This window comes from Chryseobacterium sp. MHB01 (genome assembly GCF_034651565.1).
GTDB lineage: Bacteria > Bacteroidota > Bacteroidia > Flavobacteriales > Weeksellaceae > Chryseobacterium > Chryseobacterium nepalense.
Genome location: NZ_JAYEDA010000005.1, coordinates 226,095 through 283,765, shown reverse-complemented (window position 1 = coordinate 283,765; position 57,671 = coordinate 226,095). Strand labels below are relative to the sequence as shown.

General features: G+C 36.0%; 50 protein-coding genes, 1 other RNA gene and 2 pseudogenes (2 of these 53 cut by a window edge). 40 read left to right on the top strand and 13 right to left on the bottom strand.

All coding sequences use genetic code 11. The annotated features are described in order from the left end of the window. The 5 genes from U9K52_RS10945 to U9K52_RS10925 all read left to right on the top strand — a co-directional run. On the top strand, positions 1–45 hold the 3' portion of the coding sequence (locus U9K52_RS10945) for an MFS transporter (protein WP_263602991.1). 1,491 nt of this gene lie to the left of the window's left edge; 45 of the gene's 1,536 nt are visible here — the last part of the coding sequence; the start codon falls outside the window, past its left edge; it ends in the stop codon at positions 43–45. Positions 46–201: 156 nt separating this feature from the next. Next, on the top strand, positions 202–2,373 hold the full coding sequence (locus U9K52_RS10940; protein ID WP_322926488.1) for a T9SS type A sorting domain-containing protein: 2,172 nt from the start codon (positions 202–204) through the stop codon (positions 2,371–2,373). Between the two features lie 189 nt (positions 2,374–2,562). Then, positions 2,563–3,489, top strand: coding sequence for a hypothetical protein (locus tag U9K52_RS10935; protein WP_322926486.1), 927 nt, complete (start codon positions 2,563–2,565; stop codon positions 3,487–3,489). Positions 3,490–3,499: 10 nt separating this feature from the next. Then, positions 3,500–4,429: a UbiA family prenyltransferase gene (locus tag U9K52_RS10930; protein WP_248393612.1), complete on the top strand. Its 930-nt coding sequence runs from the start codon at positions 3,500–3,502 to the stop codon at positions 4,427–4,429. A gap of 64 nt (positions 4,430–4,493) precedes the next feature. Beyond that, complete coding sequence (locus tag U9K52_RS10925; RefSeq protein WP_322926484.1) at positions 4,494–5,666, top strand: proline dehydrogenase family protein; 1,173 nt, start codon at positions 4,494–4,496, stop codon at positions 5,664–5,666. Between the two features lie 66 nt (positions 5,667–5,732). On the opposite strand, the gene U9K52_RS10920 is transcribed toward U9K52_RS10925, so the two are convergent. Continuing rightward, a complete protein-coding gene (locus tag U9K52_RS10920) occupies positions 5,733–6,281 on the bottom strand; it encodes a helix-turn-helix transcriptional regulator (RefSeq protein ID WP_322926483.1) in 549 nt (182 codons plus the stop codon). An 840-nt stretch (positions 6,282–7,121) separates the two neighbouring features. Between U9K52_RS10920 and U9K52_RS10915 the strand changes: the two genes are divergently transcribed. Further along, on the top strand, positions 7,122–8,231 hold the full coding sequence (locus tag U9K52_RS10915; protein ID WP_322926481.1) for a M14 family zinc carboxypeptidase: 1,110 nt from the start codon (positions 7,122–7,124) through the stop codon (positions 8,229–8,231). Between the two features lie 79 nt (positions 8,232–8,310). On the opposite strand, the gene U9K52_RS10910 is transcribed toward U9K52_RS10915, so the two are convergent. Then, positions 8,311–8,820 (bottom strand): DUF4920 domain-containing protein, encoded by a 510-nt coding sequence (locus U9K52_RS10910; protein WP_322926479.1) that lies wholly within the window; start codon positions 8,818–8,820, stop codon positions 8,311–8,313. A 653-nt stretch (positions 8,821–9,473) separates the two neighbouring features. On the opposite strand from U9K52_RS10910, the gene U9K52_RS10905 reads away from it, so the two are divergent. From U9K52_RS10905 to purF, 5 genes are all read left to right on the top strand, one after another. Next, on the top strand, positions 9,474–10,886 hold the full coding sequence (locus U9K52_RS10905) for an APC family permease (RefSeq protein ID WP_248393607.1): 1,413 nt from the start codon (positions 9,474–9,476) through the stop codon (positions 10,884–10,886). 518 nt (positions 10,887–11,404) lie between these two features. Further along, entirely contained in the window at positions 11,405–12,010 is a 606-nt protein-coding gene (locus tag U9K52_RS10900; protein WP_248393606.1) for a SatD family protein, read from the top strand. A 2-nt stretch (positions 12,011–12,012) separates the two neighbouring features. Then, positions 12,013–12,708: a DUF3307 domain-containing protein gene (locus U9K52_RS10895; protein ID WP_248393605.1), complete on the top strand. Its 696-nt coding sequence runs from the start codon at positions 12,013–12,015 to the stop codon at positions 12,706–12,708. A 36-nt stretch (positions 12,709–12,744) separates the two neighbouring features. Further along, entirely contained in the window at positions 12,745–13,464 is a 720-nt protein-coding gene (purC, locus tag U9K52_RS10890) for a phosphoribosylaminoimidazolesuccinocarboxamide synthase (RefSeq protein WP_248393604.1), read from the top strand. 103 nt (positions 13,465–13,567) lie between these two features. Then, positions 13,568–15,067, top strand: coding sequence for an amidophosphoribosyltransferase (gene purF, locus U9K52_RS10885; protein WP_248393603.1), 1,500 nt, complete (start codon positions 13,568–13,570; stop codon positions 15,065–15,067). Positions 15,068–15,151: 84 nt separating this feature from the next. Here the strand turns inward: purF and U9K52_RS10880 are convergent, their stop codons facing one another. After that, positions 15,152–15,796, bottom strand: coding sequence for a porin family protein (locus U9K52_RS10880; RefSeq protein WP_248393602.1), 645 nt, complete (start codon positions 15,794–15,796; stop codon positions 15,152–15,154). A gap of 254 nt (positions 15,797–16,050) precedes the next feature. Beyond that, complete coding sequence (gene aroB, locus U9K52_RS10875; protein WP_322926474.1) at positions 16,051–17,103, bottom strand: 3-dehydroquinate synthase; 1,053 nt, start codon at positions 17,101–17,103, stop codon at positions 16,051–16,053. Positions 17,104–17,204: 101 nt separating this feature from the next. Here aroB and U9K52_RS10870 point away from each other — a divergent pair, with 101 nt between their 5' ends. The 4 genes from U9K52_RS10870 (at position 17,205) to U9K52_RS10855 (ending at position 21,130) form a co-directional block, all read left to right on the top strand. After that, positions 17,205–18,353 (top strand): pseudouridine synthase, encoded by a 1,149-nt coding sequence (locus U9K52_RS10870; RefSeq protein ID WP_322926473.1) that lies wholly within the window; start codon positions 17,205–17,207, stop codon positions 18,351–18,353. 167 nt (positions 18,354–18,520) lie between these two features. Continuing rightward, positions 18,521–19,357, top strand: a complete 837-nt coding sequence (locus U9K52_RS10865; protein WP_322926471.1) for a 1,4-dihydroxy-2-naphthoyl-CoA synthase — start codon at positions 18,521–18,523, stop codon at positions 19,355–19,357. 73 nt (positions 19,358–19,430) lie between these two features. Then, positions 19,431–20,360: a 1,4-dihydroxy-2-naphthoate octaprenyltransferase gene (gene menA / locus U9K52_RS10860; RefSeq protein ID WP_322926469.1), complete on the top strand. Its 930-nt coding sequence runs from the start codon at positions 19,431–19,433 to the stop codon at positions 20,358–20,360. Positions 20,361–20,443: 83 nt separating this feature from the next. Further along, positions 20,444–21,130 (top strand): metal-dependent hydrolase, encoded by a 687-nt coding sequence (locus tag U9K52_RS10855; RefSeq protein WP_322926467.1) that lies wholly within the window; start codon positions 20,444–20,446, stop codon positions 21,128–21,130. Between the two features lie 92 nt (positions 21,131–21,222). Here U9K52_RS10855 and ffs read toward each other — a convergent pair. Beyond that, an RNA gene (gene ffs, locus U9K52_RS10850) (signal recognition particle sRNA small type) lies at positions 21,223–21,320 on the bottom strand. 131 nt (positions 21,321–21,451) lie between these two features. On the opposite strand from ffs, the gene U9K52_RS10845 reads away from it, so the two are divergent. The 12 genes and pseudogenes from U9K52_RS10845 to U9K52_RS10795 all read left to right on the top strand — a co-directional run bounded on the left by U9K52_RS10845 (position 21,452) and on the right by U9K52_RS10795 (position 31,743). Beyond that, complete coding sequence (locus U9K52_RS10845) at positions 21,452–22,051, top strand: DUF4199 domain-containing protein (protein ID WP_322926465.1); 600 nt, start codon at positions 21,452–21,454, stop codon at positions 22,049–22,051. A 17-nt stretch (positions 22,052–22,068) separates the two neighbouring features. Then, positions 22,069–23,019: a glycosyltransferase family 2 protein gene (locus U9K52_RS10840; RefSeq protein ID WP_248393596.1), complete on the top strand. Its 951-nt coding sequence runs from the start codon at positions 22,069–22,071 to the stop codon at positions 23,017–23,019. A 1-nt stretch (position 23,020) separates the two neighbouring features. Next, positions 23,021–23,749 carry a DUF3667 domain-containing protein gene (locus U9K52_RS10835; RefSeq protein ID WP_322926463.1) on the top strand — a complete coding sequence of 243 codons (729 nt, stop codon included), beginning with the start codon at positions 23,021–23,023 and terminating at the stop codon, positions 23,747–23,749. 6 nt (positions 23,750–23,755) lie between these two features. Beyond that, positions 23,756–24,457 carry a GIN domain-containing protein gene (locus tag U9K52_RS10830; protein ID WP_322926462.1) on the top strand — a complete coding sequence of 234 codons (702 nt, stop codon included), beginning with the start codon at positions 23,756–23,758 and terminating at the stop codon, positions 24,455–24,457. Positions 24,458–24,539: 82 nt separating this feature from the next. Beyond that, a pseudogene (locus U9K52_RS21305) lies at positions 24,540–24,886 on the top strand (four helix bundle protein). Positions 24,887–24,967: 81 nt separating this feature from the next. Then, positions 24,968–26,683, top strand: coding sequence for a phospho-sugar mutase (locus tag U9K52_RS10825; protein ID WP_322926461.1), 1,716 nt, complete (start codon positions 24,968–24,970; stop codon positions 26,681–26,683). 105 nt (positions 26,684–26,788) lie between these two features. Next, positions 26,789–28,042 (top strand): pyridoxal phosphate-dependent aminotransferase, encoded by a 1,254-nt coding sequence (locus U9K52_RS10820; protein WP_322926459.1) that lies wholly within the window; start codon positions 26,789–26,791, stop codon positions 28,040–28,042. A 136-nt stretch (positions 28,043–28,178) separates the two neighbouring features. Then, on the top strand, positions 28,179–28,769 hold the full coding sequence (locus U9K52_RS10815) for a hypothetical protein (protein ID WP_322926458.1): 591 nt from the start codon (positions 28,179–28,181) through the stop codon (positions 28,767–28,769). A gap of 21 nt (positions 28,770–28,790) precedes the next feature. Continuing rightward, a complete protein-coding gene (kdsB, locus tag U9K52_RS10810; RefSeq protein WP_248393589.1) occupies positions 28,791–29,513 on the top strand; it encodes a 3-deoxy-manno-octulosonate cytidylyltransferase in 723 nt (240 codons plus the stop codon). Positions 29,514–29,630: 117 nt separating this feature from the next. After that, entirely contained in the window at positions 29,631–30,293 is a 663-nt protein-coding gene (locus U9K52_RS10805) for an outer membrane lipoprotein-sorting protein (RefSeq protein WP_248393588.1), read from the top strand. A gap of 20 nt (positions 30,294–30,313) precedes the next feature. Continuing rightward, positions 30,314–30,892: a glutathione peroxidase gene (locus U9K52_RS10800; RefSeq protein WP_248393587.1), complete on the top strand. Its 579-nt coding sequence runs from the start codon at positions 30,314–30,316 to the stop codon at positions 30,890–30,892. A gap of 56 nt (positions 30,893–30,948) precedes the next feature. Continuing rightward, positions 30,949–31,743: a tetratricopeptide repeat protein gene (locus tag U9K52_RS10795; RefSeq protein ID WP_322926457.1), complete on the top strand. Its 795-nt coding sequence runs from the start codon at positions 30,949–30,951 to the stop codon at positions 31,741–31,743. Positions 31,744–31,833: 90 nt separating this feature from the next. Here U9K52_RS10795 and U9K52_RS10790 read toward each other — a convergent pair whose 3' ends face one another. Further along, positions 31,834–32,481, bottom strand: coding sequence for an NAD(P)H-binding protein (locus U9K52_RS10790; RefSeq protein ID WP_322926456.1), 648 nt, complete (start codon positions 32,479–32,481; stop codon positions 31,834–31,836). Between the two features lie 157 nt (positions 32,482–32,638). On the opposite strand from U9K52_RS10790, the gene U9K52_RS10785 reads away from it, so the two are divergent. After that, positions 32,639–32,992, top strand: a complete 354-nt coding sequence (locus U9K52_RS10785) for an MmcQ/YjbR family DNA-binding protein (RefSeq protein WP_248393583.1) — start codon at positions 32,639–32,641, stop codon at positions 32,990–32,992. A gap of 17 nt (positions 32,993–33,009) precedes the next feature. After that, positions 33,010–36,762 carry a DUF3857 domain-containing protein gene (locus U9K52_RS10780; RefSeq protein WP_322926454.1) on the top strand — a complete coding sequence of 1,251 codons (3,753 nt, stop codon included), beginning with the start codon at positions 33,010–33,012 and terminating at the stop codon, positions 36,760–36,762. A 37-nt stretch (positions 36,763–36,799) separates the two neighbouring features. On the opposite strand, the gene U9K52_RS10775 is transcribed toward U9K52_RS10780, so the two are convergent. Beyond that, positions 36,800–37,720 carry a bifunctional riboflavin kinase/FAD synthetase gene (locus tag U9K52_RS10775; RefSeq protein ID WP_322926453.1) on the bottom strand — a complete coding sequence of 307 codons (921 nt, stop codon included), beginning with the start codon at positions 37,718–37,720 and terminating at the stop codon, positions 36,800–36,802. 216 nt (positions 37,721–37,936) lie between these two features. Here U9K52_RS10775 and atpD point away from each other — a divergent pair, with 216 nt between their 5' ends. The 3 genes from atpD to U9K52_RS10760 all read left to right on the top strand — a co-directional run bounded on the left by atpD (position 37,937) and on the right by U9K52_RS10760 (position 40,684). Next, positions 37,937–39,445, top strand: coding sequence for a F0F1 ATP synthase subunit beta (gene atpD / locus U9K52_RS10770; RefSeq protein ID WP_169230663.1), 1,509 nt, complete (start codon positions 37,937–37,939; stop codon positions 39,443–39,445). Between the two features lie 55 nt (positions 39,446–39,500). Then, positions 39,501–39,782 (top strand): F0F1 ATP synthase subunit epsilon, encoded by a 282-nt coding sequence (locus tag U9K52_RS10765; protein WP_322926450.1) that lies wholly within the window; start codon positions 39,501–39,503, stop codon positions 39,780–39,782. An 80-nt stretch (positions 39,783–39,862) separates the two neighbouring features. After that, positions 39,863–40,684 carry a hypothetical protein gene (locus U9K52_RS10760; protein WP_263603011.1) on the top strand — a complete coding sequence of 274 codons (822 nt, stop codon included), beginning with the start codon at positions 39,863–39,865 and terminating at the stop codon, positions 40,682–40,684. 102 nt (positions 40,685–40,786) lie between these two features. Here the strand turns inward: U9K52_RS10760 and U9K52_RS21300 are convergent. The 3 genes and pseudogenes from U9K52_RS21300 to U9K52_RS10740 form a co-directional block, all read right to left on the bottom strand. Further along, positions 40,787–42,982, bottom strand: a pseudogene (locus tag U9K52_RS21300) (B12-binding domain-containing radical SAM protein). Between the two features lie 88 nt (positions 42,983–43,070). Further along, entirely contained in the window at positions 43,071–44,345 is a 1,275-nt protein-coding gene (locus U9K52_RS10745; protein WP_263603013.1) for an aminotransferase class I/II-fold pyridoxal phosphate-dependent enzyme, read from the bottom strand. 72 nt (positions 44,346–44,417) lie between these two features. Continuing rightward, a complete protein-coding gene (locus U9K52_RS10740; RefSeq protein WP_263603014.1) occupies positions 44,418–45,455 on the bottom strand; it encodes a PLP-dependent cysteine synthase family protein in 1,038 nt (345 codons plus the stop codon). A 222-nt stretch (positions 45,456–45,677) separates the two neighbouring features. Between U9K52_RS10740 and U9K52_RS10735 the strand changes: the two genes are divergently transcribed. From U9K52_RS10735 to U9K52_RS10720, 4 genes are all read left to right on the top strand, one after another. Next, the gene (locus U9K52_RS10735; protein WP_322926442.1) at positions 45,678–49,163 is read left to right on the top strand and encodes a DUF2723 domain-containing protein; all 3,486 of its coding nucleotides are present in this window, start codon (positions 45,678–45,680) and stop codon (positions 49,161–49,163) included. A gap of 88 nt (positions 49,164–49,251) precedes the next feature. Further along, positions 49,252–50,739 carry a hypothetical protein gene (locus tag U9K52_RS10730; RefSeq protein ID WP_322926440.1) on the top strand — a complete coding sequence of 496 codons (1,488 nt, stop codon included), beginning with the start codon at positions 49,252–49,254 and terminating at the stop codon, positions 50,737–50,739. Between the two features lie 38 nt (positions 50,740–50,777). After that, positions 50,778–51,311, top strand: coding sequence for a DUF1697 domain-containing protein (locus U9K52_RS10725; protein ID WP_263603017.1), 534 nt, complete (start codon positions 50,778–50,780; stop codon positions 51,309–51,311). 756 nt (positions 51,312–52,067) lie between these two features. After that, positions 52,068–52,409 carry a helix-turn-helix transcriptional regulator gene (locus U9K52_RS10720; RefSeq protein ID WP_072882520.1) on the top strand — a complete coding sequence of 114 codons (342 nt, stop codon included), beginning with the start codon at positions 52,068–52,070 and terminating at the stop codon, positions 52,407–52,409. 8 nt (positions 52,410–52,417) lie between these two features. Here the strand turns inward: U9K52_RS10720 and U9K52_RS10715 are convergent, their stop codons facing one another. Then, positions 52,418–53,155: an MBL fold metallo-hydrolase gene (locus tag U9K52_RS10715; protein ID WP_322926438.1), complete on the bottom strand. Its 738-nt coding sequence runs from the start codon at positions 53,153–53,155 to the stop codon at positions 52,418–52,420. A 144-nt stretch (positions 53,156–53,299) separates the two neighbouring features. Between U9K52_RS10715 and U9K52_RS10710 the strand changes: the two genes are divergently transcribed. The 4 genes from U9K52_RS10710 to U9K52_RS10695 are packed head-to-tail and all read left to right on the top strand — an operon-like array spanning position 53,300 to position 56,338. Then, positions 53,300–54,484, top strand: a complete 1,185-nt coding sequence (locus U9K52_RS10710) for an MFS transporter (protein WP_322926436.1) — start codon at positions 53,300–53,302, stop codon at positions 54,482–54,484. A 22-nt stretch (positions 54,485–54,506) separates the two neighbouring features. Then, positions 54,507–55,205 carry a DsbA family oxidoreductase gene (locus U9K52_RS10705; protein WP_322926434.1) on the top strand — a complete coding sequence of 233 codons (699 nt, stop codon included), beginning with the start codon at positions 54,507–54,509 and terminating at the stop codon, positions 55,203–55,205. A 25-nt stretch (positions 55,206–55,230) separates the two neighbouring features. Beyond that, on the top strand, positions 55,231–55,815 hold the full coding sequence (locus U9K52_RS10700) for a hypothetical protein (protein ID WP_322926432.1): 585 nt from the start codon (positions 55,231–55,233) through the stop codon (positions 55,813–55,815). 1 nt (position 55,816) lies between these two features. After that, positions 55,817–56,338, top strand: coding sequence for a GNAT family N-acetyltransferase (locus tag U9K52_RS10695; protein ID WP_322926430.1), 522 nt, complete (start codon positions 55,817–55,819; stop codon positions 56,336–56,338). 2 nt (positions 56,339–56,340) lie between these two features. Here the strand turns inward: U9K52_RS10695 and pdeM are convergent, their stop codons facing one another. Together pdeM and U9K52_RS10685 are read right to left on the bottom strand one after the other, a co-directional pair. Continuing rightward, a complete protein-coding gene (gene pdeM, locus U9K52_RS10690) occupies positions 56,341–56,985 on the bottom strand; it encodes a ligase-associated DNA damage response endonuclease PdeM (RefSeq protein WP_248393567.1) in 645 nt (214 codons plus the stop codon). A 21-nt stretch (positions 56,986–57,006) separates the two neighbouring features. Next, positions 57,007–57,671, bottom strand: the 3' end of a protein-coding gene (locus U9K52_RS10685) for an MATE family efflux transporter (RefSeq protein WP_322926428.1). The gene runs 718 nt beyond the window's last position; 665 of the gene's 1,383 nt are visible here — the last part of the coding sequence; its start codon lies beyond the right edge, outside the window; it ends in the stop codon at positions 57,007–57,009.

Genomic DNA, 57,671 nt, shown 5'->3' with positions numbered 1-57,671 from the left:
ATTCTTATAAGGTTTTTGAAACTCACTACTCCTAAAAACGATTAAAAACAAATAAAATAAAAAAGACGCTGTTGTAAGCGTCTTTTTTTTATGCATGGAAATTTGTGTTAATTAAGGGATTATTATATAATACATATCATATTAACATTAATTTTATGTTTTTTTTCGTTTATTTGCAAATTGTTAAATCTATTAAAAATAATGATAAAAAAGCTACTCACGATCTGCATTTTACAATGTGCGGTATTGGGTTTTTCTCAGAGTCTTCGCCCTGTTGCAGCGAAAATTTCAGAATACCGGTTTCAAAAGAAAACTTTTGAAAAATATGATCTTTTTACCTTAAATAACAGTTCGGAAAAACTTACTGAATATAAAAGGGCAGCTACAGATATTTCTGTTCTGAATGTAGATAGCAGACAACTTAAAAAGCTTGTTCACGACAAACCGGAATTCCTTGAAGTATCTTTTCCCTTCGATGGAAAACAAATCACCATGGAACTTTACAAAAATGAAATTTTCACTAAAGACTTCAAGGTTACTACCAGCAAAGGGGAAATAGTAGATTATACTCCCGGAGTTTATTATCAGGGAATTGTAAAGGGAGATAACCAGTCTGTGGTTGCATTCAGCTTTTTTGATGCCGATATTGTGGGGGTTGCCTCTACTCCTGAATTGGGAAATATTGTTGTGGGAAAAGCAAAAAATTCTTCAGACTTTGTAAGTTATTCAGATTCAAAGCTTACAGGAATCAATCCGTTCGTATGCGGCGTGGATGAATTGGCGGAAAATCAAAATCAGAAAATATCCTTTGATCCGAATGCACAAAAAAATGCAGGAAAGGTTATGACGCAAAACTGCGTAAGGATATATTATGAGATATGTTATATCCCTTATGTAAACAATGGTTCTAATGTTACCACTACAACAAACTGGCTTACTGCCATTCATAACAATATTGCCACACTTTACAACAACGACGATATAAAAATTGCACTGAATGAAGTTTTTGTCTGGACTACAGCAGACCCTTATACAGGTAATCCGAACGCTAATCTCGCAAGTTTCAGGGCAAACAGACAATCTTTCAACGGTGATCTTGCGCATTTGGTAAATCAGCCTTCTACAACAAGTGTGGCATATGTAAATTCACTTTGTACAACAAGCAGACACGCATATTCAGGAGCCGCTCAAACGTATAGCAACGTTCCTGTTTATTCATGGACAATCGAAGCAATGACTCATGAAATGGGCCATAGTTTAGGTTCTCCTCATACCCATGCCTGTGCATGGAACGGAAATTCCACGGCAATTGACGGATGCGGAACAGTAGCCGGATATCCTGAAGGAACATGCCCTACAGGCCCGATTCCTGCGCCAAGTGTTAAGGGTACCATTATGAGTTACTGTCATTTGGTTTCGGGAGTGGGAATTAATTTTGCCAACGGCTTCGGTCCTCAGCCTGGTGCACTGATCAGGAGTACCGTAGACTCGAAATCATGTTTGGGAATGGATTGTACAACGGCCTGCAGCACTACAATCTCAGGATTGTCCGTTTCAAATATTACACAGACTTCAGCAAGTGCAACTTTTAATGATGCTACATCGGCTTCATGGAAATACAGACTTACAAAATTTGACGGAACTGCTGTTGCCAGCGGAAATAGTACAACCCAGTCCTTAAGTTTTTCAAATCTTCAGCCTGCAACCTATTATTTGTTATCCGTAGGAACAGACTGTTCCGCTGCATACCAGAGAACGCAATTATTTATGACCGATGGCAACTGGTGTAATGGAGCGATTTTCACAGATACGGGCGGAACGACCGCAAATTATGGTGACAACCAAACTGTTGTAAAGACATTTTATCCGTCTTCCGGAGCACTTTCTATGACTTTTACAGAATTCGCACTGGAACAGGATTATGATTTTATGTATATCTACAACGGGCCTTCTACAAGTTCACCATTGTTTGCCAATGGAAATGCCTTAACGGGAACAACTTTACCGGGAACATTTACTTCTACACATCCTTCCGGAGCTATTACGGTAAGATTTGTTTCTGATGTTGAAGTGAATGATATCGGCTGGAAAGCAAATTTCTCATGTTCCGTGCTGGCTGTTGAAGATGTCAATACCAAAGACAACAGCGTAAGTATTTACCCTAATCCTGCAAGAAATATTATAACCATTTCTTCTAAAGAAGCTTTAAAATCATTTAAAATTTTCGACGAAGCCGGACGACTGGTAAAATCAGAATCTTCATTAAAAGGAAGCAGGATGGATGTCAATATTTCCTCAATGCAGACCGGAAATTATGTGGTAACCGTTGAAACGGAAAAACAAAAAGTCACTAAAAAATTAATAAAACAATAATTTAAATATTTTACAATATAAGCCTGATTATTCAGGCTTTTTTTATTAACTTTAATAAAAAACTAAGATGATTTTTGATATTTTAAAATTAATTGTAATAATGAATGTTAAAAACTATCAATATTCGGCTTAAGTTTTGCTTGTATTCAGGAGAATAATTTTACATTTGCAAAAAATTTATTAAATTAAATGACAAACCCATTATTTTACGCAAAAATTCTTTTGTTCGGAGAATATGGAATCATAGAAGATTCCCAAGGTTTGACATTACCTTATAGCTTCTATAAAGGTACCCTCAAGTTCTCATCATTAGATTCCGAATTCGAAAAAAAGTCTAATGAACATTTAAAAAAATATGCCCAATATCTTGAAGATCTGAACCTTCCCGAAACTTTTGAGCTTAATGTTTTAAGATTTAAAGAAGAAATTTCTTCAGGATTATTTTTTGACAGTAATATTCCTCAGGGATATGGTGTAGGAAGTTCCGGTGCATTGGTAGCCGCTATTTTTGAACGCTATTCCATATCAAAGCACGAACCTGAAAATATTTCCAAAGATGAATTAAAAAGTCTTCGCCATGTTTTTGGATTAATGGAAAGCTATTTTCACGGCAAAAGTTCCGGAATTGATCCTTTGATTTGTTATATGAACCTTCCGATCCTGATCGAAAGCAAAGAAAGTGTTGACAAAGTGGCAATTCCTGCAAGTGAAGCCGGAAAAGGCGCTATTTTTCTGATCGACTCCGGTATGACCGGCGAGACAGGACCAATGGTTCAGATTTTCTTTGAAAAAATGAAAACAGAAGGTTTCAGGAAAACACTTAAAGAAGAATTTATACGTTATAACAACGCCTGTATTGATGCTTTTCTGAAAAAAGACATGAATCCTTTTTTCAGAAATCTGAAAAAACTTTCTCATTGGGCATATGAACATTTCAGACCAATGATTCCTGAAAGTTTATTTAATGTGTGGAAAAAAGGCCTTGATTCTAATGCCTATTATTTAAAGCTCTGCGGAAGCGGTGGTGGTGGTTATATTTTAGGTTTTACCAAAGATTACGAAAAAGCGGAAAAAATGCTTGACGGTTTTAATAAAGAAGTGATTTATAGATTCTAAACAGTTGGAAATGAATTCTGAAAAAGAAAATTTCCAGGAAAAAAAATACGTCAAAAAATCTATTATTTACAGATTTTCACAATTTGTGGGCTTTCTTTTGGGAGCTCGCTTTTTTGTTGCAGCACTCCTTACTTTAGCTCTTTATGTTTCTACTTTTTTTCTCTTTAACCAGGATGAAAGTTTCAGAAAATTCGTCTTTGATTTTAAAGTTCACGGTATTATTTTCTGTACCGTACTTACAATTCTGGCAGGAGGCATTATCAACCAGTTTTATGATTTTGAAAAGGATCATCTTGTAAAGCCTTTCAGAACAAGAATTCAGAGTTTTATAAAGCAGAAATATTTTTTGTATGCATATCTTATTTTAAGTTTGATTTCTCTTGGGGTTGCATGGATGATCTCCCACAATGTATTTATTTTTTTTATTGTTTATCAGTTTTTTATGTGGTTTTACAGCCATAAACTGAGCCGGATTTTAATTCTCAATAACCTTACTTTTGTAAGTCTTACGCTGTATCCTTTTTTCGGCATGATGGTTTATTATCAGACTTTTTCAAAGAAAGTTCTTTTAATGGCTGTGTTTCTTTTCCTGATTTTATTATGTATTGACATTGTGAAAGATACATTGACAAAAAGAGTAGATGAAACATTCGGGTACACCACGATCCCTACTTATTTTGATATTAAAACTGTAAATGGAATTATCGTCTCTTTGCTTATCGTAACAATAGCAGTTTCTATGAAGCTGATTCTGAAAACGGGAATTGCCGGATTTATGGCTTATTATTTCGCAGTGGGATTATTTGTTTTTATTCTATGTATTTATCTTATTATCAATAGTTCAAGACAGAATAAATTTTTCACCATTAATATTTTAAGATTCTGGGTTTTTGCCGGAATTATAGCAATGCTGCTTAGCGGACTGGAAGGTAAATTGTAGAAAAATTTCTTTAAAAAACCTTTCCTTATCCTTACCTTTGTGGAACTATAAATCTATATAAGTAATGCCCATTTTCAACGATACTAAAATCGCATTTGCGGATAAATCTGATGCACAGTTAAGAAAAGCGTATTGGATGTTCAAGATGATTGAGCAGCCTTCACTCACAAAAGTAGGAACTTCTTTGCTTAATTTTACCGTACATAATAATTTCCCTTTCGTTACCAGAATTGTCAAAAATACTTTATTTGAACAGTTTTGCGGTGGTGAAACCCGTGAAGAGAGTATGAAAGTGGTAAAACAGCTTTTCAAAAGAGGAGTAGGCAGTATTTTCGATTATTCTATTGAGGGTAAAGAAGATGAAGAAACTTTTGATGCCGTTTGCAAAGAGATTAAAGACATCGTAAGATTTTCTGTGGGAAACCCGGCAATTCCTTTTATTGTCTTTAAGCCTACCGCTTTTGGAAGAATTGATTTATATGAATCGGTTGGAAAAAATAATGAACTTACTTCAAGCCAGAAAGAAGAATGGGAAAGAGTGGTGAAAAGATTTGATGAAGTGTGTAACCTGTGTCACGAAAATGATAAGAAAGTAATGGTAGATGCAGAAGAAACATGGATGCAGGATGCTGCCGACAAGCTTTGTGAAGACATGATGGAAAAATATAACCAGGAAAAACCTATTGTATGGAATACCATTCAGATGTACCGTACCGGAAGGCTTGAATATATGGAGGAGCATGTAGAGAGAGCAAGGGAGAAAGGCTATTTTATCGGTTATAAGATTGTTCGTGGTGCCTATATGGAAAAGGAAAGGGCAAGAGCTGCAGAAAAAGGATATCCGGATCCGATCCAGCCAACAAAAGAGTCATCAGATAAAAATTATAATGCCGGAATTGATTTTGTAATGAACCACCTTGATAAAGTTTCAGCTTTCTTTGGAACCCATAATGAAATCTCTTCAGAGCTGGTAATGGATAAAATGAAAGCAAAAAACCTTGAAAACGGGAATAACCATGTCCATTTCGGACAGCTTTACGGAATGAGTGATAACATTACTTTCTATCTTTCAGATAAAGGCTATAATGTTGCGAAATATCTTCCATATGGACCGGTGAAAGATGTTGTACCATATCTTACGAGAAGAGCACAGGAGAATACTTCTGTTGCCGGACAAACCGGAAGGGAACTCGGTCTTATCAAAAAAGAACTGGAAAGAAGAAAGAACAGCAGATAATTATTCAGATAAAATATAGAAGCCTTACAATTTGTAAGGCTTTTTTTATGATCAGTATTTTCATTCTTAAGGCTCAAAACTTTCAAATTTTCCATTTTCATAAAAGATAACAATACGCTTTATCGCAACACCTTTATTGTCAGCTGATTGAATGGTATTTATTGGAATGTAATTTTCTAATCGCTGAGAATCGGTTATTTTTTCTCTCGCTTGACTTTGGCTCGGTATAAAGGATTCTGCAGGCGTTTGTTTCGGAGCCTCCATTTCATTTTCTTCAGCACCAAAATCTTCATCGTCATTCATCATCGTAAAAAGATCCGGGAGAGAAGTCGGCTTAGATTTTTCTTCTTCACTATTATCTGAACTTTCAACTTCAGTTTTGGTAATTTCCGGTAATTCAGATTTCAGCATTTGCCCTTCACCCGTTACGAGCCAGTCCCAGAGGATTTCAGGAAAGCGGGATTTTATTTTGATGATAAATTCTAAAGAAGGTTTATTCCGGCCTGAAGTAACATGCGAAATAGAAGAACGTTGTACATCGATTTCATCTGCGAACTCAGAGGGAGTTAACCCGGAATATTCAATAACCTTAGAAATTCTTTCATTTAAGCTCATAAAATTGGTTTATCAATCTTTTTACAAATGTAAAAATAAAATTTACAATTGACAAATACAAAAGTAAATTAGTAACGTGATTTTTAATATACAGATGTAAATAATTAATATACTGATTAATAGAATCTTATATTTATATTTATTAAATGCAAGCATTTTTATTTAACATATTTTCCACAAGTGATCAAATAAATTTCTTTACTTAAAGTAATACATGAAGTAAATGCAATAATGTTAATTTTTATATTAGATATGACTAATTATCTTAGTATTCATGCGTTGTAGGAAGCTTTTCGCGGATTAAAATACCTGAAAATAGAGTAGGGCTTTACATGTATCTGATTAAATGGCAAAAAGGTTTATTATAGCTCAAATTTCAGTAACCATGTTTCTATTACATACTATTATCAGGGAAATCATCAGCTGTATCTGAAATAGCATATTTAATAGGATTTTAATATTAGGTTTATTATGTTACATTATTAAATTCAATCATAAATCTTGCTTTTCAAACAAATTAAAGATCTAAATTATCAACAATTTACATTTGTATATCAAGTTAATTTAATCTTTTCCACATCAAAACTTGTTTAAGGGAATTACAAGCAAATGTAGATAAGGATACCATTTTCCACTTCAAGTAATATTCAATTTTAAATTTAATTAAAATTCATAAAATACTGAATATTAAAATTTTAAATATCGATAATTGAATTATTGTTAATCCACAATTTTATCCACAGACAAAATGGCAATTTTTACTGTTTGACGATATTACAAATGTTAATTTTATTTATCAACGAAATTTTGTTAATTTTGACTCTTGTAAATTATTACACAATGAATTTTGAAAAGCTGTATCAACAAAATCCCAATTTCCCCAATCGCTATATTTTCCCTGAAAAATTATTTTTTTTCCTACAGACCAATCTTGGCGATTATATTAATGAGATAGGAAGATCTTATCTGGGTAAACCGGTTTATCAGCTGACAATCGGAAACGGTGATATCAATATTATTGCATGGTCCCAGATGCACGGAAATGAATCGAATGCCACTCATGCTATGCTTGATCTGTTTGCAACCTTAGATAATGCTCTCGATTTGAAAGCTGAGTTGTTCAGCAAAATAAAACTGGATTTTATATTTATGCTTAATCCTGACGGATCCGAAAGATGGACCAGGCTTAATGCTTCAGATATTGACCTGAACAGGGATTTTCATAATGAAGCCAGCAAGGAAATCAAATTATTGAAAGAGGCTGTTGCAAAGAAGAAATATGATTATGCACTAAACCTTCATGAGCAGAGAACGATTTTTACTACAGACGGAATTCATCCTGCTACTCTTTCATTTCTGGCCCCGTCGGAAAATGTTGAACGAACTATAACGGAAAACAGAAAAAAATGTATGGCTGTTATAGCATCGGTTTATGGAAAGCTGAAAGAACTGATCCCAAACCAGATCGGAAGATATTCTGATGAGTTTTATCCTGCATCTACGGGAGATAATTTCATCAAAGCCGGAATGCCAACCATTCTTTTTGAAGGCGGACATTTTATAGACGATTATACAAGAGCAGAAACCCGGAAATATTATACCATTGCACTTTATTATGCATTAAGTGCAATGACCGAACTGAATTCCGGGACGGAAGGATGGGAAGCTTATCTGGAAATTCCTGAAAATAAAGAAACGCATTATGATATTATTTACCGTAATGTAAAGCTGAACACGGATCATGAATGTGTTTTGGATATTGCTGTTCAGTATCGGGAACTGAAAGAAGAAGGCAGGGATGAAATTTCTTTCATACCATTTGTTATGGAAGTAGGTGATGTTAAAAAACGGAAAGGATGGAAAGAAATAGACTGTACAAACAAAAAGTTTATTTGTCCGACCAAATATCCAAAACTTGATGCGGAAGTAAATTTTTTCATTGAAGATTAAAAATAATCAGCGGAACCTTTGGTTCCGCTGATTATTTTATGTTGTTATTGGAGAATAAACTAATTGATAGATATCGTGATTAATTAACCACCTTAATTCCGTTCGCTACAAATCTGATTTCTTCCTTCGGTGTTTTGATGGCGTCTATTTCAGCTTGTGGTTTTTTAGCATCTTCTGCATAATGTTTTTGCTCGTCTACAGAAGTTACTTTTCTTTCGGCAGAACCTTCAAGCACTACATTTTTCCCTTTTAATGCAGTAGGTACAAAGAATCCGTAATCCTTCATTTTTACAAAAAACTGGGAGTTGTCTTCCGTCTGAATCGTCAGCCAGCAACCTTTTTTATCGCAAACATCTGTTACTTTACCTTTTACAACAACATTTTCCACTTTTTTATTATCCTTTTTCAGCTTTTTGCTAAGTTTATCTACGGAAATTGCTTTAGACTCTGCATTAGAAGCAACACCTCCTCCGTAGACATCACCTACAACAGCATTTCCAGCCGGCGGACCGGATTTTTTTGATTCCTGTGCAAAAGCTAAAGTTGAAACACTTACTGCTGCTGCAAATAATAATGATTTGAATTTCATATTGATTTTTTTTCAAAAATAGTAATAAAATCTGAATGACAAAACGACGGTAAACTTGATAAAAAGCAGGTTTGCTTTTCGGTAATTAATTCGCTATGCTTAATTCTTTTTAACGCAACGCTATTAATCAATTATGGTCCGTTCGCAAAGGCGTCTCACCAGTAAAGGAACTTTGCTATTATTTGCTGAATGAAATGTGTTTGTGCTTAAAAAATAACCACCTGGTTACTCACAACCCTCGCGTCTCTTGGGTTAAAAGCCGACGAGTACCAATTTTTAGCACAACGTCCACAAAGAAAATTAATCAATCCTCCTGCATAATCCGTTCGCAAGGGCGTTTCACTCAGCAAAATGATAGCAGATTATTATACGTAAAGCCTTTGCTGAATGGAATGCCTTCGCACCGAAAAATATGCTCCCTGTTATTCAATGAACCTTAGTGCTCCCTTCGTATTAAAACAATAAATGCCTCTTGATCATTCAATAAACTGTTCTTTCATTAGCTAAGCAAAACGCATTAGCGACCGGAAAATATGCTCCGTTATTCAATAAAATCCTTGCGACCGTTGCGTTAAAAACGAATAAGATACCTCAGTTATAATTTAAAACAAACTAATCCTATATTTATTTATATTTGGAGCCTATACTTCACTATGCAGAAAAAACTAAAACTTTGGGACGCCATCATGTTGGTAATGGGGTCGATGATCGGAAGCGGAATTTTCATTGTAACCGCAGATATGATGCGTAATCTTGGTTCAGGCTTCTGGCTGATTATCGTTTGGGTCATCACAGGAATCATGACAGTAGCTGCAGCGATAAGCTACGGCGAACTTTCGGCTTTATTTCCAAAAGCAGGCGGACAATACACTTACCTGAAAGAAATCTTCGGTAAAAGAATGGGTTTCCTTTACGGATGGGGCCTTTTTACGGTGATCCAAACAGGAACGATTGCTGCTGTAGCGATGGCATTCGGAAAATTTACGGCTTACCTGATTCCTTCTCTTAATGATGCAGCACCTATTTTCCAGAGTGGTGAATTTAAAATTACGTGGATTCAGATGCTTGCCATCGCCATTATCCTTTTGCTTACTTACATCAATACAAGAGGCATGGAAAGTGGAAAGCTATTGCAGAATATTTTTACAGGATCAAAAATCATTGCCTTGTTGGGATTAATTGCGGCAGGATTTATTCTGGTTGACGTATCCCATCTTGCCGAAAATTTCAGCTTCGGATATGATGCTTTTAACAATCTTACCAAAGACCGGTTCGGAAATTTCTTAAAAGAAGGCTGGGAACCCATTGGCGGGATGACCCTCCTTGGAGGAATTGCCGCAGCGATGGTAGGTTCTGTATTCAGTTCCGTAGCCTGGGAAAGTGTAACGTTTGTATCGGGTGAAATTGAAAATCCTAAGAAAAATGTTGTTAAATCAATGATCTACGGAACAACAGCGGTTATGATCTTATATATTGCCGTGAACTATGTTTATCTTAATGCTCTCGACAGAGATTCCATCGCATTTGCAGAAAACGACAGGGTAGCGGTGGCAGCCTCCCATTTTATTTTCGGAAGTGCAGGAACTGTTATTATTGCAGTTCTTGTTATGGTTTCCACTTTCGGATGCAACAACGGGTTGATTCTTGCCGGAGCAAGGGTTTTTCAGACCATGGCCAAAGATGGAATGTTCTTCAGGCAGGCAGAAAAAAATAACAAAAATGCAGTTCCTGAAAATGCATTATGGATGCAGGGAATCTGGGCTTCGATATTATGTCTTAGCGGTCAGTACGGAAATCTTCTGGATATGATTTCTTTTGTTATTGTATTATTCTACATGATTACCGTTTTCGGGGTCATTTATCTGAGATTTAAAAAACCTGAGCTGGAAAGGCCTTACAAAACATGGCTGTATCCTGTTACGCCTGTTATCTATTTGTTAATAGGTACTGTCTTCTGCATTTTACTGCTGATCTACAAGCAGCAGTACACCTGGCCTGGCTTCGTTTTGGTGTTGCTTGGACTTCCGGTGTACTATTTTATCAATAGGAAAAATCCGCGGCCGTAATCCGTCACGATTCCAGACATGGAGTAAATCATCCTTTACTAAGTGTTATTTTAACCTTGTTTTCAGAGATAAATAGGTAAAGTTAACATCCAAAAACAACATTTTACTTGCAAGCCTTTCAACTCATGCGCAGGAGTTGACAAAAACCTAAGCACAAGTTGCTCAACTCCTAAGCAAGAGTTGGTGAAATCCTGCGCAGGAGTTTGACGGATCATAAGCAGGCATTAAAAAGGAAGTTACGGCCTGGAATTTCTGCTGTTAAGGATTTATTTTTTCAGGAGCTAAATCTTGCTTTCCGCTGTATCTTTTGGGTTACGGCCTCCGCTTGGCTCCGGCCGCACCCCAAAAGGATGCCGCTGCAATCAAGGCTAGGGTATTCGTCTGTACCATTACCAGTCGACATAAAAGTAGCAGACAACCATATAAAATCGATATAAGCAGATGGAGCAATATGCAATATCTATAAGTCAATCGGCTTATATTTTTTATTTATAAGTAATTATGCTTATATTTGCAGAATGATAGCGGTCATTACCGGAGATATTATTAATTCACAACAGGCGGATACGGAAGTTTGGATTACCAGACTTAAAAATCTTCTCGAAAATTGGGGAAGCGCTCCCCAGACATGGGAAATTTACAGAGGCGACGAATTTCAGTTCAAATGTAATATCGACGATGTATTCTGGCGTTTTTTAGCGATAAAATCACTCATTAAAAGTCAGGAAAATTTAGACGTACGAATTGCCATAGGTATTGGCGAAGAAAATTTCTCTTCAGATAAAATCACGGAATCTAACGGAACCGCTTACGTTCATTCAGGGAGATTACTCAATGATCTTAAAAACGACGGACATACTGTTTCCGTTAAAACTTCCAACGACTCTGTAGACAGAGATCTTAATATTCTGCTCAAATGGTCTTCAAAAGATTTCGACAACTGGACGATGGCCACTGCTGAAATTATTCATGAAATGATTATGAATAAAGAAATCACACAGGAAGATCTTGCCAAGAAATTTGCCATCTCACAGTCCTCGGTAAGCCAGAGACTGAAGCGTGCCAATTACGAATTAATTGTAGAAACCAATCAATATTTCAGAAAGAAAATTTCGGAACTCTAAACATGATTTTTATTAAACTCATATTGGCGCATTTACTCGGAGATTTTATTCTTCAGCCGGATTCATGGGTTGCAGACAAAGAGAGCAAAAAACTGAAAAGCGTATATCTGTATATTCATGTTTTGATTCACACGGTTTTAAGCTTTATTTTCCTTTGGGATTTACAGCTTTGGTGGGTCGCTATTTTGATAGGTGTTTCGCATTTTATTATTGATGCATGTAAACTCAGTTTTCAAACTTATAAAAATAAGAAGAACTGGTTTTTCATCGATCAGGCTTTCCATGTTTTGGTGATCGCAGGAGTTTCTTTTTATTTTAATGAATTTAATTTTGAATTTCTTCAAAATCAGGAATTGTTAAAAATTGTAATGGCAGCCTTGTTTTTAACAGCGCCCGCTTCGATTTTTATTAAAATATTATTGTCTTCATGGACGCCAGTTCCGGAGACAACCAACAATATACAAACCGAATCTTTATCGAGTGCAGGGAAATATATTGGGATTTTGGAACGTTTATTAGTTTTCACTTTTATTGTAGTGAATCATTGGGAAGGGGTAGGTTTTATGGTGGCTGCAAAGTCTGTTTTCAGATTTAGCGACCTTGCCCAGGCAAAACAGAGAAAGTTAACCGAGTATGTACTGATCGGAACGCTTTTAAGTTTTGGACTGGCAGTTTTAACAGGAATTTTAATTAAATAAATATAATATAAATCTAATAAAAAGTAATTTTAGAAAATGGAAAAGTTAGAAATGTTGTACGAAGGTAAAGCAAAACAGGTATTTGCTACCGATAATCCTGACCAGGTAATTGTGCGTTTCAAAGACGATGCTACTGCATTCAACGCTCAGAAAAGAGGTTCTGTAGACCTGAAAGGAGAAATGAACAACGCAATCACTACGCTTATCTTTGAATACCTGAATGAAAAAGGAATCAAAACTCATTTTATAAAACAACTGAACGAAAGAGAGCAGCTCGTAAGAAAAGTATCTATTATTCCTCTCGAAATGGTGGTAAGAAACTATTCTGCAGGAAGTATGGCTCAAAGACTGGGAGTAGAAGAAGGAATCAAGTCTCCGGTTACTATTTTCGATATCTGTTACAAAAAAGACGAGTTGGGAGATCCGCTTATCAATGATCACCACGCAGTTTTCTTAGGAGCTGCAACGTATGAAGAACTTGACGAAATGTATGAGCTCACTTCAGATATTAACGATATCCTGATCGATCTTTTCGACAAAATGAATATTATCCTGGTTGATTTTAAAATCGAATTAGGAAAAACTTCAGATGGTGAAATCATTTTAGCAGATGAAATTTCCCCGGATACTTGCAGACTTTGGGACAAGGATACCATGAAGAAACTGGATAAAGACAGATTCAGAAGAGATCTTGGAGAAGTTACCGAAGCATACGTTGAGATCTACAACAGGCTGAAAGAAGCTCTGGGTAAATAATTCCAGGAACTAATGAGATGTAAGTTTTTTATTTAACATAATATTTAATTTTTCATCTAATTAAAAGATCTACCTAATACAATCTAGATTAGAAAAAATAGAAATGAAAAGTTTAGACATTCATAAAAGTGAATATTTAAAGCAGTTTGAAACCCAGACCTACGGAAGAAATCTTTTCAGGACGCAGGAAGAAGAAAGACTGGATGCTCCTAATGAGGAGTGCGGGATCTTCGGGATGTATTCTGATAATGACCTCGATACGTTTTCGCTTTCGCAGTTCGGTCTTTTTGCATTGCAGCACAGAGGCCAGGAAGCTTGTGGTATTTCTGTTTTGAAGAACGGGAGAATCACCAACATGAAAGATGAGGGACTGGTTTTGGACGTTTATAAAGAAATCCCGGATCCGGAAACTTTTATGGGAAATTCTGCAATCGGGCATACCCGCTACACGACTGCAGGAGATAAGAAAAAATATAATTTCCAGCCTTTTTTTGCAAAGAATGAATATGATCAGATTATTCTTTCCATTGCGCATAACGGTAACCTTACCAATGCAAAGGAACTGAAGGCGGAGCTGGAGGCAGAAGGTGTCGTTTTCAGGGCAACTTCAGATTCTGAGGTAATCCTTAGGCTTATTCAGAAAAACCTTGATCTCGGACTTCGTGGAGCTATTAAAGTGACCATGGAAAAAATCGAAGGTGCATATTCTGTTGTCGGGATGACAAGAAATAAATTCTTTGCTTTCAGAGATTTCAACGGGATCAGACCTCTTGTGTTGGGAGCAATAGATGAAAAATCCTATGTTGTTGCATCAGAATCTGTGGCATTGGATGCAGTAGGCGCTCAGTATGTTCGTGATATTTTACCGGGAGAAATCGTTTACACCAATGAAAACGAGCCCGGAAAACTTCATTCTTATATGGCTGATGAAGAAAAAGGAAAACAGAGAATCTGTTCATTTGAATATATTTACTTTGCAAGACCGGATTCTTCATTAGAAAATATAAACGTCTATGAAATCAGGGAAAAATCAGGAGAGAAGATCTGGCATCAGGCTCCGGTAGAAGCAGATGTTGTTATTGGGGTTCCGGATTCCGGAGTTCCGGCTGCTATTGGTTTTGCTAAAGCTTCAGGGATTCCTTTCCGTCCTGTTTTAATTAAGAACAGGTATATCGGAAGAAGTTTTATCGTTCCTACTCAGGAAATGAGAGAAAGAGTGGTAAACCTTAAGCTCAACCCGATTATCTCTGAAATTAAAGACAAAAGAGTGGTGATCATTGATGATTCTATCGTTCGTGGTACTACTTCCAAGAGACTGGTTAAGATCTTAAAAGATGCCGGGGTGAAGGAAATACACTTCAGAAGTGTTTCTCCGCCAATTATTGCTCCTTGTTATTTAGGAATCGATACCCCTTCAAAAGATGACCTGATTTCAGCAAATATGACAACTGCTGAACTGAGAGATTATCTGGGTGTAGATTCACTTGAATTTTTAAGTGTTGAAAACCTGAAAGAAATTCTTGGTTCTGCCAATCACTGTTTCGGATGTTTTACAGAACAATATCCTGTAGGTAAAGGAGAAGAAGTGGAATTATTTAATTAATAACTAACTTCTTAATAAATAATAAAAAATAAAAGGTCAGGTTTCGAGAAACCTGACCTTTTTAGTATTGAAATCAAAATTGTTTTAGAATTTAAAAGCTAAACCAACCTGGAATACATTGTTTCTGATTGCATCAGAGTTACTTGGTCTGTCTTTCGCAATATCAGTAAGACCTGCAACGTATCTCGCTGTAATACCGATATTATCTGTGAAATAGTATCCTGCACCAAGACCGATACCGAAGTTGAATTTATTTAAGCTGTCTTTGTAGTCTCCGGATTCATTAATTGTATTGTTATCCGTTTCATTCTTTAATTTATTCTTAGCATTTACCAAGAAACCGAATTCAGGACCTGCTTCTAAATAAAGATTTGGAATAATATTATACTGGAACATTACCGGAACAGTAATATAGTCTAAATGTCTTGCACTTGAATAACGTGTTCCTGCAATAGTCTGATCATACTTATCTCCATATTGAGAGTATAAAACCTCCGGCTGGATGCTGAATGATGTAGCTACAGGAATGTTAGCAAAAACACCAGCGTTAAAACCGATTTTAGAACCTTGATCATCTAATCCTGATTCATTTGTCAAAGAAGAAACGTTCATTCCTGCTTTAACACCAAATGCTACAGGAGAAGCAGATGAAGTAGAAGTGGTAGTCGTAGTCTGGGCAAATGCCAATGAACCAGCTGTAAGTGCTATTCCTAAAATTAACTTTTTCATAACTTTAATTTTTTGATAATTTACTTTTTAATTTTAAATTTTACTACTGTCAAACTAATTTGACGGGGAGTATCTTTCAAATTGCTTGCCAAAAAATAAAAGCATGATAAAAGTCAGTATTAAAAGGCATTTTGATGAAAATATGTAATTATATATTTTATTGTTAATTAGGTAGTTATAAAATATTTTCACTAAATGTTTAGAAATAATCTAAATTGACAATTTTGTCAAAAACAGCAATTTTTTTTAATAAATTACATTGATGCATCATTCAATTTCCTGTAAAATTCAATTGAAGAAGCTATCCCTTTTTTGCTGCACTGATAATCAAAAGTGCATGAACCGATTCCCGAAATTAATGAAAAATTGATTTTATTATCTGTATTCTTTTTATCATTGATTAGCAGCTCAAAGATATCTTCATCCTTAAAATCACTGATATCCAGATAAGGATAATATTTCTGAATATTTTCAATAATAATGGTACAATCTTCTTCGGAGATCAGCCCTTCCGAAAAGGACAGATGGGTTTCGGTAATCATTCCCATGGCAACAGCTTCCCCGTGGAGAACAGGATTTCCCTGGCTGAGGCAAAGACTTTCTATAGCGTGTCCTATCGTATGCCCGAAATTCAGTGTCTTACGGATATTTTTCTCCTGAAAATCCTGCTGAACAACGTCCTGCTTAATTTCCATTGATGTTTCAATGTGAGGAATAACAGCATCCGCGTCAAGTTTAGAAAGATGGATAAGATTTTCCCAGTGTTTTTCATCAGCAATAAGTCCGTGCTTCAGCATTTCCGCGAAACCGCTTCGCAGTTCTTTATAAGGAAGGGTGTCTAAAAATTTAGGGTAAACGAAAATCTGCTCCGGGAAAGTAAAGGTTCCCACCATATTTTTATAATGCATCAGGTCAATTCCTGTTTTTCCACCGATGGAAGCATCACACATCGATAAAAGAGTAGTGGGAATATTGATAAACGGAACTCCTCTTTTATAGGTAGATGCAACAAAGCCACCCATATCTGTAATCACACCGCCTCCAAGATTGATGACAAGCGCCTTGCGGTCTGCCTGTATTTCCGTAAGAATTTCCCAAAGCTGATTGGCAGTCTGAATATTTTTCATTTCTTCGCCCGGCTCTATCTCAAGAATTTCAAATGCCAGGTCGGTTTCCAGGTTCCCTAAAAGGGCAGGAAGGCAATATTCATGCGTATTCTCATCAACCAGGATGAAAATTTTACTGAATGATCTCGTGCTTAAAAAATCGTTGAGCTGTGAAAAATTATCATTTAATATTGTTATCATTTTCAGATTTTCTTTTATGTTATTGTATCACGATATGCAAAGTTATGATTCTTAATTTTTAACTCGTTATTAAATATACTATCTTTGCAGAAATTTTTAGAATGAGCAGAGATAATAATAATTCAGAACGACCAAAGAGACCAAGAATTTCAACCAAGAAAAATTCTGATAATTCTCGTGCTTCCAGATCTGGAAATTCTTCAGAATCAAAACCTTTTAAAAAGTCTTTTCCGAAGGCAGGAGAGAGAAATTCAGATTCCAGGAGAAGCGGTGACACCAGTTACCAGGCTCGAATGGATAAAAAATACGGAAAAACTGAACAGGAACCCTTTATTACCAGTGCAGGAGAAGGGAAAAAAACTTTCGGTAAATCTGCCCCGAAAAGAGGAGGAAGCAGACCCAATAATTTTGATACCAGAGATAAATACGAAAGAGGCAGCCTGAAATATGGAAAAAGACCGGGAATAGAAAACCGGGAGGATAAAAATAAATCTTTTGTACAAAAAAGACGGTTAACGAAAATTGATAAGGATATTCACAAAGATACCATTCGTCTGAATAAATACATTGCCAATTCCGGAATATGCAGCCGAAGAGAAGCGGATGATCTTATTACACAAGGACTTGTTGAGGTAAATGGAAAAGTGGTGAATGAAATGGGATATCAGGTTCAGAAAACTGATAAAGTTGTTTTTGACGGACAAAATATTACTCCTGAAAAACCGGTGTATGTTCTTCTGAATAAACCGAAAGGATATATTTCCACAACCAAAGATGATAAGGCCAGAAAAACAGTGATGGATCTTGTAGCCAATGCTTCGCCGTACCGTTTATTTCCTGTGGGAAGATTGGATCGTTCCACAACAGGCGTTATTCTTTTAACGAATGACGGACATATGACCAAAAAGCTTACGCACCCGTCTTTTGATGCGAAAAAGATCTATCACGTTACGTTAGATAAAAAACTGACGCATGAAGATATGAAGCTTATTGCTGAAGGAATTCGTCTGGATGAGGGAGTAGCAGTGGTTGATCAGATTTCTTTTATTGAAGGAAAACCTAAAAACGAAGTCGGGATAGAGATTCATATCGGCTGGAACCGTGTTATCAGAAGAATTTTCCAGAGATTAGGATATGAAGTGGAAGCGCTGGACAGAGTGATGTTTGCAGGTCTTACGAAAAAGAACATCAAGAGAGGTCACTGGAGAATCCTTACAGAACTGGAGGTGAATAATCTTAAAATGCTTTAGTCAAAAAGTATTTAATAATATAAGGCGCTCAATCAGCGTCTTTTTTTATGCTCTTGATTCAGCAGTATAAACTTTTAGGAAAAAGCCGTATTTTTCAATTATTATCATGGAAAATCAATGTTAAAATTCTATGCAATTCCGTATCTTTGGGAAAAATTTTTACAAAAATGATTGAGTGGAAAACCGCCAAAGAATACGAAGATATCACCTATAAAAAAAGTAATGGTGTCGCAAGAATCGCTTTCAACAGACCGGAAGTTCGCAATGCTTTCAGACCCAAAACAACATCGGAATTATATGATGCTTTTTACGATGCTTATGAAGATCCTTCGATAGGAGTTGTGCTGCTTTCGGGAGAAGGGCCAAGTCCTAAAGACGGTGGCTGGGCTTTCTGCAGCGGTGGAGATCAAAAAGCAAGAGGTCATCAGGGGTATGTGGGAGAAGATGGCAGACACCGATTGAATATTCTGGAGGTTCAGCGACTGATCCGTTTTATGCCGAAAGTCGTTATTGCAGTGGTTCCGGGATGGGCTGTCGGAGGCGGACATTCTCTTCACGTAGTTTGTGATTTAACATTAGCGAGTGAGGAACACGCTATTTTCAAACAAACGGATGCTGATGTTACCAGTTTCGACGGAGGCTATGGTTCTGCATATTTGGCAAAAATGGTAGGACAGAAAAAAGCCCGTGAGATTTTCTTTTTAGGTAGAAACTATTCTGCGCAGGAAGCTTTAGAAATGGGAATGGTAAACAAAGTGGTTCCTCATGCAGAACTGGAAGGCACGGCTTACGAATGGGCACAGGAAATTTTAGCCAAATCCCCGACTTCCATCAGAATGCTGAAATTCGCCATGAACCTTACCGACGACGGAATGGTTGGTCAGCAGGTTTTTGCCGGAGAAGCAACGCGTCTTGCCTACATGACGGAAGAAGCGAAAGAAGGGAGAAATGCATTCCTTGAAAAAAGAAAACCTAATTTCGGGGAAGATCAATGGATATCTTAAACATAGGCAATTGGTAATAAGTAATGAGCAATAACGGCATTACTTATTACCAATTACTCATTACTTATAAACTATGACTGACTGGATAAAAGCCGCAAGGCTTAGAACATTGCCGCTCTCTTTAAGCGGAATTATTATGGGTGCTTTCATTGCCAGATGGAGATTGTACGGTGAAGGCGGAATATGGGACTGGAGAATTTTTGCACTCGCACTTTTAGTGACTTTATTGTATCAGGTTTTATCAAACTATGCCAATGATTACGGCGACGGGGTAAAAGGTACCGATGCTAAAAGAGTTACCGAAGCGGAAGCACGCGCGGTAGCCTCAGGAAGAATAACGGCGAAACAGATGAAAAATGCAGTGATCCTGCTTTCAATTTTGTCTTTTGTGGCAACAGTTGGATTGCTTTATATAGCTTTCATCCCGGATTATATGAATGAATTTTACATTTTTATAGGCCTTGGTGTTGCAAGTATCTTAGCAGCCATTGGATATACGATTGGTAAAAAACCTTATGGTTACATGGGATTGGGAGATATTTTCGTATTTATCTTTTTCGGACTGGTCTCTGTTTGCGGAAGTTATTTTTTGTTTACAAAATCGTTCAGCTGGGATATGCTGCTTCCCGGAACGGCCATCGGAATGATGAGTATGGCGGTCCTGAACCTCAATAATATGAGGGACATCGAAAGCGATAAACTATCAGGAAAAAACAGTCTGGCTTTAAGGTTAGGGTTTAAAAACGCAATGATTTATGAAATGATCCTGTTACAGCTTCCATTAATTTTAATGTTAATGTTTTTAGCGGTGAACGGATTTTTCCAGACTCAGAATTATTATGTTTTTATCGTGATGATTCTGATGCTTCCGTTAATGAAAATCAGAAGACAGATTATGGCTGTTAAAAACCCGCGGGAACTTGATCCGTTCTTAAAGCAGGTAGGAATTATGACGTTTATGATGGCGGTTCTTACAGCTTTAGGGCTTAATTTCTTTCATTAAATAAAAGTCGGTTTTAGCATTATCCTTGTCATGCTGAGCTTGTTGAAGCATCTCTAGTTATAACAATTCAAAAATAAATTAAAATGAAAATACAATATCTGGGACAAAACTGTTTTTTGTTCACCTACAAAGACAAAACAATTTTATCAGATCCTTTTTACAATTACAAAAAAGCAGAATCTGGTTTTGATATTTCTGCACAGAAAATCGATTATATTTTACTGACTCATGCGCACGGGGATCATATTGCAGACGTTGAAGAGGTTTTGCAGCATCATCCTGAAGCAACGATTATAGCAGTTCCTGAAATCTGCGGATATTTTAAAAGCGCAAAAAATACGGATGATGTGAACTTAGGAGGATCGGCAAAAATCGACGATCTTAAAATTTCCATGGTTCCGGCCCATCATACAAGTTCGTTTCCTGACGGAAGCTACGGAGGGGTACCGGTAGGGTACATTTTCAGGTTACCTGAAGGCAAAAACCTATATCTTGCAGGGGATACTGGTGTGATGGCGGATATGGAGCTTTTTCCGAGATTATACGGCCATTTGGACCTTTCTATTCTTCCGGTTGGAAGTCACTACACCATGTGTCCGAGAAAAGCAGCTTTTGCAGCAGCAGAATTGTTGAAAACACCGAAAGTGATCGGATGCCATTTTGATACTTTCCCTGCCATTGAAATTAACCATGAAAGTGCGTTAAAACATTTTGCAGATAAAAATGTCGAACTTGTCTTACCAAGATTGGGAGAGAAGTTTGAATTTTAAATAATGTTGAAAGGTAATTTGAAAATGCTGAAACTTTTGGAAACAAAAAAAGATAATCTTCAGATTACCTCTCTTCAACTTAAATCAATAAAAAATGGCAAGCTACCTAAATCACACCGCTACGACCAATTACCTTTGCTGCGTTCCCACCCTGGAGGATTCTCAGGAGCTGGTTGTTTAGGACTTGCCGTTGCAAAGATAGGAATATTTTATAAAATTAAAAGTGTTATTAAAGAAAATTAACTGCAAAAATACTTTATCAGTGCTAATTTGCTGAGATTTAGAGCAATAATTTTTCAGAAATTTTCTAAAAATTTAGATATGACGAAAAACCCTTCCACCTTAGGAATTTTATTATTTGGAGCTACGATGATTGTTTTTTTCGTAGTGTATTACTTCTTTTCAGGAGTTGAATATTTTGATATTTCATTGAAAGCCAATGCTTTCGTTTTACCCATTATTTATGCAGGGACTGCGTTCTGGTCTGTAAAAACATACTGGAGCAGTCACAAAACAGTGAGCTTCAAAGATGCTTTTAAAAGAGCTTTCATCCCTATGTTTATTGGTGGGATTTTATCGATTTTCAGTATCTATGCTTTTCTGAATTTCGTAGATACCGATGCCAAAAAACTTCTGAATTATCAATATGTCACCAGACAAAAATCAGAATTGGATAAAGAATATACTTCTGCAAGAAAGATTTTGAAACATCAGAAAGATATTGATGAGCTTGATCAGAAATACAAAGAAAGGCTTCAAAGTTTTACGCCGGAGGCAGTTAAAGGTAAAGATATGCTTACTGCAAGTCATTTTTCAGGATATTTTGCAGCAATACTTATATTTTATGTAGTTTTGTCGTTGTTTTTCGGAGCATTTTTCAGAACAAGAACGATATACCAGGAAACAGAAATTAAAGAATAATTTTTTATCAGAATTAAATGAATTTATCTATAGTTATTCCGTTATTGAACGAAGAAGCTTCTCTGGAAGAGCTTTTCTCAAGAATTGATAAAGTATGCAGATCCAACAGTTTATCGTATGAGATCTGGTTTGTAGATGACGGAAGTACAGACTTGTCATGGAGCATCATTGAAAATCTCAAAGTTCAGAATCCGCAGATCCATGCCATTAAATTTTCTAAAAACTACGGAAAATCACAGGCGCTTCATGCAGCTTTTGAAAGAACAAACGGCGATGTTATTATTACCATGGATGCCGATCTTCAGGACTTTCCTGAGGAAATACCGGAATTATACTCAATGGTGATCAATGAAAATTACGATATTGTTTCAGGCTGGAAAAAGAAGCGTTTTGATAATGTAATGACGAAAAATGTTCCTTCAAAACTGTTCAATGCGGCTGCTAGAAAAGTTTCGGGAGTATATCTTCATGATTTTAATTGCGGGTTGAAAGCTTATAAAAAACAGGTGGTAAAAACCATTGATGTATACGGAGATATGCACCGCTATATTCCTGTTTTGGCTGCCAATGCAGGCTTCAGGAGAATTACGGAAAAAGAAGTGCAGCACCAGGCAAGACCTTACGGAACTTCAAAATTCGGAACCGAAAGATTTATCAGAGGTTTTCTGGATTTGGTAACCCTTTGGTTTGTAAGTCGTTTCGGGGGAAGACCGATGCATTTTTTTGGGGCAGTGGGAACGTTAATGTTTATTGTAGGTTTCCTTTCTGCACTTTGGCTAGGTGTTTCCAAACTGATTGATGTAGCAAGAGGGATGTATGGCCATCTGATTACTGATAATCCATGGTTTTTTATTGCTTTAACGATGATGCTGATGGGAACATTGCTTTTTATCGCCGGATTCTTAGGAGAAATGATCATCAGAACAAACAGAGAGCATAAAAATTATAATATTGATGAGGTGATTTAAGATGAATCAAAAGAGTTGTTTAAACTGTGGTCATTCAGTTTCCGATGAGTTTTGTCCTCATTGCGGACAGAAAACCGACACGGCAAGAATAACTCCCCGTTCAATTATTAAAAATGATATTTTAGGATCGATCTGGCATTTTGAAGCCCGGTTTTTCAATACTTTAAGAGATATTATATTCAGTCCCGGAAAGACGGCGATGAATTATATTGCAGGAAAAAGAATCAGATACAACAATTTTATTCCGTTGTTACTGGTTCTTTTCAGCTTTAATGTACTGGGATTGCATTATTATGAAAAATTTGCACCGGCAGAGGTTCTTGCCGAAGATTCCGAGGTTAAAGATTTCCTGTCAAAATATTCAAAAGCTATTTTATTTATTGTTATTCCGATGCTTGCAGTCAATGCATATTTTCTTTTCAGAAGAATAAAATTGAATATTGCGGAGCATTTTATCATCGGAACTGTTAGTCTTTTAGGAATTTTAACCTTATTTTTGTTGGATGATATTGTAAGTCTTATCAGTCTGTGGAAACCGGTTTCAAAGATTTTCAATAGTATCGACAGAGCCTTATTCGGTATTGCTGTTCTTTTTCCTGCTGTTACGTATTGGAATGCATTTAAAAATTCATTTACAACATGGGAGCTGACTTGGAGAGTAGCGGGATTGTATTTTCTAATGGTACTGGAAAGTTCGGTTATAGGTTTAATCTTATATGAAGTATTTTAAATGAATATGAAAGGTATTGTATATATATTCTTAGTATTATCGGTAATTTCCTGCGGAAAAGTTTCTCCAAAAGGAAATATTGAAAGAAAAGATGTGGAAGTTCCGGAATTTGTAAATCTGGATCTGGAAGGAAAGTTTCGTGTATTCTACGCAAGAGGAACTAAAAACTTTGTGGAGATTGAAACCTATCCTAATGTTGCTGATAATCTTGATGTGGATGTTGATGATAAAACATTAACGATTAAAGAAAAACGGGGGACAAAAGGAGTTGATTTTTATAATATTACCATCTATTCAAAATACAATCTTGAAAAAATTGCTATTTCAGATTCTGTAGAAATGAATATTTCAAGTGAAATTAAAACGGATAATTTTAAGCTTAATTTAAAAAATTACGCTACATTTATGGGTTCGGTAAACACAAGGAGAGCAGAAGTAGAGATGCAGAACCGAAGCAGAGCAAACTTTTTGGGGCAGACCAAAGATGCTGTTATAAAAATCTCTGATACGGCGAGCCTGATTGCTCCTTACTGGCAAATTGAAAATCTGAATATCGAATCTAAAAACGGAAATTATGCTGAAGTCAATGTGAAAGATTCATTGAAAGGTCAGATTCAGAATACAGCGAAATTTACATATTATAACGATCCGATCCGTGCATTTAAAATTGATAAAAACGCAAAAGTGGAAAATAAAAAACTGGATTAATAGATAAGAAAAGGCTGGAAGAGAGAAGCTGGAGGATGGAAGATTAAACACACAAATAATATGATGGAAAAAATAATAGCTGATGAGTTTTAAATTTGAGAAACTAACTATTTGGCAGAAATCTATGAATTTTGGGGAATATATTTTTAAATTATCTCAAAATTTCCCAAAAGATGTTTAACATCACAAATTAGAAGGGCTTCTGATTCTATTGCTCTTAATATTTCTGAAGGAAGTATTTTACAGTCAAGATTAGAGTTTAGAAAGTTTTTAGGATACTCTATCCGCTCTTTAGCTGAAGTGGTAACCTGCTTATATAAAGCGAAAAATAGGAAATATATCTCAGAAGATGATTTTAATAAATTATATAATGAAAGCTATAATATAATGAACCAGATTATAGCATTTAAAAATAGGATAAAAGAATAATAATTAGCTGGAAGTTTGAAGCTGGAGACTTCCTTGCTTCCATCTTCAAACTTCCGGCCCAAAAATACACGAAATACAAATATGACAACATTAGAAAAAGCAAGACTTTGGTTACACGAGTCATTTGATGAAGAAACAAGAAGTGCCGTACAATTATTAATTGAGGGTAATTCGCCGGACCTGGAAGATTCTTTTTACAGAGAGTTAGAATTCGGAACAGGTGGAATGAGAGGAGTTATGGGTGTTGGAACCAATCGTTTAAATAAATATACCTTAGGTCAAGCTACACAGGGACTTGCGAATTATATGTTAAAGCAGTTTCAAGGTGAAGAAATTAAAGTTGCCATTGCTTATGATGTAAGAAATAACTCCAGGGAATTTGGAAAATTAGTAGCTGATGTCTTGACGGCAAACGGAATTAAAGTATTATTATTCAAAAATCACAGGCCAACCCCGGAGCTTTCCTTTACGGTAAGAGACAGGAAATGCCACGGAGGAATTGTTTTAACGGCATCTCATAATCCGCCGGAGTACAATGGCTACAAAGTATATTGGAATGACGGTGCGCAAATTGTTCCGCCACATGACGAAGCGATTATTAACGAAGTATATTCCGTAAAATTTGAAGAAATCAAATTCAACGGAAATGATGATTTAATCGAATGGATCGGAGAGGAGCAGGATGATGTCTACATTGATGCATGCATCAAAAATTCTACATATCAGAATGTGGGAAAAGAAAACCTGAATATTGTTTTCACATCCATTCACGGGACAACGTATACCACTGTTCCTAAGGCTTTAGAAAGAGCAGGTTTCAAAAAGATTGACCTGGTAAAAGAACAGATGATCCCAAGCGGAAATTTCCCAACGGTAGATTCTCCCAATCCTGAAGAACCGGCAGCGCTGGAAATGGCAATGGATCTTGCTAAAATTACCAATGCTGATATCGTAATCGGAACAGATCCGGATGGCGACCGATTGGGAATTGCCGTAAGAAACCTTGATGGAGAAATCGAGCTTTTGAACGGAAATCAAACCAATACCATCCTGACTTATTATATTTTAAATGAATGGAGAAAGCAGGAAAGAATTACCGGGAAAGAATTCATCGGGTCTACTATTGTAACCTCTGATATTTTCTTTGATATTGCACAGAAATTCGGGGTTGACTGTAAAGTTGGTTTAACCGGATTCAAATGGATCGGAAAAATGATCCGTGATTTTGAAGGCCAGGAAAAATTCATTTGCGGCGGAGAAGAAAGCTTCGGATTTATGACAGGAGATTTTGTGCGTGATAAAGATTCTTGCGGAAGTATTGTTTTAGCTTGCGAAATCGCAGCATGGTGTAAAGCGAACGGAAGAACGATGTATCAATATCTTATTGAAATTTATCAGGAAACCGGAATGTATTATGAAGGTTTGGTAAATCTTGTAAGAAAAGGAAGAGACGGAGCAGAAGAAATTCAGAATATGATGAAGAACTTCCGTGAAAACCCGCCAAAATCATTAGCAGGATCGCCGGTAGAAGAAGTAAAAGACTTTAAAGAACAAACGAATTTCATCGTTTCAAAGAATGAGAAAAAAGTAATGGACGACATTCCAAAGTCGAATGTATTGATTTATTACACTCAGGACGGGACTAAAGTTTGTGTAAGACCTTCCGGAACGGAACCTAAGATCAAGTTTTACATATCGGTAAAAGATGATATTGCTTCTGAAGCGGATTTCAGGGATAAATTAAAATCTCTGGAAGCTAAAATTCAGGAGGTAAAAAGAGATTTACAACTCAATTAAATATAGCAATGTATCAATCTAGCAGTTTACCAATTACAACATGGTTACACTGTTACAGGAGTATATTGTTTAATTATTATATTAAATAAATTTAAATTAAATAAAGTGAAAGTTTCAAAATTAGCGGCGAACCTGATCGGTTCTGAAATTGTAAAAATTGGTAATGAAGTAAACGATTTAAAGGCAAAAGGAGCGGAGATTGCCAACCTGACGATTGGTGACCTTAATTCTAATATTTATCCCATTCCTGCCAAATTAAAGGAGGAAATTCAGAAAGCGTATCAGAATAATCTGACAAATTATCCGCCTGCTAACGGACTTTTATCTTTAAGAAAAGAAGTTTCAAAAGATTTAAAAACAAGATGGAACCTGGATTATTCTCCAAACGATATTCTGATCACAGCTGGTTCAAGACCTTTGATCTATGCTGTATACAAAACTATCGTAGACGAAGGAGACAAAGTAGTTTACCCAATTCCTTCTTGGAACAATAATCATTATGCATACCTTACTTCAGCTGATGCAATAGAAGTAAAAACAACTCCTGAAAATAATTTTCTTCCTACGGCAGACGATTTAAGGCCGCATCTTGAAGGTGCCGTTCTGCTGGCTCTCTGTTCACCACTGAATCCTACGGGAACGATGTTTACTAAAGATCAGCTTTCAGAAATCTGCGAATTAGTCTTAGCGGAAAACAAAAAAAGAGGGGATGATGAAAAACCATTATACTTAATGTATGATCAGATCTACTCTAACCTTACTTTCGGTGCAGAGCACGTAGATCCGGTTTCTCTTTTCCCGGAAATGAAAGAATATACAGTGTACATCGACGGTATTTCAAAATGTCTTGCCGCTACGGGCGTTCGTGTAGGATGGGGATTCGGGCCAGCTCATATCATGGATAAAATGAAAGCGCTTCTTACACATGTAGGAGCTTGGGCGCCAAAACCTGAACAGGAAGCTACCGCAAAATATTATGAAAACCCTGATGATGTAAATGCTTTTGTTGAAGATTTTAAAGGAAAGTTAGAAGCTAGTCTGAAAGTTCTGCATGCAGGAATCCAGGATCTGAAAGGTAAAGGATTAACTGTTGACAGCATCGAGCCGATGGGCGCGCTTTATCTTACCATTAAATTAGATTACATCGGAAAAACAAAACCGGACGGAACAGTGATTAAAAACTCTTCTGATCTTGTTTTCTATCTTATTAATGAAGCAGGAGTTGCGCTGGTTCCTTTCTCTGCTTTCGGAGAAGATAAGTCTGAGCCTTGGTTCAGAGCTTCTGTAGGAGGTTTGGCTATCGACGAAATTGAAGTCATGATGCCGAAACTGGAAAAAGCTTTGAGCGATTTGAAATAGTTTAAAATATATGCTTCGATAAGCCCGGCATGACAACTCTAAGACTAACTATGCAGTATTGGCAGCTTTTTTTTAGAGATGTCACGCTGAGCGGAGTCGAAGTGTTTTTTAAATGTAATATTTCTATGCATAAAAAATGAAAATTCCTTCAAAGAACTTTCTTGAAACCAAACTGTTGAGTTTATGTACTTTGACAGTTATTGTTGTAGTTGTTTTAAGTATCTGGTTGTCGGGATTATCTTATCAAAGGACTTTATTACAGAATTTTGTTTTTTCAACTTCAATTTTGGGAGTTGCATTTTTCCTTTTTATCAGTTTAGGTTTATATTATGGGCTTAAATTAAAGGAAAATGTTGGAAATATATTAAACAGAGAACGAGTAAAGAAGGCTGCAGACAAAATGCCTTTACTTGATAGTTTTAATTTTGATCCGCCCACTGTTGGTGATGGTATCGGAAGTATTATCCTTTCAATTATTTTGTGGTTCGTAATAGCAGTTCTTTTTACTTTCCTGCTTTATTTTTTAGGTGTTTTCTTTTGGGTAATGATTTTATTATTTGCAACCATGCTGTACTGGATTTTTTTCCGTGCTTTACGATTGGTATTTAAAAACTCAAAATACTGTAGAGGAAATTTAGCGAAAAGTTTAGGTTTTGGGTTATTTTACTCTTTTTTATATCTATCCTGGATTTACGGAATCATTTTTCTGGTTAATTATTTAAATTAAATTTACATCAAAAAATATAAAATGAAAATCATCGCAGTTATCCCCGCACGTTATGAAGCAAGCCGTTTTCCGGCAAAACTGATGCAGATGTTAGGAGAAAAAACCGTTATCACAACAACTTATCAGAATGTGGTGGAAACGGGTTTATTTGATGAAGTTTTTGTGGCAACGGATTCCGAAATTATTTTTAATGAAATTTCTAATAACGGCGGAAAAGCAGTGATGACCGGGCAGCATGAAACAGGAAGCGACCGGATTGCAGAAGCGGTACAAAATATTGACTGCGATATCGTGATCAATGTTCAGGGAGATGAACCATTTTTAAAACTTGAACCTTTACAACAGCTCATCGAAGTCTTTCATCACGACGAAAATCAGGAAATTTCTTTAGCTTCCCTAAAAATAAAGCTTCATGAAAAAGAAGAAATTGAAAATCCGAATAATGTAAAAGTAATTACTGATAACAACGGTTTTGCGCTGTATTTCAGCCGCTCTGTGATTCCTTTTCACCGCGAAACTTCCTATCATGTTGAGTATTTTAAGCACATTGGCGTTTACGCTTTCAGAAAGCATGCTTTGATTCAGTTTTCAAAACTGGAAATGAAGCCCCTGGAAATTTCGGAAAAAATAGAATGCATCCGTTATCTTGAATATGGCATGAAGATCAAGATGATAGAGACCAATTTTGTAGGAGTAGGAATTGATACACCTGAAGATCTTGAAAAAGCAAGAAAGTTAATTTGAGAATTTTTTTAAATAGATAATTTGAAATATGATGTCAGTTTTTGTATTTTCATACTGCTGCATTTTCAAATTTTCAAATTAAAAAAGCCTTATATTTGGCGTGATAAAATGAAATTAATGAAAAAGTTACTCTTAGTATTCGTCCTGATATTTTCGCATTCAATTGTTGCCCAGACTGCAAAGGATATTATTGATAAAAATATAGAATTATCCGGAGGATTAACCAATTGGAAACTTTTAAATTCCATATTACTTCAGGGAAAAGTGATTTTAGGCGTGAGAGATGAATACCCGATCAAAATCTATCAGCAGCGTCCCAATCTTACGAAAACGGTTATCACCATCGGAGGGAAAGATACTGCCATTGAAGGGTATGATGGAAAAAAAGGATATGCTATGAACTATGCAACCAATAAAGTTCAGGAATATCCGGATTACAGCCCCGAAAGTTTTGACAATGACTTTATCGACTGGGAAAGCAAAGGTTTTGACGCTAAATATTTAGGAAAGGAAAAAATTGGAAATATTTACTGTCATAAAGTTGAATTAACGAAAAATGTTAATGTAAACGTCTACTACTTTGATGCGAAAAGCTATATGCTTGTAAAAGAAGTAAAAAAAGATGAAACTTTATTGTACTCAGATTATAAAAAGGTAGGAAATTTGTTGTTGCCTTTCAGGATAGAATCATCAAGTGCAAAAAAAGACGGTGACTATGTAATGTTGATCAACAGAGTTGATATCAATAAAGTATTTCCGGACAATACATTCAAATTTTAATCAAATAATAAAATGGAGTTATGAAAAAGTTATTTTTAATGTTTCTTTCGGTAGTTGCATTTTTCAACAGCTGTGCTCAGAAAAAAAGTGAAGAATCTAAAGCCAAAACCAATCAACTTATGGGAAAATCAATATATGATTTCAAGGTAGATGCCCTGGAAGAAGGAAAGCAGATCAACTTTGCAGATTTCAAAGGAAAGAAAATTCTTATCGTGAATACGGCATCAGAGTGCGGATTTACACCGCAATATGCTGATCTCGAAAAAGTTTCGCAGGAATATAAAGACAAATTGGTGGTAGTAGGATTTCCGGCCAATAATTTCGGAGGGCAGGAACCGGGAACCAATAAGGAAATCGGTGCTTTCTGCCAGAAAAATTACGGGGTTACTTTCCCGATGGCTGCAAAAGTTTCCGTAAAAGGTGATGATACGGCACCAATCTTTAAATATTTAACTGAAAAAGATCTAAATGGAGTAAAAAATACTACGATTCTCTGGAATTTTACAAAATTCTTAATTGATGAAAACGGAAAACTGATTGATTCATTTGTAAGTACTACGAAGCCTACTGATGAAGCAATTACCAAGTATTTGAAATAAATATCAAAAAATATCGTTATTGAGTGGATTTTTATCCACTTTTTTAATTTTAAACCATGAAAAAACTATTGATCATTTTTATCCTGATGTTTTCCATAAAAGGATTCTCCCAGGATTCTTATTTTTTAGGAAAAACGAATTATTGCACACCGGAAAAAGCAGATTCAAAAAAAATATTTGAAGATGCAATTTCTGCTCTAAATTTCCCCAAAAATTATCTCTTACCAACCGTGGCTTTATTCAAAACGGCAAAAGAAGATCCTAAATATTGTGATGTTTTTTTCCTTGCAGGATATTATGCCAGACTGCAAAATCTGCACAAGGAAGCTTTGGTTTTATATTATGTAGCAGACAGCCTTGCCCAAAATAAAGCTCCGATATTTAAGCAAAATCTTGCCATACAGTTTATGAGATTCGGAAAAGTTGATAAAGCGCGTGAGAAGTACGAGGAAATGGTAAAATATTTTCCGGATAATCCTGAAGGCTATTATGGAATCGGGAATACCTCCATTGTAATAGGAGATTACGATAAAGGCCTGGAAAATCTTAAGCAGGCAGAGGAAATATATAAAAGATCAGGGAAGATTAAAGATGATGTAGTCTATATGTATGGAATGCTGTATGCCATGAAAGAAGATTATGAAGCTGGGCTTCCGTACCTGGAAGACGCCTATGGTACTTATAAAAATGATGAAGGATATCTTTCGCTGTATTCCCTCTCATTAATAAAAATCGGGAAAAGCAGAAATGACGAAAAGATGATTAAGAAAGCCAATAAGATGTATAATAAAATAAAGAACAAAGAAGGTGTTCCGGACATCAAAAAAAAGTTGGCTGCCGAGTTCAGTTAGAAAATTATAATATATCAATACATACAGTGTAGCAATGTACCCATTCAAATCCGGACGTTGTTACACTGTCTTTTTTATATCTATCAAGTATCACTTCTCGGCAAAACAGAAAATATTTCCCAGTTTTATGCTGGAATAGCCGTTGCTTTTTATTTTTGAAGAATTAATCATCGCCTTTGCTAAAATATCTGTTGGCAGCGGTTTCTGGCTTTCTAAAAGTCCTAATTTATTCGCAAATTTGATAATCCTGCTCCCAAGAACTTCCCCCGTTCTGTCGGAGTCCTTCCGTTCCAGCATTCCAGGTTTAAAAATGGTGATTTTTTCAAAATGTAATTTTTTAACAGCCTCTTCAAGCTCGCCTTTCATTCGGGAATAAAATATTTTGGATTTCGGATTGGCACCGTATGCAGAAACCAGAATATAATCTTCCACGTTGTTTTCTTTGGCAGCTTTGGCAAATTCATACTGATATTCGAAATCTACTTTCCTCTGTGCTTCTTTGCTTCCGGCTGCTTTTAAGGTTGTTCCCAGGCAGGAAAAAGCAACATCACCTTTTACTTTATCTTTCCATTCTTCCGGATGATCAAAATTCACTACCTGTATTTTTAGCTTATCATTTTGAATATCAACCGGTTTTCTCACGAAAATTGTAATTTCCTCAAAATCTTTATCTGTAAGCAGCTGGTTGACCAAGTCTTTTCCGGTAGCGCCCGTAGCACCAATGATTAAAGCTTTCATAATAATCTTTTTGTGAATTGTTGTTTGCTTCTTAAATTTACTAAATTTGGAACAATAAACAATTAGATAAAATAAACTTTAGATAAGATCATTAATCAATCATCATTAATCGTCAATAAAAAATTACTCATTACCAATTACTTATTACACATAAACCATGGATGCTAACGAAATTTTAGAGTACTGCAATGCTAAAAAGAGTGTTACTGAAAGTTTTCCTTTTGATAACGAAACACTTGTCCTTAAAGTTGGCGGAAAAATGTTTCTTTTAATGTCTTTAGAAAGACAGCCGTTGCAAATCGCCGTAAAAACGGATCCTGAATGGAGTACAGAACTTCGCGAGCAATATCCGCAGATTACCGGTGCTTATCACATGAACAAAACCCACTGGAATTCCGTTGAGATCAACGGACTGAAGAGAGAGCTTATCCTGCAGCTTATTGATCATTCCTACGAACTTGTTTTTAAATCTTTAACCAGAAAAATTCAGAATACAATACTTAATTCCTAAATAAAACTAATCCGAACATGAGGAAAATACTAATTTCCGCGGTCTACTTTTTGTCCGTTGGTGCATTTGCACAATCTAAAGAACAGTCTAAAACCTGGGAACTTTTGCTAAACAATAAAAGAGTAGAAGCACGAAACTTTTATGATAAAAATTTAAAAAATAATACAACAAAAGACTTTGAAAATCTCTTTCTCGATGCAATGATTGATGAAGAAATGGGACAGATGATTTTTGACGAAACATTCATTAAAAATTTTGCCGATTTTAAGCTGGATGATTCTTATTTGTACCCGATATTAAAAAAAACATTTCTTTTGGCAGATTATGAAAACTCGGGATTTGATGATAACTCATACAAAAAGGTTGATTTCTTGGCACAGCATCCGTTATATGGAGAAAATGTATCGGTTATTGAATTTAAAGCGACACTAGACCGGATCAGGAATAACTACAAAAGTGCAAACGATTTTTTGTCTAAAATTAAACGCATTGATCAATGGCAGTATGCAGGTGTATTTGAAAACCTTAACGGAAGCGGACTTTACAATGAATATGAACCTGAAAATATTGCCAAAAGCGACAAGCTCTTCAATGCCAACAGTTTCGGATATGTCGGCTGGTACAACAGAAAATTTCCATCTAACGACGGTTTTGAATTTTTCATCAATGAAACGGAATATGGCAGAGGGATCATGTATGCCCAAAGTTTCATCGAAAATCCGGTTGAAAGAAAAATTCTACTGGAAGTAGATACCAATTCGGAATTCCGGTTGTTTTTGAATGATACGGAAATCCTGGCAAGCACAACAGATGGCTATACAAATCTGGGATCACATCTGGTGGAAGTTTCATTACCAAAGGGGATGAACAGGCTTCTGCTGAAGTTTGATGTGAAAGATGCTAAAACTGCCTTTATGGTGGTGCCGTATGATACCAATTATCAGAAGATCTCTGATCTGAAGTATTTTGATACGTATAAAGCATATCAGAAAACTTCCCTTGCACAATTACAGGCAAAAGAACTTCCCCTGAAGTTTGAAAGACTGTTAAAAGGAAAAGTCGCTGAGAATCCGGATAGTTTTTTCTATAAATATTTACTGGCCGCAGGTTATCTTAACAATTTCCAGAACGATCAGGCAAAAGAAATTATTGACCAGATGATGAAAAGCTATCCCAAATCATCGATAGTACAGAGTCTTCTGGCCTCCTATTACAACAACCTTGAGGATAAAGAAAAGGTCAACGAAATATACAAAAACATAGAGATTAACGATTCTGAATATTTTCTCGTGCCGCTTCTGAAAATGATGGATGGAGATAAATTCCAGAATATGTCTATTCAGGAACTTGAAAAATACAGGAATATTTTAAACAAAACCAAAGCTAAATCTATAGGTGGTTTTTTCGATGTAGTTATCGCAATGCGAAACAGGGATATGGAAAAAGCCAAGTCGCACATTGCGAATCTTAAAAAAGATTTTGCCAACAACGAAAGGTTCTTCAGTATTTTTACCACATTGGAAGATATGGATAAAAAAGACCAAAGTTCTACCATCAAAAAATTTGAAGATGTATATGCACAGAAGAGCAGTCCTGATATTATGAACACGCTTTACAGCTTGTACCAGAAATCAAACCGCGTAGAAGATCAGAAAAAAATTCTTAAAAAATATATGGAATTATATCCTTCCGTAAATTCTTTCAGAGTCCAGTACCTGAACCTTCTCGACGAAAATGTTCAGAACCCTGAATACGGAACCGGACTTGAAGATGCTTTGGCCAATTTCCCATATTCTTACTCGCTGCTGGCTGCTAAAGCAGAATATCTGGCAAAACTGAACAAAAAAACAGAAGCTGTACAATTTGCCAAACTTTCTCTTTCTCATAATACGGACAATGAGCAGATGCACAAACTTTTAAGAGATCTTGACCATACAGAAGATGAAATTGATAAAGTAGGCATCAAAGATCTTTATAAGCTTGTAAGCGACCGAAGAAAGAACGCAGCTAAAGGAAAAAAAGGCGTTACAACACTCTTGGATGAGTATATTGTAAATGTTTATGATGAAGGAGGCTTTAAGAAAAGAAGCACATACGCTTATGAAATTACTTCCGAGAACGGAATCGAAGAACTGAAGGAATACGGAATCGATTATTATGATGATGTCATCAAAGCAGAAATCGTAAAGCCGGACGGAAGTATTATTCCGGGAGAAAGATCATCGGAAAAGATTGTATTTACCAATCTTGCCGTGGGAGATGTCATTCTTATCCAGATAGAAAGTTTAGAAAGAAAGAGCGGAAGATTTTATAAAGATTTTAATGTAAGCTCTTATTTTAATTCGCAATATCCCGTTGTAGAATCTGTCTTCACCGTTATAACGCCGGAAAATCTAAATTATCAGGTTAAATGCAATAATAAAGAAGTAGTGTCTGCGAAGAAGAAAGCAGATGGGAAATTATACCAGACCTGGAAACTTAATAATCTGGAAGAAGTGAATTTTGATGAATATTTCGGACCGACCTTTTATGATACAACCATTTCCGTAACGGCAAATTCCATCAAAACATGGCAGGAAATTGCGACCTGGTACTCAGATCTTACAAGAAAAAGTCTTGTCTCGGATAAAGTGGTGGAAAAAGCATTTAAAGAAATTTTTCCATCAGGAATTTCAGGAATGAACGATGCAGAGAAAGCAGAAAAAATTTATAATTATATTGAAAAAAATATAACGTATAGTTCGGTAGATTTCCGCCAGAGCGGTTACATTCCTCAGAAGCCTTCTAAAACACTCAGTACAAAGCTGGGCGACTGTAAAGATCTTTCGACATTGTTTGTAATTCTTGGAAACCAGGCCGGACTTAGATCCAATCTCGTGCTGGTACAGACCAACGATAATTCCGCACAGCGTTTGCTTTTACCGAACTTAAGCTTTAATCACTGTATCGTAAAAGTAAATCTTGACGGAAAAGAAACCTTCCTTGAAATGACGGACAAATTTCTTCCTTTTAATTCCCTTGTAAAAGGCAACTACAAAGCAAAAGGTTTGGTTATCGATACGGATAAGAATTCATCGGGAAATGCAGGTCTTATAGAAATCCCGTCTGCCAATAACGCAGAGTCAATATTTAAAACCACCAGTGAAGTTAACGTAAACGGAGATGATCAGAATTTTACCGTAAAACAATACGTAACAGGAGAATCTAAAAGTTATTACAACAATTTCTTTCAGGAATCTCAGACCGATGATTCCCGCAAGAAAAATGTAGAAGAGGAAATTGGGTCTGTTTTGGATAAAGTCATTAGTGTAAAAACCGTCAAACTTCTGGGAGGAAAAGATCTTACTTCAAAACCTTTGGCATACGAAGTTCAGTTTAGTGTAAATGATAAACCGCAGTCTGTAGGCAGTCTGAAAATTATGAAAATTCCTTTCGTAACAAAGCCTTTCACAAAAGAAATTGTAGCTACGGAAAACCGGAAAACGGATATTGTGTACACAAGATATGAGAAAGAGAAAAATTATTTTGAAGAAGTTTATCTGAATATCCCGGATACTATGAAATTTATTGAAATTCCGGAAAATAAAACATTGGCGTACAACAATTTTAAATATTCTATCAACTATGAGCTGGTAAAAAACAACAAGCTGAAAATTACCAGGATTGCTGATACACCCTGGGATAATATCAAAGCCGGCCAGTATACCGAATTTAAAAAATTCGTAGAAGAGGCCATGAATGCAGAAAATCAGATTTTAGGGTATAAATAAAAACAAAAGCTTACAAATTAATTGTAAGCTTTTTTATTTAAAAATGAAATTTTTCAGTTCGTTTTTTATCTTCATCCAGTTTTTCAATCAGTTTTTCAAGACCTTCAAATTTAATTTCATCGTGCAGGAAATCCCTGAAGGCAACGGTAATTTTTTCGTCATAAATATCTCCGTTAAAATCAAGAATATACACTTCAACAGTGAGCTTTTCTCCATTCACGGTAGGATTGGTCCCGATACTCAGCATTCCTTTGTATTGCTGATTTTTAAGAAAAACTTCTACAATATAAGCACCTTTTTTCGGCAAAAGTTTAACCTGATCTGTTTCGATATTGGCAGTTGGATAACCAATGGTGCGCCCTATTTTTTTACCATGAACAACTGTTCCGGAGACAGAGTAGGAATAGCCGAGCATTTCGTTGGCCTCAATAATATTCCCCGATAAAAGAGCATTTCGAACTTTGGTGGAACTGATGTTATTTTCATGAATATTAATGGCTTCCATCTGCTCAACTTCAAAATCCAGTTCTTTGGAAAGTTTCTGAAGCAGTTCAAAATTTCCGCTTTTATTTTTACCGAAAGAATGGTCATAACCAATAATAAGATACTTAATATTAAGTTTATCAACCAAAATTTTTCTTACAAATTCCTCGCCGGTAAGATTTCTGAATTCTTCATCAAATTCTTTTAAAAATAAAGTGTCAATACCATATTTTTCCATAAGAAATTTTTTCTCGTCCAGCGTATTGAGAAGCTTTAAATCTTCATTCGGATTAAAAACAAATCTTGGATGAGGCCAGAATGTAAGTATTGCTGTTTCAAGGTGATTCTCCGTACCTACTTTTATTAATTCATCGATTATACTTTTATGCCCGAGATGTACCCCGTCGAACATCCCTAAAGATAATGCTAAAGGCTTTTGAGACGTATAATCATTAAAATTCCTGAAAACTTTCAAAATGAAAAAATTTTGACTGCAAATATAAGCAAACTAATGTAACAATATAGCAATGTATTAATTTAACAATATATAAAGCCAGCACTTTCTATCACCAGCGATTTAATTGGTAAACTGTATATTGCTACATTGAATAAAAGTATGATAAAAATCTGTTTTTTACCAATTGCGGGTTAAGCAAGAATCATTATATTTGCACCAAGAAAAAATTTAGCAATGGCAAACCAAATTAAAGGTAAAATTTCTCAAATTATTGGTCCGGTAATCGACGTTGTCTTTACTGATGTGGAAGCAGTTCCAAGCATTTATGACGCGTTAGAAATTACAAAGGATAACGGTGAAAAAGTAGTTTTAGAGGTAGAACAGCATATTGGAGAAGATACGGTAAGATGTATCGCAATGGATGCTACTGATGGTCTTAAAAGAGGGCAGGATGTAATCGGATACGGAAATCCTATTACAATGCCAATCGGAGAGGCTGTAAACGGAAGACTTTTCAACGTTGTTGGTGATGCTATCGACGGGCTTCAGAATATTTCTAAGGATGGAGGACTTCCTATCCACAGAGAAGCTCCAAAATTTGATCAACTTTCAACTTCTGCTGAAGTTTTATTTACAGGTATTAAAGTAATCGACCTTATCGAGCCTTATGCAAAAGGGGGGAAAATCGGTTTGTTCGGTGGTGCTGGTGTAGGTAAAACCGTATTGATCCAGGAGTTGATTAATAATATTGCAAAAGGACACGGAGGTCTTTCTGTTTTCGCCGGAGTAGGTGAAAGAACGAGAGAAGGAAATGACCTTTTGAGAGAGATGTTGGAATCAGGAATCATCAAGTATGGTGAAGATTTCATGCACTCTATGGAAAACGGAGGTTGGGATCTATCTAAAGTAGATTTGGAAGCTATGAAAGAATCTAAAGCGGCATTCGTTTTCGGACAGATGAATGAGCCACCTGGTGCAAGAGCGAGAGTAGCACTTTCCGGTCTTACATTAGCTGAATATTATAGAGACGGTGGTGAAAGCGGACAAGGTAGAGACGTACTTTTCTTCGTAGACAACATCTTCCGTTTTACACAGGCTGGTTCTGAGGTATCTGCACTTCTTGGTCGTATGCCATCTGCGGTAGGTTACCAACCGACGCTTGCTTCTGAAATGGGTGCGATGCAGGAAAGAATTACTTCAACTAAAAATGGTTCAATTACTTCAGTACAAGCGGTTTACGTACCTGCGGATGACTTAACTGACCCGGCTCCGGCAACTACATTTGCCCACTTGGATGCAACAACGGTACTAGATAGAAAAATTGCTTCTTTAGGTATTTATCCAGCGGTAGATCCATTGGCTTCTACTTCAAGAATCCTTGCTCCAGAAGTAATCGGTGAAGAGCATTATAACTGTGCTCAGAGAGTAAAAGAAATTCTTCAGAGATACAAAGCACTTCAGGATATCATCGCCATCCTTGGTATGGAAGAACTTTCTGAAGAGGACAAATCAGTGGTTTACCGTGCAAGAAAAGTTCAGAGATTCTTGTCTCAGCCTTTCCACGTAGCAGAACAGTTTACAGGTATTCCTGGATCTTTAGTAGATATTAAAGATACCATCAAAGGATTTAACATGATCATCGATGGAGAATTGGATCACTTGCCGGAAGCTGCTTTCAACCTGAAAGGAACCATCGAGGAAGCAATCGAAGCAGGACAAAAAATGTTAGCTGATAACGCATAATAATGCTAATTGCTGATAGCCCATAGCTATTAGCCAAAAGCCAAAAGCAATTAAAATGAATATAAAAATTTTAACACCAGAATACGTAGTTTTTGAAGGGGAAGTAGAGTCGGTATTATTGCCTGGAAAGAATGGTGAATTCCACATCATGAAAAACCACGCAGGAATTGTTTCTTCTTTGATCGGTGGTAAAGTGAAATTGTACACAAAGTCTGTTGATGAAGCGTATAATAAGTATTTTACCAAAGAAAATGAGAAAGATTCTGTTTTTTCTTATCCTATCAAAAGCGGTGTTGTAGAATTTAATCATAATAAAGGAATTATCCTTTGTGAATAATTAAATGAAAAGCTAAATATATTTTTCAAGAAAGTGTAACTTTGGTTACACTTTTTTTATGTTATGTAAAATCTGGTTTTATGAAGAAGAGTTTAATTATCATGTTTACAATTCTGGGTTTTTTGCTTCATGCTCAAACAGTAAAAATCAAAAGAGGAATTGTAACGCTTGAAGGTGTGCACGTTGCCAAAGTTTTTAATAAATCTAATGTCTATACTTTTATGGATCTTAAAGAGACTCCGATCTACACTGTGGAATTTGTAGATAAAAGTATAGTAGACTCTGTAAGAGACAGTTATATTAAATTAAACAGAATTTATAATAAGGATAAAACACTTGAGCTGGATTATGTTTCACCATCTGCATTTTCGGGGGAAGAAAAATCTGCTGCTTATACCTGTGTAAAAAGCCTGAAGATTATTGACGAAAGAGGAATCAATATCAAAAATTTAGATGAACTTTTCAAAACTGCTCCTAAAAGAAAACTTGATAGCAAAACGAAAGATGCATATACCACCAGAAGCAAAATTGATAAATTAAATATAACCGTCAATAATGTCGGTGAAATATTAAGTAATGGAAAACCAGTAGGTTATTTTACCAATTTGCCTGTAAGCTTTGGATCTGAAGATACGATTACTGATAAAACTTTTGTAGATATTGAAATTTATGATGCCAACAGCAAATACATCGGAAAATACATTACCACTACAAAACAAATTAAAACAGCTGGTGGAAAAACGTTTACCTTATACAGGGAAATGTCAGGACGTGCATCTCTTCTGAAATTTCCAACCTATAAAGCCATAGCCGAAAGAATGGCAATTCTGGATCCGAATTTTATCAAAATCCAGGAAAAAGTAATTGTAGGAGAAGTTAAAAGAGATGGTATTGAGAAATGATGGTAGAAATTTGCATTAATATAGCTTGAATAGTTTTAAAAATTATAGAAAACTTCGGAAATAATCTGGAGTTTTTTTTATTTTAAGAATATTATTAAAAATTTACAGACTCAAAATTACTCCATTTTCTTTCAATTGCTGCATCGGTTTTGAAAACCAGAATAATTCAAAATTTTCAAAATTTTCTTCAAAATCAGATTTAAGTTGCTGAAGTGTAGGCTTTTTCATATTTTCAACTGAGTATTCACTGAATATTTTTATCAGCCATGCAGCATGCAGCTCATCAAAGTCAGCAGTTACAATATTGGTTTTTAAGTGTACTGTAATTTTCGTGTACGCATAATTGTACTTCTTTTTTGTTTTTATTCGATTCTCAGCGATTACGTTTTTGGCTAAAAAAATTATTTTCGAATTTCCTTTAAATGTAAAATCATCATTTTCAAGCAAGGCATCATGAATATAATCCGGATGAACGGTTGTTCTTGGAATTTTAAAATCAAACCATTCCTGAAGAGGAAGCTCAAAATTAATTCCGTGCATATAATTGAAAAGTGATTTTTTTAAACCCAAACTAAATTTTCCATGATTGATTCCTGTGCGATCTGTAAAATCCACATCATTGTTTGCAAAATAAATTTCCTGTTTTATTGGGGTAACTCCAAATTCTTCGGGATTTAATCCGACAGGTGAGTGGGCAGTCATTGCAAACTGGTGCCAGAATCCACTTTGCAAAATTCCCATTTCAAAAAGCTGGCGAACCATTTCCAGGGAATCCACTGTTTCCTGAACGGTCTGAGTAGGATAACCATACATGAGATAAGCATGGATCATGATTCCTGCTTCCGTAAAATTTCTGGTCACTTTCGCAACCTGTTCAACTGAAATTCCTTTATCGATCAATTTCAGCAAACGATCACTTGCCACTTCAAGTCCTCCCGAAACAGCAACGCATCCGGAAAGTTTTAGAAGAAAACATAAATCCCGGGTGAAACTTTTTTCAAAACGAATATTAGTCCACCAGGTTACTACGAGATTTCTCCGCAGAATTTCTAAAGCAACTTCTCTCATCAAAGCCGGAGGTGCTGCTTCATCCACAAAATGAAATCCTGTTTCCCCGGTTGTACGAATCAGTTCTTCCATTCTGTCTACAAGAATTTTTGCAGAAACAGGCTCATAGATTTTAATATAATCTAAAGAAATATCGCAGAAAGTACATTTCCCCCAATAGCATCCGTGAGCCATTGTCAGTTTGTTTCATCTTCCGTCGCTCCATAAACTGTGCATCGGATTGGCAATTTCAATCACCGAAATATATTGGTCCAGCAATAAATCTGAATAATCGGGAGTTCCGATGTCGGCTTGTTTATAATCGTGCCTGGAAGAATTATTTTTATAGGTAACTTTTTCATTTTCAATTAAAAAAGTTCTTTTGAACTGAGATTCTTCACTTTGTTCAGAATGACAAATATTTTCATAAAGCAGTTCGATTGGTAGTTCTCCGTCATCCAAAGTAATGAAATCAAAAAATTCAAAAACCCTTTGATCTTTAACTTCGCGCAATTCAGTATTTGGAAAGCCACCACCCATTGCTGTTTTTATGTGTGGATAATTTTCTTTAATGAATTTTGCACATCGGAATGCAGAATATAAATTTCCTGGAAAAGGAACTGAAAAGCAAACCAGCTTTGGCTGAGCAGAAGCTAATTTTTCATTGAGTACTTTTAAAGTGATTTTGTCAATAAATGTCTCATTCCCAATAATTTTTGCATAAAGTTCATCAAACGAATTGGCACTTTTTCCCAAACGTTCCGCATATCTGCTAAAACCGAAATCGGGATCAATATTCTCTACAATATAATCTGAAATATCTTCTAAGTATAAGGTTGCCAAATGTTTAGCTTTATCCTGAAGCCCCATATTTCCGAAAGCAAATTCCATATCATCCAGTTGGTTGAAACGTGAAGCCTCCGGAAGAAAATTCATGGAACAGATTTGTCTTGCCAGCGTTGGTATTTTGCCCTGCAGGAAAGAAATTACCTGATCGATGGTCTTGGTATAATCGTCCCGTAATGAAAAAATACGCTGTGAATTTTCAGAAATATCGCTGATCTCAATTTCTTTGTTGAAAATGTTGCTGATTCCGTTTTTGGAAAATAACTCCAAAATAACCTCAATTCCCAAATCTGCCTGGAAAGATGAAATGTTTTTAGTGTTCAAAAAACCTTTGATATAAGCGGTAGCAGGATAGGGTGTATTAAGTTGTGTAAAAGGCGGAGTGATTAGAAGCAGGTCTTTCAACAGTAAAATTTTTGCAAAGTTAAGGTTTTCAGAATATATTAGTTCAAAAAAAAACCACTGATCATTCAGTGGTTTTAATGTATACTTTTTAAATTTCTTTAAAACTTAAACCTTGTTCGGCAAGCAGTTTTTGCTCCTGATCTTTATAATGACCGCCAACAAGTTTATCGTGAATAGCCTCAAAAGCGGCTAGTGTTTCATTAATTTCAGAATCGGTATGTGATGCTGTAGGAATTAATCTTAGTAGAATCATTCCTTTAGGTATCACAGGATAAACTACTACAGATGTGAAGATTCCGTAGTTTTCTCTCAAGTCTTTCACTAAAAGGGTTGCTTCAACCGGAGTTCCCTGCATCATTACCGGAGTTACACATGTGTTGGTATCACCAATGTTGAAACCTCTTTCTTTTAAACCGTTTTGAAGCTTGTGGGTATTTTCCCAAAGCTTCGCTTTGATTTCAGGTCTTGTTCTTAACAGTTCCAGTCTTTTCAAACCTCCTATTACCATTGGCATTGTTAGAGACTTAGCAAAGATCTGAGATCTTAAATTGAACTTCAGGTATCTGATAATTTCTTTATCACCTGCGATAAAAGCCCCGAACCCGGCCATTGATTTTGCAAAAGTAGAGAAGTATACATCGATCTGATCCTGGCATCCCTGCTCTTCACCAGCCCCGGCCCCGGTTTCACCCAGTGTTCCGAATCCGTGTGCATCATCAACCAATAACCTGAATTGATATTTTGATTTTAATTCACAGATTTCTTTCAGTTTTCCCTGCTGTCCTCTCATCCCGAAAACCCCTTCAGTAATTACAAGAATACCGCCTCCGGTTTCTTCGGCTACTTTGGTTGCCCTTTCAAGGTTTTTTTCAAGACTTGCAATATCATTGTGTCTGTAAGTAAATCTTTTTCCTGCGTGAAGACGGACACCATCCACGATACATGCATGAGAGTCAACATCATAAACGATAACGTCATTTCTTCCTACCAAGGCATCAATGGTAGAAACCATTCCCTGGTATCCGAAGTTTAATAAATAGGCAGATTCTTTTTGTACAAAATCAGCAAGCTCTTTTTCCAATTGCAGATGTTGCTCTGTTTCTCCGGACATTGCTCTTGCACCCATCGGGTAAAACATTCCGAATTCTGCGGCAGCTTTCGCATCAGCTTCCAACACTTCCGGGTGGTTACACATTCCAAGATAGTCGTTCGCACTCCAGAAAATAACTTCTCTTCCCTGAAATCTCATTCTCGGGCCGATAGGTCCTTCTAATCTCGGGAAAATAAAATACCCTTCACCATAATCTGCAAATTGTCCAAGAGGTCCTGGATTTTCTTTTATTCTGTCAAAAATATCCAACATTTTTATTAATATTTTAAGTAAAAAAGCCTTTTGTGGTTACAAAAAGGCTTGATTTGTATAACTTTTTTATTCTTATTTAATAAATTCGGTTTTAAAAACTTCATCGTAGTTGTGAACACAGTTGTTTACAAAACCCTGCTCTGCCATCCATTTATCACTGTATACTTTGGTAATATATCTGGAACCGTGATCAGGATAAATCAAAACTACCATATCATTTTCTGAAAATTCGTGAGACTGGGCATATTGTATTAATGCCTGGGTAACCGCTCCTGTAGTATATCCTCCCATAATAGCTTCTTTCAGGGCGATCTCACGGGTTCTGTAAGCAGACATTTCGTCGTTTACCCTTACAAATTCATCTACTTTATCGAAAAGAAGGGCAGAAGGAATTAAATTTTTTCCCATTCCTTCAATCTGGTAAGGATGTACGTCTTCTTTATGAATTTCTCCTGTTTCATGATAGCTTTTTAAAATAGATCCGTCTGCATCAACACCAATGATTTTGATGTTTGGATTTTTCTCTTTTAAAAATTTTGCTGATCCGGACAGTGTTCCGCCGGTTCCCGTGCACGCAAAAAGGTGAGTAATTTTACCTTGCGTCTGTTCCCAGATTTCAGGGCCGGTAGTCTGATAATGTGCATCAATATTCAGTTCGTTGAAGTATTGATTGATGTATACTGAATTGGGTGTTTCTGAAGCTATTCTTTTGGCAACTTCATAATATGATCTCGGATCATCTGCAGGAACGTTGGCCGGACAAATATAAACGGTAGCTCCCAATGCCTTCAGATAGGCAATTTTCTCAGGCTTAGTTTTATCACTTACTGCAAGAATACATTTATATCCTTTAATAATGCAAACCATAGCGATTGAGAATCCTGTATTTCCCGATGTAGTTTCTACGACTACGGAATCTTCTCTTAATAAACCTTTTTTCTCAGCGTTTTCTATAATATGAAGTGCGATTCGATCTTTTGTGGAATGTCCAGGATTATATGATTCTAACTTGGCATAAACAGTTGCAGGAATTTCTTTCGTCACAGTGTTAATCTTCACCATAGGAGTATTTCCTATTAGGCCAAGTATATTATCGTAAACATTACTCATTATTTGTTATTTTTCAATAAAAATCTGTCGGCAAAAATACAAAAAAATAAATTTATTTCTAAACTTTTGTTTTGATTTCTAACCTCTAAAATAGATAAAAAAAATTTTATATTACTATTCAACAGATAAACTTTTCAAAAAACGAGCCAAATTCTTTAAATTTTGTTAAAAACCGCCTTAAATCATAGAAAAGCCTTATTTTCGCGTAATTGATTTAATACTATGAAAAATTGGACTTTCAGGCGATGGAACACCGTTCTAGGATGGGTAGTTTTCGTCATTGCATTTATTACATACTTGTCCACTATAGAACCGAATTTCAGTTTTTGGGATTGTGGCGAGTATATTTCCTCGGCGGTAAAACTTGAAGTAACGCATGCTCCCGGAGCCGCATTATTTCAGATTGTGGGTGCTGTGGCAGCCATGTTTGCATTGGGAAATGGCGAAAATTATTCTATCGTAATCAATGCGATGTCCGCATTGTTCAGTGCGTTTACGATCCTGTTTTTATTCTGGACTATCACTCATTTGGTGAGAAGACTTTTAAATAAGGATTTTGACGAAATTACCAAACATCAGGAAATTTCCATTCTTTTTGCGGGAATTGTAGGAGCTTTATGTTTTACCTTTTCAGATACCTTCTGGTTTTCCGCGGTGGAAGGGGAAGTATATTCCATGGCTTCTATGTTTATTGCACTGTTAGTCTGGTTGATTACCAAATGGGAAAATGAGTACCAGCTTCCGGATAATGAACGATGGATTATTCTGATATTCTTTATTCTGGGACTTTCTGTAGGAGTACACATGATGTGTATGCTTGCGATTCCTGCTGTATGTTTTATTTATTACGCCAGAAAATACACTTTTACCTGGAAAAATTTTATCTGGGCCAACGGTATAACGCTTTTAATTCTGGCGATTGTTTTTAAAGGAATTTTCCCGTTCATCATGACCATGTTCGGAAAACTTGAAATTTTCTTTGTTAATGGATTAGGTTTACCTTTCCATTCAGGAACAATTGCTGCGTTTATCATTATGATTGCGATCTGTTATTTCCTCATTTCCTACACCAGAAAGATGAAGAGAAATATATTTCAGACCATCGCTTTATCTGTAGTATTTATGATGATTGGTTTTTCATGCTGGATGGTGATTCCTATCAGGGCAAATGCCAATCCGCCGATGAACCTTAATGATCCGGACAACGCTATCGGGATGCTGGATTATTACAATAGAGAACAGTACGGTGACTGGCCAACGATTTACGGTCAAAACTATACCGCTTATCTTGATGCTAAAGGAATTGAAAAAAATGAAGACGGAAGCTTCAAGACACAAAAAACCGGTGAGATCTATGAAAAGGATGAGAAAACCGGAACGTACAGAAAGACCGGAGACCGCTTCAACTATGTATTCAATAAAGCGCATGTCGGTTTTATGCCGAGAATGTTTAATGAAGATAAAGATGTTATGGCCAACTACATTTCTATGTACGGCGCGCCAGACTTTAGCTTTAATTATGGCAACGAAGATGTTGCAGACAGCCCTGAAGCAAAGCAGATTTTTGATGAACTCAGAAAAAAATATGAAGATAAAACGATCACTGCTTCCGATTATTTAAAAGTAAGACCGTACGATCTTATCAATGTTCAGAGACCTTCTTTAGGACAGAATTTGGATTATTTTATTACTTTCCAGAACGGATATTACTTTGTACGATACCTGATGTGGAATTTTGTAGGACGTCAGAATGATCTTGAAGGAAATATGGAAAGCACTCGTGGAAACTGGATTTCCGGAATTTCTTTTATTGATGATTCCATTGTAGGAAATCAGGACAAAATGCCTGCAAAATTCAAAAATGAAAGTACGGTGGAATTTTTCTTTTTACCACTGCTTTTAGGACTTATCGGCTTCTTTTTCCAATTGAATAAAGACTTCGGGAGATTCTATGCCATGCTTTCAATTTTCGTATTAATGAGTGTGGGAATCATTTTCTATACCGGTGTAAAACCATTTGAACCAAGAGAAAGAGATTATGCAATGGTGGGTTCGTTTTATGTTTTTGCCATCTGGATTGGCTTGGGTGCGGCGGCCATTCTCTGGTTCCTGCAGTCTAAAGTTAAATCTAACGCAGCCAATATCGTTGCGGGAGTGGTTCTTTTGGGAGTACCTTTTATGATGGGCTTCCAGAATTATAATGTACATAACAGGCACAATCGGTATACCTCATATGACTATGGATATTCTGTATTGAAATCTTTGCCTAAGAATGATATTTTATTCGTGTATGGTGACAATGATACATATCCGGTTTGGGCGATCCAGGAGACGGAGCAGTTCAGAGACGACGTAAAAGTGGTTAACTTTACCCTTGCTTCCACTCCATGGAATATTGATCAGATCAAAAGAAGAACATATAATGCGGCGGCTGTTCCGGGTGTTTTAACGCATGATGATTACAGAGACGGCACCAACGACCAGATCTATATGATGAAAAAACAAGATTGGGAAGGGGTTTTCTCAATGCTTAAAGAACAGGGAGCTCCTGAAACAGAGTTTGCGGAATTCAGAAAATATCTTGTTCAGGATTCTATGACGATGAAAGAAGCTCTGAATTTTCTTAAACATTCATCTCCTGCGAAAAATGAGCTTCTGAAAATGTATTTCGGAGAGGAAAAATATGAAAAATACAATATTTTACCGGTTAATAAATTCATTCTTCCTGTAAATAAAACCAATGCGGTAAATTCAGGGATTATCAATGCAGCTGATCTCCCGAACACAGTAAATCAGATCATGATTACGTACAAAGCTAATACATTGTATAAAAACAACCTGATTATGCTTGATATTTTGGCTAATTTCGACTGGAAAAGGCCAATCAGTTTCTCTTCGGGAGGAATCTACGACAGTGAGAATGTTTTCTATCTGGATGAATATCTTCAATTCGACGGATTTAGCTACAGGCTGATTCCTATCCATACTCCTCAGACACCGGACGGTGAATTGGGAAGAGTAGATGCGAATTCTTTATATAATGTTGTTAAAAACTTCAGATGGGGTAATTTTAAAGACCTGAATACACATTTCGATGAGACGGCTACTTCCAATATCATCAGCTACAGATCTTCTGCAAGCAGAGCAGCGGCGGCGTTGGCTACAATGGGACAAAAAGGAAAAGCAGTTGAACTTCTTGATCTGGCATCAAGGGAGATTCCTGCAGAAAAATATAATGATCCTCGTTCATTGAGCTCATTGGTTTACGGATATATCGTTTCAGGTCAGGAAAGTAAAGGATTGAAGCTGGCAGAAGTACTGAAGAAAGGTATTTTTGAAGAATACGATTACTATATGAGTCTCAGCAAGTCGGATCAGAACTATCTGAGAAGGCAGATCAGAACAAAGCCGATGGAATATTCATTAGTCATTTCTGCGGTTACGGATGCTTACACTCGAATTGGACAGAAAGAAAAAGCATATGATTATCTCGTAAAATCCATTGAACCAATCGACAAGAAATTCAATACTTTTGTTGAAAATCTTAAAGAAATGGGCAAGGAAAAAGCAATGAATGAATCTGAGCAGGTACAGAAGATCACACCATTCTACCAATATTTATTTGATATTATGGAACCTTTTGACTCCACTTATTCGAAAGAAAAGGAAAGCCAGATTACCAACGCAATCATTAAAGCGACACAATAATAAATAAAAACGGAACTTCGGTTCCGTTTTTTTTATGTTGGGAATCAAATAATTAAAAAGAGTATATTTGTCCTGACAAAGAAACACAATGAAAGAAATAAAAAATCATAGAATCCCGGTTTATGCGGTACTTGTTACAGTACTTTTAAAATTATTATTTTTATTAACCCGCTACATTCAGGAAGATGCATTCATTACCTGGAGGGTTGCTCAGAATCTCCTGGATTACGGAGTAATCGGATTCAACGGGAATGATAAAATTTCAGCTTCCACAACGCATTTATATGTTTTTGTCTCTTATATTTTTAACCTGATTTTCGGAAAGAAAAATTTTATTGAGCCGCTGCTTATTTTCAATTCGATACTTTTTACTATCGGCAGCCTTTTTCTCTCACATCTGTTGCTGAAAAATGTCTGGAATAAAGCTCTATTTATTTTTTTAATAGGAATCTTGCCACCGGCTATAAAAATTTCGATTCTCGGAATGGAATACGGCATTCTCTTCTTTCTTGAAATGATGCTTTTGTATTATGGTTTTGGTAAAAGTAAAAAATGGGCTCAGATCGTATTGCCGGTCTTAATTATATTCACCAGAATTGATACCGTAATTTTTCTGGGAGTTGTCTTTATCATTGATATTTTATGGAATAAAAAAATACGCTGGCTTTATATTTTTGGCGGAATTTTAGGGGCGGCCGGTTTATTGGCCTTTAACTGGCTGTATTTCGGAGAAATTGTTAATAATACGATTGTCGCTAAAAAACTGGCCTATGATAAATATTATACATTCCATCAAAACCTGGATCATTTTATACAGAATTTCGGAAATTTCTGGGGAATGCTCAAGCTTCCGGGAAATTTCAATCCGTTCACTATTGTATTGCTTGTTTTTGAATGGTTTTGTTTTATTTATTTAATCAGGCAAAAAGAAAAGAGAAACTTTTTCTTATGGATTATTTTCATTTTCGGATGGGTAAAACAGCTGATTTTCCTGTCTCAGAAAAGTATGTTCGACTGGTATTACTGGGTGCCTCAGATTTTACTTTTTGTTCCTGTTTTACTTTTTGTTCTCGAGCAGAAATTAAAAAGAAACCTCTGGCTGACATTATTAATAATATTCTACAGCATTCCTATGCTGACTTTTCAGACAGTCCATGCGATCGCTACCGGAAATGGTGAATGGAACTACAGACGTACGATAGGTCTTTTTTTAAATTCTTATGAAAAAGATAAAAATCAATGGATTTTTCTTGAACCGGCAGGGTATGTTCCTTATTTTTCAGGACTGAAAACAATTGACGAAGTAGGGCTGGTTGATAAAAAAGTTCAGGATGAAATCAGAAAAGATAAAAAGAACTTTTGGATCAACACAATAAAGGACAGAAAGCCCAAATATCTGCTCTCTTATGATGATTTATTTAAATCTGAAAATGCAGAATATATAAAACTTCATTATAAACTGATCAAAGAATTCCGTGTGAAAGATCATTTGAGAAGTAATCATTTTATTTTGCAGAAAATCTATATTTTAAAACCTTCCGGGTCAGATTACAATTTATATGAAAGAATTGATTAATTTCGAAAGATTTTCAACGTCATAATTTAAATTAAAAAATGAAATACTGTGCATTTTTGCGGGGAGTGAATGTGAAAGGGACCAATATGAAAATGGCCGAAGTAGGTGATGTATTCAAAAAGGCAGGAGCAGAGAATGTAATTTCGGTACTTGCTTCAGGGAACATTCTTTTCACCTCGGAAAAAAAACCGGAAGAATTAAAAAACATTCTTGAAAAAGCAATGTCTGATCATTTTTCATATGAAGCTTTTTTATTTATAAAATCTCAACCCGAAACCGAAAAGTTCTGGAACGGAAATCCTTTTGCAAAAAATGAAAACCTTCATTGCTACAGTTTTATCGGAAATGAGGGAATTGAAAATATTTTGATGAAGGAATTTGAATCTGCAGCGAAAACTCCGCAGGAAGAAGCTAAAATCATTGATCATATTTTTTACTGGCAGGTACCGAAAGGAAATACTCTGGATTCTGTATTCGGTAAAATTTTAGGTAAGAAAAGTCTTAAAGATCAATTTACGAGTAGAAACATCAATACTTTTGAGAAGATTTTAAAAGCATTCAGCAAAATGTGATTTTGAAAATACTGAGCTTTTTCTAATCGGTTCTGCCAAATAAGAACTGAAATTCTGTCGAAATTCTTTACATGCTTATTATCAAAAATTCAAATTTGTAAATGATTATTCACTGATTTGAAAATTCACATATTCTCTCTCTCGGAAAATAAATTCTAAAATTCTTACAAGTATTTAAGTTGTACAAATTATTTTTAAGATGTACACTTTTCTGGAAAATAATTGTTTCATACCAGAAAACGTGACAAAATAATATAATTGTTACTATAACGCAGTAATACTATGAATATCATCTGCTTCTTATTATAAATTAATGATTTATGTAGATCATAACAAAAATAATTCACATTTTTTATCTCTATTGATTACAATCATAAAAAACAATTTCAGAATACTTTAGTTTTGTTCTCAGATTATTGAAATATTTTAAACGACCTGATGTAAAGGATAAAGGCAGCATTTAAGGAACTGGCGTGGTATGTATGTGGTATTTTAATTCAGGAAAATTTTAATCATTTTTTCTTTCTTTGTCTTTACCTAAAATATAATCGCATTTTTTGTGAAAATATTTTAAAATTAAATGCAAAAAGCAGGAAAAACGTAATTACTACTAAGACAGGCCAATTTTCAAAATGATAAAATATCAAGCATAAAAATAAAAACTTTAAAAAACGGGGAATAACTCTTAGGAGGGTTTTTATGAAAAAAAATAATGCTGAAGCTTACAACAGGAATTAGTAGAGATGAGAAAACATTATGAAAAACGAAAAGACTGAATTCAATTTAGAAGATTTAAACCAAAAGATTTTTGTGCAGGATGAAATTTTGGCATTAGCAAAAGAAAATTCTCCACGTCTGTTGAGCAAATTCAGATTAGTGGATCCGGACTTTTTTAAGAAATTGTCTGGTATTCAGCCCAATTTAAAAAATTCTGAGCTTATTTTCTGTATCTATTTAAAGCTCAATTTAACAACAAAGGAGATTGCAACCTATACTTTTGTTACTCCTAAAGCCATTCAAAACAGGAAGAACAGGCTAAGAAAAAAATTGAATATTGCATCTAATATTGATATTTATAAATGGTTTAATGAACTTTAAACCATTTTTTATTTTTTAAACTGCAGAATTGCTTTGTCCAGATCATGATACAACAAAATCTTCCAATGATTTTCAATTGCTTCTTTTTGCCATTTCAATCTTAGTTCCATCGCTTTTCTTCCATCAAAATCACTTTTATAAGCCAAATGATATTTCAGGTAGGACTCTTGCGGAAGGTCATCAGCTCCGTAAAAAACGGTTTCTTCACCATCTTTTATCCAGAAAACCTGCATGAAAGGAGTATGGCCGCCGGCAACCTCAAAATAAATTTCATCCGTAATAGATCCGCCATCTTCATCCATCCATACAATATTGTCCAGACTGATCAGTTTTTCCAGCGTGTCAAAATCAAAAGAGTGGCTGTCCCTGTTGTTCATGGCATATTCCAGTTCCCGTTTTTGTATGAATATTTCAGCATTGGGAAAGGTTGCTTTAAAATTTTCTCCTGTACGCGTAACAGTAGTTTCAATATGATCTTTATGCAGATGTGAAAGCAATATTTTGGTTACCTTTTCCGGTGCAATATTTTCCTCTTCCATAAGCTCGGAGATAACGGTCTTTCCTGATTCGTTTTTCCAACCGATTCCTGCATCCAGCAAAATAACATCTTTTTCTGTAGTAATGAGATAAGGAGTTACAGACATTTTAATTCCTTTTGCCGTATGGATATTTTCTTCTGTTAAGAGGGTGAAATTTTTGTTTTTACTTGTAGAAAAATTTCCTTCTTTCAGCGGTATAATCTTCATGGTGCAAATTTCTTTATAAATTCTGATTCCGGAAACCTTTTTCATCAATTGGAATCATCGCTAAAAGCGATAAAAGTTCAGGTATTGTTTATCATAAAATAAGTATTTTTGTGTCGTTAACTCTGCACATCCTTAAACAATATTATGCAGTTGAATTCTACCGGTGGGATCTCACGTACTGTAATATGGCTCATGACCATCATTTCAGGGCTTGTTGTAGCAAATATCTATTATAACCAACCTTTACTTTCATTGATTTCGGAAGATCTGCAGGTTTCCGAATCTGCAGCAGGAAAAATTTCCGTGCTTACCCAGCTGGGATATGCGGCCGGGCTTTTACTGATTGTTCCGCTGGGAGACAAACTATTCCGTAAAAAGCTTATTCTTATAGATTTGCTGTTAGTATTTTTTTCATTGGTCTGGATGACATTTGCAAAGGAACTGTGGATGCTGTATATTGCCAGCCTGCTCATAGGAGTAACCTCTGTAATTCCTCAGCTGTTTATACCTATCGCAGCAGAACTTTCAACGGATAAACAAAAATCATCAAATATCGGATTGGTTATGTCCGGACTCTTGCTGGGAATACTTTTGTCCCGTTTCATCGGGGGTGTTGTTGGACAAATCTGGGGCTGGAGAACCATGTTCGGAATAGCATCAGGAATGATGATCTTTGTTTGGATTGCTGTATATACCTTGCTTCCTGAACTTCCCCCGAATTTTAAGGGAACCTATGGCGATCTGATGAAATCGGTATTTCACCTGGCTAAAACACAGCCTGTTTTACGGCTCGCCTCATTCCGCGGCGCAATGGCTTTCGGTTCCATGTGCGCGCTGTTTACGACTTTAGTTTTCCACATGGAAAAACCACCGTTTAATGCCGGTTCATCAGTGGTGGGGAGTTTTGGTCTGGCCGGAGCAGCCGGAGCTTTAGCTGCAGCAAGGGTTGGAAAGCTGCAAAAAATATTCGATCTGAACAGAATTATCATTTATGCTTTATCAGTAGTATTGATCAGTTGGGCATTTACTTATTTCGCCGGGGAAACCTATTGGGGACTTATTGTGGGTGTTGTTCTGGTAGATCTTGGTGTTCAGTCTGCCCATATTATGAATCAGACAGACTTCTTTTTAATAAAATCCAATGCTGTAAACAGGCTCAATACCGTTTATATGGTGTCTTATTTTATAGGCGGCTCTCTGGGAACATGGCTTGCTTCCGTTGCGTGGCACTATTACCAGTGGGGCGGTGTCTGTTTTGTAGGAACAGCAATGGGCGTTCTGGCTTTAACGGCGCATCTCCTTTTCAGCAGAAAAATAAATAAAATATAAATAATTAAACTAAATAAATACGATGAAAGTAGAAATCTGGTCAGACGTCATGTGTCCGTTTTGCTATATCGGGAAAAATAATTTTGAAAAAGCACTTGAAAAACTGCCTTTCAAAGATGAAATAGAAGTAGAATGGAAAAGCTTCCAGCTTGATCCAACACTGAATCCTCAGGAAATAAAAACAACCTTTGACTATTTCAGAGAGAAAAAAGGAGTACCTGAAGTTCAGGCAAAACAGATGGTAGAACAGGTTTCACAGATGGGAAATACGGCAGGAATCAGCTTTAATTTTGACAAAGCGATCATTACCAATACCTTTTCTGCACACAAATTATTACATTTAGCAAAGAAGTATAAAAAAGCCAATGAGATGGAAGAAGCCCTTTTTATTGCTCATTTCATCGAAGGAAAAAATGTGGGAGATATCAATACACTTGTTGATATTGCCGGCTCTCTGGAAATAAATACAGATGAAGCCCGAAAGGTTTTAACATCAGAAGAATTTGATAATGAGGTAAAACATGATTTTTCCGAAGCGAAAGATCACGGAATTTCAGGAGTTCCTTTTTTTATTCTGAATGGAAAATATGCCGTTTCCGGAGCACAGCCTGTTGATTTTTTCGCCGGTGCGCTTCAGCAGACCTATGACGAAACCGTAGCTCCGCTGAAAAATCTTTCGGGAGATGATAATTCCTGTGGCACAGACGCATGCAGTATTTAGATAATATTCAAATAAAAATCATTTTATGATTACAGTAAATGAAAATCAAAGTTTTCCGTTAGACGAAACTCTTTTCGTGTTTGCCTTAGATTCTGAAGCAGGAAAAGTCTTTAATGATAAAAATAAACTCATCACTGGCATTGGAAAAGTAAATGCTGCAATGGAGCTGACGAAAGAAATTCACCGGAGAAGGCCAAAGTTAATTATAAACCTCGGTTCTGCCGGAAGCAAGAGTTTCCACAAAGGAGAAGTCGTTTGCTGTACACAATTTATCCAGCGGGATATGGATGTGAGAGGACTTGGATTTAGCCTGTACGAAACACCATTGTCCGGCATTCCGCCTGTTCTCGAATATGGATTAAAAAGAAATGGCCTTCCTGAAGGAATTTGCGGCAGCGGAGACAGCTTTGAAATGAATCATTCTGAAGCAGATTATAATGTTGTTGATATGGAAGCTTATCCGTTAGCATTGATTGCCATGAAAGAAAACATTCCATTCCTCTGCCTGAAATATATTTCCGATGATGCGGGAAATGAGGCTGCAGACGACTGGACGGTGCAGGTACATCTTGCTTCAGAAGCATTTAATAAAATTTTATTTTTAAAATAGTATGACATCAATAGTTCTGAAAAAAGCTGTTTCAGCAGATCTTCAAACCCTTCAGCAGATTGGAAAGGAAACTTTTTATGAAACGTTTTCAAAACATAACTCAGAGGCAGAAATGCAGAAATATCTGGCTGAAAGTTTCGCTTCAGAAAAAATATTGAAAGAACTTAATACCCCGGAATCACAATTTTTTATCGCGTGGGAAGATGAAAGTCCGGTAGGATATCTGAAAGTAAATTCAGGAAAGGCTCAGACCGAGCTTCAGGACGGGACGGCTATTGAGATCGAAAGAATTTATGTTAAAAGTTCCCATCAAGGTAAAAAAGTAGGACAGCTTCTGTTTGATAAAGCTCTTGAAATTGCTCGACAGCAGAATAAAAAGTACATCTGGCTGGGTGTTTGGGAAGAAAATAAAAAAGCGGTAAACTTTTATGCTAAAAACGGTTTTATAGAATTTGATAAACATATTTTCCGCTTAGGAAATGATGAACAGACCGACCTGATGATGAAAAAAGTGCTGGAATAAGATTAGATCTCATAAATTTCGGCATCAGTAAATACATAAAATCTTCCTTTTTTAGGGAGATTTTTGGTGTCAAGTCCGGTAAACTCACTGAATGCAGGTAACAAAAGCTGGTTTTCTGTCACAACAAAGCAGGGAAGCTTTATTTTTTTAACTACGGAATTGATTACAAATCCCGGATGAATGTGTCCGGTAATCTGAAACTTAGAATGCTTTTTTTCAAAATCATGAATCAGCATAAAATCTTCAATTTCCATTAATTCAGATTTAAAGTTTAAGCATAATTTGGATTCCAGTTTTTTGGAAATCCTGTCGTGGTTTCCTTCAATAAGATGGAATTCAAGATCGCCGTACTGATTTCTCCAGCTGCAGAATTCATCTACATCAGAATTATCACCGGCGTGCAGAAGATCTCCAACGACAATAAATTTTTCCGGCTTAAAATATTCAATAAGGATCGAAAGCCGTTCGAGATCATTTTTCATAATCTGGTTGGCTAATGCGATTCCGTTTTTCCGGAAATGAGCTGTTTTTCCGATGTGCAGATCTGAAAGGATAAGGGCTTTCTGCTCTTCCCAGAATAAAGCCCTTTGATTGGTAAGGATAAATGTTTCCTGACGGATCTTTATTTTTTTTGTCTGTACGTTCATTCTTTTCAGAATACTTGTTGATTATTGTGCTTTCAATTCATTTTCCATATTACTTTTAATTCTTTTCGCAGACAGATTAAGAAACCTTTTTACCAGAAATAAAGCGGAAATTGTAAGTCCGAGACCTAATGCAATCCACATTCCGAAAGCTCCCATTTTTAAGGTTACGCAAAGAAAATATCCTAGCGGAATCGTAATAATCCAGTAGGCGATAAAAGTATAGATGGAGGGAACTTTTACATCCTGCATTCCTCTGAGGGTTCCTAACGCAGTAACCTGAATTCCGTCCGAAAGCTGGAACAGGGCGGCAATGATCATTAATTTTGCAGCCAGTGCAATTACTTCAACTTCTTCTTTTTTGGTGAAAAAAGTAGGCAGGATATTTCTCCCCAGGATAAAAACAATTCCGCAGATGGCCATAAAAATAAAAGCGATCTTCAGGTTGTTAATTCCAACTTTTCTTAATTCCGTAAAGTTTTGTTCGCCCAGTTTTCTGCCGATCATCACTGTAGAAGCAACACTGAACCCGATACATAAATTAAATGTAAATGATGCCATGCTTAAAGCAATCTGGTGGGAAGCGATATCATGTGCTGAAATCAGTCCGCAGATAAAAGCTGCACCGGCAAAAGCCGTTACCTCAAAAAACATCTGGAGGGCAGTCGGCAAACCTAATCTCACCATTT

Excerpts from the sequence above, each read along its gene's own strand:
- U9K52_RS10765 (WP_322926450.1), top strand. The coding sequence starts at position 39,501 with ATGAATATAAAAATTTTAACACCAGAATACGTAGTTTTTGAAGGGGAA.
- U9K52_RS10940 (WP_322926488.1), top strand. The coding sequence starts at position 202 with ATGATAAAAAAGCTACTCACGATCTGCATTTTACAATGTGCGGTATTG.
- U9K52_RS10895 (WP_248393605.1), top strand. The coding sequence starts at position 12,013 with ATGATTTTTATTAAACTCATATTGGCGCATTTACTCGGAGATTTTATT.
- purC (WP_248393604.1), top strand. The coding sequence starts at position 12,745 with ATGGAAAAGTTAGAAATGTTGTACGAAGGTAAAGCAAAACAGGTATTT.
- U9K52_RS10715 (WP_322926438.1), bottom strand. The coding sequence starts at position 53,155 with ATGAAGATTATACCGCTGAAAGAAGGAAATTTTTCTACAAGTAAAAAC.
- U9K52_RS10845 (WP_322926465.1), top strand. The coding sequence starts at position 21,452 with ATGACGAAAAACCCTTCCACCTTAGGAATTTTATTATTTGGAGCTACG.
- menA (WP_322926469.1), top strand. The coding sequence starts at position 19,431 with ATGACTGACTGGATAAAAGCCGCAAGGCTTAGAACATTGCCGCTCTCT.
- U9K52_RS10805 (WP_248393588.1), top strand. The coding sequence starts at position 29,631 with ATGAAAAAGTTACTCTTAGTATTCGTCCTGATATTTTCGCATTCAATT.
- U9K52_RS10830 (WP_322926462.1), top strand. The coding sequence starts at position 23,756 with ATGAAAGGTATTGTATATATATTCTTAGTATTATCGGTAATTTCCTGC.
- atpD (WP_169230663.1), top strand. The coding sequence starts at position 37,937 with ATGGCAAACCAAATTAAAGGTAAAATTTCTCAAATTATTGGTCCGGTA.
- U9K52_RS10870 (WP_322926473.1), top strand. The coding sequence starts at position 17,205 with ATGAGCAGAGATAATAATAATTCAGAACGACCAAAGAGACCAAGAATT.
- U9K52_RS10855 (WP_322926467.1), top strand. The coding sequence starts at position 20,444 with ATGAAAATACAATATCTGGGACAAAACTGTTTTTTGTTCACCTACAAA.
- pdeM (WP_248393567.1), bottom strand. The coding sequence starts at position 56,985 with ATGAACGTACAGACAAAAAAAATAAAGATCCGTCAGGAAACATTTATC.
- U9K52_RS10825 (WP_322926461.1), top strand. The coding sequence starts at position 24,968 with ATGACAACATTAGAAAAAGCAAGACTTTGGTTACACGAGTCATTTGAT.
- U9K52_RS10735 (WP_322926442.1), top strand. The coding sequence starts at position 45,678 with ATGAAAAATTGGACTTTCAGGCGATGGAACACCGTTCTAGGATGGGTA.
- U9K52_RS10880 (WP_248393602.1), bottom strand. The coding sequence starts at position 15,796 with ATGAAAAAGTTAATTTTAGGAATAGCACTTACAGCTGGTTCATTGGCA.
- U9K52_RS10695 (WP_322926430.1), top strand. The coding sequence starts at position 55,817 with ATGACATCAATAGTTCTGAAAAAAGCTGTTTCAGCAGATCTTCAAACC.
- U9K52_RS10745 (WP_263603013.1), bottom strand. The coding sequence starts at position 44,345 with ATGTTGGATATTTTTGACAGAATAAAAGAAAATCCAGGACCTCTTGGA.
- U9K52_RS10725 (WP_263603017.1), top strand. The coding sequence starts at position 50,778 with ATGAAATACTGTGCATTTTTGCGGGGAGTGAATGTGAAAGGGACCAAT.
- U9K52_RS10840 (WP_248393596.1), top strand. The coding sequence starts at position 22,069 with ATGAATTTATCTATAGTTATTCCGTTATTGAACGAAGAAGCTTCTCTG.
- U9K52_RS10740 (WP_263603014.1), bottom strand. The coding sequence starts at position 45,455 with ATGAGTAATGTTTACGATAATATACTTGGCCTAATAGGAAATACTCCT.
- aroB (WP_322926474.1), bottom strand. The coding sequence starts at position 17,103 with ATGATAACAATATTAAATGATAATTTTTCACAGCTCAACGATTTTTTA.
- U9K52_RS10935 (WP_322926486.1), top strand. The coding sequence starts at position 2,563 with ATGACAAACCCATTATTTTACGCAAAAATTCTTTTGTTCGGAGAATAT.
- U9K52_RS10720 (WP_072882520.1), top strand. The coding sequence starts at position 52,068 with ATGAAAAACGAAAAGACTGAATTCAATTTAGAAGATTTAAACCAAAAG.
- purF (WP_248393603.1), top strand. The coding sequence starts at position 13,568 with ATGAAAAGTTTAGACATTCATAAAAGTGAATATTTAAAGCAGTTTGAA.
- U9K52_RS10865 (WP_322926471.1), top strand. The coding sequence starts at position 18,521 with ATGATTGAGTGGAAAACCGCCAAAGAATACGAAGATATCACCTATAAA.
- U9K52_RS10790 (WP_322926456.1), bottom strand. The coding sequence starts at position 32,481 with ATGAAAGCTTTAATCATTGGTGCTACGGGCGCTACCGGAAAAGACTTG.
- U9K52_RS10795 (WP_322926457.1), top strand. The coding sequence starts at position 30,949 with ATGAAAAAACTATTGATCATTTTTATCCTGATGTTTTCCATAAAAGGA.
- U9K52_RS10710 (WP_322926436.1), top strand. The coding sequence starts at position 53,300 with ATGCAGTTGAATTCTACCGGTGGGATCTCACGTACTGTAATATGGCTC.
- U9K52_RS10780 (WP_322926454.1), top strand. The coding sequence starts at position 33,010 with ATGAGGAAAATACTAATTTCCGCGGTCTACTTTTTGTCCGTTGGTGCA.
- U9K52_RS10915 (WP_322926481.1), top strand. The coding sequence starts at position 7,122 with ATGAATTTTGAAAAGCTGTATCAACAAAATCCCAATTTCCCCAATCGC.
- U9K52_RS10815 (WP_322926458.1), top strand. The coding sequence starts at position 28,179 with ATGAAAATTCCTTCAAAGAACTTTCTTGAAACCAAACTGTTGAGTTTA.
- U9K52_RS10760 (WP_263603011.1), top strand. The coding sequence starts at position 39,863 with ATGAAGAAGAGTTTAATTATCATGTTTACAATTCTGGGTTTTTTGCTT.
- U9K52_RS10930 (WP_248393612.1), top strand. The coding sequence starts at position 3,500 with ATGAATTCTGAAAAAGAAAATTTCCAGGAAAAAAAATACGTCAAAAAA.
- U9K52_RS10905 (WP_248393607.1), top strand. The coding sequence starts at position 9,474 with ATGCAGAAAAAACTAAAACTTTGGGACGCCATCATGTTGGTAATGGGG.
- U9K52_RS10910 (WP_322926479.1), bottom strand. The coding sequence starts at position 8,820 with ATGAAATTCAAATCATTATTATTTGCAGCAGCAGTAAGTGTTTCAACT.
- U9K52_RS10925 (WP_322926484.1), top strand. The coding sequence starts at position 4,494 with ATGCCCATTTTCAACGATACTAAAATCGCATTTGCGGATAAATCTGAT.
- U9K52_RS10900 (WP_248393606.1), top strand. The coding sequence starts at position 11,405 with ATGATAGCGGTCATTACCGGAGATATTATTAATTCACAACAGGCGGAT.
- U9K52_RS10920 (WP_322926483.1), bottom strand. The coding sequence starts at position 6,281 with ATGAGCTTAAATGAAAGAATTTCTAAGGTTATTGAATATTCCGGGTTA.
- kdsB (WP_248393589.1), top strand. The coding sequence starts at position 28,791 with ATGAAAATCATCGCAGTTATCCCCGCACGTTATGAAGCAAGCCGTTTT.
- U9K52_RS10785 (WP_248393583.1), top strand. The coding sequence starts at position 32,639 with ATGGATGCTAACGAAATTTTAGAGTACTGCAATGCTAAAAAGAGTGTT.
- U9K52_RS10730 (WP_322926440.1), top strand. The coding sequence starts at position 49,252 with ATGAAAGAAATAAAAAATCATAGAATCCCGGTTTATGCGGTACTTGTT.
- U9K52_RS10800 (WP_248393587.1), top strand. The coding sequence starts at position 30,314 with ATGAAAAAGTTATTTTTAATGTTTCTTTCGGTAGTTGCATTTTTCAAC.
- U9K52_RS10705 (WP_322926434.1), top strand. The coding sequence starts at position 54,507 with ATGAAAGTAGAAATCTGGTCAGACGTCATGTGTCCGTTTTGCTATATC.
- U9K52_RS10835 (WP_322926463.1), top strand. The coding sequence starts at position 23,021 with ATGAATCAAAAGAGTTGTTTAAACTGTGGTCATTCAGTTTCCGATGAG.
- U9K52_RS10700 (WP_322926432.1), top strand. The coding sequence starts at position 55,231 with ATGATTACAGTAAATGAAAATCAAAGTTTTCCGTTAGACGAAACTCTT.